This window comes from Lewinella cohaerens DSM 23179 (genome assembly GCF_000379805.1).
Taxonomy (GTDB): Bacteria; Bacteroidota; Bacteroidia; order Chitinophagales; family Saprospiraceae; genus Lewinella; species Lewinella cohaerens.
In genome coordinates, this window is sequence record NZ_KB903544.1 from 115,344 (window position 1) to 155,798 (window position 40,455).

Annotated in this window: 29 protein-coding genes (1 of these 29 cut by a window edge); 20 read left to right on the plus strand and 9 right to left on the minus strand. The window is 45.5% G+C overall.

Going from position 1 to position 40,455, the window contains the following annotated elements; all coding sequences use genetic code 11:
- The 3 genes from A3EU_RS30475 to A3EU_RS0113930 form a co-directional block, all read left to right on the plus strand.
- Positions 1-318: the final stretch of a flavin-containing monooxygenase gene (locus tag A3EU_RS30475; RefSeq protein WP_020536787.1), read on the plus strand. Its footprint begins 822 nt before the window's first position; only the last 318 of its 1,140 coding nucleotides appear in the window; the start codon falls outside the window, past its left edge; the stop codon is at positions 316-318.
- Between the two features lie 208 nt (positions 319-526).
- Positions 527-3,070, plus strand: a complete 2,544-nt coding sequence (locus A3EU_RS0113925; RefSeq protein WP_211213936.1) for a chondroitinase-B domain-containing protein — start codon at positions 527-529, stop codon at positions 3,068-3,070.
- Positions 3,071-3,250: 180 nt separating this feature from the next.
- On the plus strand, positions 3,251-3,916 hold the full coding sequence (locus tag A3EU_RS0113930) for an MCP four helix bundle domain-containing protein (protein WP_020536789.1): 666 nt from the start codon (positions 3,251-3,253) through the stop codon (positions 3,914-3,916).
- An 11-nt stretch (positions 3,917-3,927) separates the two neighbouring features.
- Here A3EU_RS0113930 and A3EU_RS0113935 read toward each other — a convergent pair whose 3' ends face one another.
- Together A3EU_RS0113935 and A3EU_RS0113940 are read right to left on the minus strand one after the other, a co-directional pair.
- On the minus strand, positions 3,928-5,151 hold the full coding sequence (locus A3EU_RS0113935; RefSeq protein ID WP_020536790.1) for a class I SAM-dependent rRNA methyltransferase: 1,224 nt from the start codon (positions 5,149-5,151) through the stop codon (positions 3,928-3,930).
- A gap of 364 nt (positions 5,152-5,515) precedes the next feature.
- Complete coding sequence (locus tag A3EU_RS0113940) at positions 5,516-7,150, minus strand: FAD-binding dehydrogenase (RefSeq protein ID WP_020536791.1); 1,635 nt, start codon at positions 7,148-7,150, stop codon at positions 5,516-5,518.
- Positions 7,151-7,168: 18 nt separating this feature from the next.
- Between A3EU_RS0113940 and A3EU_RS0113945 the strand changes: the two genes are divergently transcribed.
- From A3EU_RS0113945 to A3EU_RS0113975, 7 genes are all read left to right on the plus strand, one after another.
- Positions 7,169-8,164, plus strand: a complete 996-nt coding sequence (locus A3EU_RS0113945) for a DUF3137 domain-containing protein (protein ID WP_044085913.1) — start codon at positions 7,169-7,171, stop codon at positions 8,162-8,164.
- Between the two features lie 415 nt (positions 8,165-8,579).
- The gene (locus A3EU_RS0113950) at positions 8,580-9,212 is read left to right on the plus strand and encodes a SanA/YdcF family protein (protein ID WP_020536793.1); all 633 of its coding nucleotides are present in this window, start codon (positions 8,580-8,582) and stop codon (positions 9,210-9,212) included.
- 5 nt (positions 9,213-9,217) lie between these two features.
- Positions 9,218-9,748, plus strand: coding sequence for a YfiT family bacillithiol transferase (locus A3EU_RS0113955; RefSeq protein ID WP_020536794.1), 531 nt, complete (start codon positions 9,218-9,220; stop codon positions 9,746-9,748).
- A gap of 124 nt (positions 9,749-9,872) precedes the next feature.
- On the plus strand, positions 9,873-11,036 hold the full coding sequence (locus A3EU_RS0113960; protein WP_020536795.1) for a class I SAM-dependent methyltransferase: 1,164 nt from the start codon (positions 9,873-9,875) through the stop codon (positions 11,034-11,036).
- A gap of 216 nt (positions 11,037-11,252) precedes the next feature.
- Positions 11,253-17,723 (plus strand): lectin-like domain-containing protein, encoded by a 6,471-nt coding sequence (locus tag A3EU_RS0113965; protein WP_044085914.1) that lies wholly within the window; start codon positions 11,253-11,255, stop codon positions 17,721-17,723.
- Positions 17,724-17,746: 23 nt separating this feature from the next.
- Positions 17,747-18,337: a Crp/Fnr family transcriptional regulator gene (locus A3EU_RS0113970; RefSeq protein WP_020536797.1), complete on the plus strand. Its 591-nt coding sequence runs from the start codon at positions 17,747-17,749 to the stop codon at positions 18,335-18,337.
- A 78-nt stretch (positions 18,338-18,415) separates the two neighbouring features.
- Positions 18,416-19,873, plus strand: coding sequence for a nitrilase-related carbon-nitrogen hydrolase (locus tag A3EU_RS0113975; protein ID WP_020536798.1), 1,458 nt, complete (start codon positions 18,416-18,418; stop codon positions 19,871-19,873).
- Between the two features lie 85 nt (positions 19,874-19,958).
- Here A3EU_RS0113975 and nhaC read toward each other — a convergent pair whose 3' ends face one another.
- Genes nhaC through A3EU_RS0113990 form a run of 3 tightly spaced genes read right to left on the minus strand, consistent with a single transcriptional unit; the run spans position 19,959 to position 25,754 of the window.
- The gene (nhaC, locus tag A3EU_RS34270; protein WP_020536799.1) at positions 19,959-21,422 is read right to left on the minus strand and encodes a Na+/H+ antiporter NhaC; all 1,464 of its coding nucleotides are present in this window, start codon (positions 21,420-21,422) and stop codon (positions 19,959-19,961) included.
- A 9-nt stretch (positions 21,423-21,431) separates the two neighbouring features.
- Positions 21,432-22,688, minus strand: coding sequence for a hemolysin family protein (locus tag A3EU_RS34275; RefSeq protein WP_020536800.1), 1,257 nt, complete (start codon positions 22,686-22,688; stop codon positions 21,432-21,434).
- A gap of 54 nt (positions 22,689-22,742) precedes the next feature.
- Complete coding sequence (locus A3EU_RS0113990; RefSeq protein WP_020536801.1) at positions 22,743-25,754, minus strand: T9SS type B sorting domain-containing protein; 3,012 nt, start codon at positions 25,752-25,754, stop codon at positions 22,743-22,745.
- A 147-nt stretch (positions 25,755-25,901) separates the two neighbouring features.
- On the opposite strand from A3EU_RS0113990, the gene A3EU_RS0113995 reads away from it, so the two are divergent.
- The 8 genes from A3EU_RS0113995 to rlmF all read left to right on the plus strand — a co-directional run bounded on the left by A3EU_RS0113995 (position 25,902) and on the right by rlmF (position 32,920).
- Positions 25,902-26,621 carry a CDP-alcohol phosphatidyltransferase family protein gene (locus A3EU_RS0113995; RefSeq protein ID WP_020536802.1) on the plus strand — a complete coding sequence of 240 codons (720 nt, stop codon included), beginning with the start codon at positions 25,902-25,904 and terminating at the stop codon, positions 26,619-26,621.
- Between the two features lies 1 nt (position 26,622).
- Positions 26,623-26,877, plus strand: a complete 255-nt coding sequence (gene purS, locus A3EU_RS0114000) for a phosphoribosylformylglycinamidine synthase subunit PurS (protein WP_020536803.1) — start codon at positions 26,623-26,625, stop codon at positions 26,875-26,877.
- 79 nt (positions 26,878-26,956) lie between these two features.
- Positions 26,957-28,006, plus strand: coding sequence for a phenylalanine--tRNA ligase subunit alpha (gene pheS, locus A3EU_RS0114005; protein WP_020536804.1), 1,050 nt, complete (start codon positions 26,957-26,959; stop codon positions 28,004-28,006).
- Between the two features lie 90 nt (positions 28,007-28,096).
- Positions 28,097-29,452, plus strand: coding sequence for a histidine--tRNA ligase (hisS, locus tag A3EU_RS0114010; protein ID WP_020536805.1), 1,356 nt, complete (start codon positions 28,097-28,099; stop codon positions 29,450-29,452).
- A 75-nt stretch (positions 29,453-29,527) separates the two neighbouring features.
- On the plus strand, positions 29,528-30,946 hold the full coding sequence (gatA, locus tag A3EU_RS0114015) for an Asp-tRNA(Asn)/Glu-tRNA(Gln) amidotransferase subunit GatA (protein ID WP_020536806.1): 1,419 nt from the start codon (positions 29,528-29,530) through the stop codon (positions 30,944-30,946).
- 2 nt (positions 30,947-30,948) lie between these two features.
- On the plus strand, positions 30,949-31,266 hold the full coding sequence (locus tag A3EU_RS0114020; RefSeq protein ID WP_020536807.1) for a hypothetical protein: 318 nt from the start codon (positions 30,949-30,951) through the stop codon (positions 31,264-31,266).
- 41 nt (positions 31,267-31,307) lie between these two features.
- The gene (locus A3EU_RS0114025) at positions 31,308-31,943 is read left to right on the plus strand and encodes a class I SAM-dependent DNA methyltransferase (protein ID WP_020536808.1); all 636 of its coding nucleotides are present in this window, start codon (positions 31,308-31,310) and stop codon (positions 31,941-31,943) included.
- Between the two features lie 2 nt (positions 31,944-31,945).
- Positions 31,946-32,920, plus strand: coding sequence for a 23S rRNA (adenine(1618)-N(6))-methyltransferase RlmF (gene rlmF, locus A3EU_RS0114030; protein WP_020536809.1), 975 nt, complete (start codon positions 31,946-31,948; stop codon positions 32,918-32,920).
- 10 nt (positions 32,921-32,930) lie between these two features.
- On the opposite strand, the gene A3EU_RS0114035 is transcribed toward rlmF, so the two are convergent.
- From A3EU_RS0114035 to rimP, 4 genes are all read right to left on the minus strand, one after another.
- Positions 32,931-33,503, minus strand: coding sequence for a PhnA domain-containing protein (locus A3EU_RS0114035; protein ID WP_020536810.1), 573 nt, complete (start codon positions 33,501-33,503; stop codon positions 32,931-32,933).
- A gap of 76 nt (positions 33,504-33,579) precedes the next feature.
- Positions 33,580-36,603 carry a translation initiation factor IF-2 gene (gene infB, locus A3EU_RS0114040; RefSeq protein ID WP_020536811.1) on the minus strand — a complete coding sequence of 1,008 codons (3,024 nt, stop codon included), beginning with the start codon at positions 36,601-36,603 and terminating at the stop codon, positions 33,580-33,582.
- 244 nt (positions 36,604-36,847) lie between these two features.
- A complete protein-coding gene (gene nusA / locus A3EU_RS0114045; protein ID WP_020536812.1) occupies positions 36,848-38,083 on the minus strand; it encodes a transcription termination factor NusA in 1,236 nt (411 codons plus the stop codon).
- 47 nt (positions 38,084-38,130) lie between these two features.
- Complete coding sequence (gene rimP / locus A3EU_RS0114050; protein WP_169433354.1) at positions 38,131-38,604, minus strand: ribosome assembly cofactor RimP; 474 nt, start codon at positions 38,602-38,604, stop codon at positions 38,131-38,133.
- 217 nt (positions 38,605-38,821) lie between these two features.
- Between rimP and A3EU_RS0114055 the strand changes: the two genes are divergently transcribed.
- Both A3EU_RS0114055 and A3EU_RS0114060 read left to right on the plus strand, forming a co-directional pair.
- Positions 38,822-39,469: a hypothetical protein gene (locus A3EU_RS0114055; protein WP_020536814.1), complete on the plus strand. Its 648-nt coding sequence runs from the start codon at positions 38,822-38,824 to the stop codon at positions 39,467-39,469.
- A 25-nt stretch (positions 39,470-39,494) separates the two neighbouring features.
- Positions 39,495-40,154, plus strand: coding sequence for a porin family protein (locus tag A3EU_RS0114060; protein WP_020536815.1), 660 nt, complete (start codon positions 39,495-39,497; stop codon positions 40,152-40,154).
- Positions 40,155-40,455: the final 301 nt, after the last annotated feature.

Sequence of the window (40,455 nt, forward strand, 5' to 3'; positions counted from 1 at the left end):
GGAGAACTCAAAGTACTGCCTGGGATCGAAGAGTATACCATCAACAGTATTGTATTCTCCAATGGAGAAGAACAGCGTTTTGATACCGTCATTTTAGCCACCGGCTTCCGCGCCTCCCTCAACGAATGGCTACACTTGGACAATGAGCATTTCGATCAACGGCAACTACCCCGCAAACCTATCGGAAGTGGACCTTATGAGGGCTTGTATTTCCTGGGCTACAACAACTATGCCCCCGGCGGCGGCCTGGGTATCATTCGCCAGGATGTGTTTCCGATTGTAGAGGCGATTGAGGAGCGGATGGCAGTTGGTAACTAAAACCATCTAACAGCTTGATTAACAAACAAGTAAACCTGCTAATAAGCACGGTTTAATTTATTTTAGGGAGATTATTTTTTATATTTATATTGGTTGACCAATTTGGTGCGCTAGTTTTAGTGTCAAGCTCTTAACAGATCAAATATAAATTTTGAAAAAAATGAAAAACTCCTACGCTTTAAAGACTCAGATGGTTTTAGCAGCATTAATGTTATTACTATTTTATGTTCCTATATTTTCTCAAACCACGTATAATATTACGGACCCGGAGGCATTAGAGGATCAGGCTTACGTAGCTGGAGATGAAATTATATTAGCAAATGGTATTTACGATACGGATGAGCGTATAGACTTTGTTGGTAATGGGACAGCAGATAACCCTATTGTTTTTAGAGCCGAAACCCCTGGAGGGGTCAAGTTTACCGGTGGCTTACAAATGAATATTGGTGGAGATTATGTTGTTGTGGATGGTTTTCACTGGCAAGGTGGTTATGGAGCGAGCAATTTTATCCAATTCAGAAATGGCACGGATTATGCAAATTATAGTACTATCCAAAATTGTGCTATTGATGGTTTAGCGATACATCCAGATGATGTAGCGGATGATATGGAGAACAATTCGATTACCAAACACAGGTGGATTGTATTGTACGGAACTTATAACACCGTTATCAACTGCTCCTTCATGAATAAGGCAAGTGCAGGGGCTTTGGTTTTAGCAGAATATGCATACAATGCTGAAGAAGATGCTTGTGCAACCGTTGGCCATACCATTACTAATAATTATTTCTACAACTATGAAAAAATAGATGCGTCGCTAAGTAATGCTGGCGATAGTGAAACGATACGTATAGGTACGAGTGAGTATCAAAATGTAAATAGTAATGCAGTAGTTAGTAACAACTATTTTGTTGAAGCTGACGGCGAAAATGAAATCATCACGAATAAGAGTAAAGGCAACATCTATACGAATAACACTTTTAGAAGATGTAGAGGATCTTTGGTGCTGCGTCATGGTTCTAATGCTACCGTTGACGGAAATTACTTTTTAGGCGAAGATGTAGATGGCACTGGCGGTATCAGAATTACGGACAGTGACCACACGATTACTAATAATTATATTCAAGATTGTATTACGGTTCTCAGCCAAGCTAAATGGAATAATGGTGTAACATTTTTAGGAGGTGGCGATGACGCTGCCGTTGTTTGTACTTCTACAGATGTTTCAAACGGCTATCAGCAATCTGAAAATATTAACCTTTCCAATAACTCGATTGTCAATACCAATGCGCCGTTATTTTATAATACAGACAAAGGGTCAACCGATCCAACAGGAACCGTTTCAGATAACTTAATTTATTTTGCTGCTGGTGACCCTAATATATCCGATGTTATTACGGGTGATACGCCTACTTCTTATGCTGATCTTGGCACTTCATTGACTTACACCGGAAACGTTTATACTGGAAATGATTTAGGGGAAACAAACGCTGGTTTTTCTTTAGAGGCGGGAATAACGGCTACTGCTGATGGTGAGATTTTTACTTTTTCAGGAACAGGGTCTGAAGGAAAAGGCGCTGATATGGGGGCTTATATACCAACAACTGACGATATGGTTGGTTACGGCATTGGAGCTTGTTTTTTAGATAACTTAGGTGCCAATATAAATGATGGAAATTGTACTATTCAAGTAGTTGACCAATTAACGGTTAGCAGTTTGCCAGCGTTTACTGCGGCGGCATCCAGCGAGGATGTTGTTGTTAATGCCAATGTAAGTTGGACTGCTGCTGCCAACGATGCCTGGATAACGATTGATACTGATGCTGGTACCGGCAATGCAACCGTTTCTGTTATGGTTACTGAAAATACAGAAACAAGTAGCAGAGTGGGTACGGTGACATTTACACAAGATGCCGGAGGTAACGATATTGTAAGAACGCTAACGGTTACCCAAGAAGGTGTAGATATAACAGATTTGTATGACCTTATCAATATAGGTACAGGCGTACCTGGCGATAAGGTGACCGTGCATTCTTTTTCAAGAGAAGAAGTAAATGGCGTCGATAAATTTAATTACGCAAAAAACACTTTAGATAAGGACAATAGCACCGTTTGGGCTGCCGATGATGATGATATTGTAGCAGGAGATTACAAAGGGGATGGGGAGTATATTATTTATGATTTGAGTAGTAGCCATTATATTGATTTTATTCAGTTTACGACCACCAATAAGTCAGACGCTTTTGGCTTTCAAATTTTGGTGTCCACTACAGGGACTGATGCCGCAGATTTCTCACTGATCCTGCCAACTTCAGGAGATTTGATATTAACCGCAACCAATACGACCGATTTCAATCAATATGAAGTAAATACAGCAGAGGCGCGTTATGTGAAATTAATAGGTTATGGAAGGTTTAATAGTGATGGAGATACCAGAACAAGTGTTTGGAGTGCCGTTGGTGAAATTGAATTTTACGGTAGCGAAATAGTTTCTACTGACGATATTGAACTTGCAAATAAGCCTTTAATCTACCCCGTTCCTGCTAAGGATATATTGCATTTAAAAAACATGAACGGTGTTGATTTGGTAACTGTCTACGACATGGATGGTAGAAAAATCATGGATAAAAATATTACTGGTTCAGGATTAGAAGCCAATATCGATGTTTCTTCCATTCCTAATGGTTCTTACATGATGACGCTGAAAGGAGAGCAGGTATATCAATCAGAATTGTTCATTGTTTTACATTAAAAAAACAAGCACTTAGCTACGCGCCGTGCAACGAGGGAGCATGGCGCGTAGCTAATTTGTTGACGATATGCCCGTTGTGTTTCATTTAGGTGAGTTTATTTCTCGTATATTTAGATGTGCAAGATATTGATTGAAAACTGATTGTACGTTTGAATTTTACGTTAATTAAACGTTCGGAATATGAAGTGGGCATATAGCATTCAGCAAAAAATAAAAGCGGCGGTATTGCTCGCTATAGTTTGTGTCATTGTACTCGTAACTAGCCTGTTGGGTAAATGGCAGATGAATAAGTTGAGCGATTCTTTTTCTTCTGTATATAAAGATCGCCTGGTCGTCGAAAGTTATATCTATCTGATTGCTGATCACTTGTACCAAAAGAAATTGACGATTGATCATTGCTCCGGATTCGTGGATGCTGACCTCCGCACAGAAGTTGGCGCTCACAATACGGCTATTAGTCAGTTGCTGCTATCTTATGAGGAAACACTACTCACTGAAGAAGAAGAGGCTTGTTTGCAGGGGTTTAAAGCTAATGTTGCTGCCTTGGAAGGCCTAGAAGTTCAATATTTACAACTCTCCCCCGAGGGGCCCGAATACACTGCTGTTCTCAACTTGATCAATGAACATTTTGATCTGGCGTCTGCCAACCTCCGGCAGCTTTCTCTTATTCAGATCAAGGAGGGCAAAATGCTCAATGATCAGTCGCAACGTATCGTTAAAGGTTCCTCAATAATTACGAGTTTTGAGATGGTCGTACTCATTTGTATTGCTATCATCTTGCAGATACTCGTGCTAGCCAGCCGACCGGTCATCTCTCAAAAGTGGCAGAAAGGAAGCTTGAATTAGCTTTAGTCTTTTTATAGCTGAAAATAAATACACTTCAAATACGCTCCTTCAGGAAATCCTATCGGGTGATCCACATCGTGGAAGCTGCGCTCGAGTTCCGTGAAAGGCTGTCTGGAAGCTTGAAGCTCTTGAGTCATCAGATCGAAAAACTCCTCGGCATTCACTCGACTAGAACAAGAGGCCAGTACCAGTATTCCACCTTTTGCAACAAGCGGTATCGCCAGCTTAGCCAAGCGTGCGTAACTGTGCAAAGCGCCTTCGATCTCACTGGCCTTCTTCGCAAACGAAGGTGGGTCGACGATCATTAATTCAAACTTTTCGCCAGCATTCCGAAGTTCTTCCAAGGCCTTAAAAGCATCTTGGGCCAATGTGCGAAGCGGCGGGTCTTCAAGATTGAGAAGTGCATTCTTTTTCGCCATTTCCAAAGCCTGCGCGCTGATGTCTAGACTGGTTACTTCGCGTGCGCCACCGGCCAAAGCGTGTACAGAAAAGCCGCCGGCGTAAGAAAAGACGTCCAAAACGCTCTTCCCTGCGGCCAGCTCCCCAATCCGCTTCCGGTTGTGGCGATGATCCAGGAAGTAGCCGGTTTTGTGCCCTGCAATCACGTTGGCACTGAATAGAATACCATGTTCGCGGAAGATGATCTCCGGATTAGCCAATTCGCCATAAATCACTTGCCCGTCGTGCAGCCCTTGCAGTGCGGCCTGTTGTTTCTGAACATTCCTGCTCAGTCGCAGCACCAGCGTTTTGGTCTTGCTTTTTGCGAGTAAAAGCTCAAAAAGGTCTTGCAGGTAAGGGAGCCAAATGAGGCTGTACAGCTTTACAACTAAAACATGGTCGTATACATCAGCGATCAAGCTGGGGAGTCCGTCATTTTCGCCGTAAATGAGGCGATAGCTATTGGTGTCTGTTGCCAAAAGCGAGGTACGCTTGGTATATGCGTCGTTAATTTTCTCTTCCAACCACGCCCGATCAATATTGGCCGACTGCATATATTGGAGCACTTTGATTCGAATAGGAGAAAAAGGATCATACAGTCCTAGCGCGAGGAACTTGTTCTTCTTTTGATCAAAAATGATGGCAAGGTCACCTGCTTTACCTTCCTTGTTTTGCTTGGTAATAGAGGCTTCAAAAACCCAGGGGTGCTGTTTGCGTACCATCCGTTCCGCCGCAGGTTTGAGCCGGATGGCCAACCGGTCTTGACTTACATTGGGAAGCAGTGGAAATGAGGACAAAGTGATTGATTTTGTTAAGCGCCTGTTTTCTAGCCGCAGAGGCACAGAGACACGGAGCTTTAAAGAGGATTTCTGAATAATCCCAACTAATTCACAAAAGTAGGCAGAGAATTTTGAATAAAATGTAGCAGTTTTATAAAAACTCCGTATCTCATATGTTTGCGGAGGAAAACAAGAATAGTCACTAAAGCGCCAAAACACTAAAACACACAAAAAAGTACTAGGCGAATCCTGTAAGGAAAACTGTGCTATTTCGTGTTTTTGTGCCTTCGTGGCTAAAAATAGCTGAGTACCTCCGCGGCAAATCTACCTCTTACGAGCTATTCTGTGCCTTAGTGTTTTAGTGGCTAAACTTCAACCAAAATCACAAGGTCTTCCCCAAAATAGCCTGTGCCGTCACCCGCGCCGTGATCACACACCCTCCCAGAAAGGTGCCCTCCAGCGAACGGTGCCCATGCATACCACCCCCCCCAAATCCGGCTGCTTCGCCAATAGCGTACAAGCCCGGAATGGGTGCTTGCACACCAGCGCCATCAGGCTTCTGTAGCACCCGGCCACCCAGGTCCGTTTGGATACCGCCAAGGCTTTTCCGAGAAAGAATAAATTCCCTGATCGCCACAAAAGGCCCTTTTTTCAGGTCGCCAATTTTGACCATATTGCTGGTGCGGGCCTTGTCACCGCGCCACTGTCGGGCGTGCTGAATACGTTGCTGCTGCTTGTCGCGATAAGGCGGTCCTTGGTCAATACTACCGTCGTAGGCAGCTACAGCTGCTTTTACATCCTGTAACTGTACTGCATCCGTGCCTTGCAGGGCATTCATTTTATCTACAAGTTCTTCCAGGGTGTCGGCAACGAGTACATCCTCACAGTCGGTGATCATCTTATTGACGAGTTCTTTATTGCCCAGTAAAACGGTCTTGATGACCTTGAGGAATTTCTTGTCCCTAAAGGCCGGATTGTGCTCCGAGCCCGAAATGGCAAACTCCTTCAGCATAATCCCGTAGTTGAGCACCTGCCACGAGTATTTTTCTTCTTCCTCACAAATTCGCTCTACCAGATAGCGAGTATCGTAGGCGGTGACCAGCGGTTCTGGGCCCATACGTTCGCCCCGGTAGTTGAGCCAAAGAGCCGTCTTGCAGGGGACGAGGCTGAGGCCATGATCTTTTTTGCGAGGCGCATAATGCCGAATACCCGCCGCGTAGTTCCATTGCTTATCCAGGTTGACAACATTGCCGTCAATTGCCGCAGTAGCATCATGCAAGTCGCCAAGGGCGTATTTGTGCGCACCATTGAGGATAACTTTCGGTGGTTTCCCCCAGGCAGAAAACCAGTTTTCTCTTATTTTCTCAATGTTGCCATTGATACCGCCAGTAGCCACAATAACTGTTTCCGCTACAGCGGAAAACTCCGTGTCACTGCCCTCCAGTTGGCCTTGTACACCCTGTATGCCTTGGCTGTTGCCTAAGAGTTCCAGTACACGATGCTCGTAATGGATACTCAAAAGGGAGCTGTTTTTGTGCTCCAAAAGCTTTCGCTTAAAAACCTGTACAAGCTCCCATCCCGTGCCCCATACCATGTGAAAGCGGGGGACAGAGTTGCCATCATTATTCAGACCGCGTTCTGCCCAGTTGAGTACCCGAAAAAAGTCAATACCGTTTTTCCTCAACCAGTGATAACCATGATCGGTGCAAAGGTGCAGGTACTGGTCGGCCCATTGCTTGCCCCAGTATTCATCTTCCGCAAAATCGGCGAAATTATACCAATCCTGCCGAGCTAGTTCTATGCTGTCTTTGATGCCATTGCGGCGCTGGTGTTTGGTGTCGACGAAAAACATTCCCCCAAAGGCCCATTTGGCAAGCCCACCCAGTTCATGCTCTACATCACGATCAAGAATCAATACCCGCTTGCCGGCGTCGAGCAATTCTATAGCTGCGATGATCCCGGCAATACCGGCACCTACAATAATAACATCCGACTGATAATGAAGCGTAGAGGACATGGAAAAGAGGATAGTTAGTTGACCAAGATCGTAAATTTCTCAATACACACACTAATTATTTCTTATTTTGCGACCTATATGGAGCTGATCAACTTAGATACATTTCGGCGCTATTACAATACGCACATTTTTCCAGAACTGCAGCGCACCGAGCGCTTGCGTAAGCGGCTGCTTACCCTTATTTTTCTTTCAGCGCTCATCATTTTCCTCATCCTTACCATTTCGGCTTATTTGGGGGTGGTTTTGATCTCCTTGTTTCTCATCATGCCCATTACCTTCTACATCTTTTACCTGGCGTATCAGATTCAGAAGTTTCGGCAAACCTTTAAGCCGCGGATCGTAGGACTGATCCTCGATTTTATGAATGAGCAGCTCAATTTTACCAACCTGAGCTACGATCCGCGCCAGATGATCCCCAAGCTGCTATTTCAGCAAAGCAATATTTTTGCTACCCCTGCCCAATATTACCAGGGCGAAGACTTTATCAAAGGCATGGTAGGTGAGATGCCCTTCGCGCTCTCCGAACTGGTTGTGCGCGACATGTCTAGTATGACCAACAAGCTGCAAGATGTATTTGAAGGCGTTTTTCTACACGCCATTTTTGCCGAAGAGGATACCGAAGGCACCATCGTGGTCTGGCCTCGCCATCGCAAGCATTACCTGACCCGCAGTATCAAAGAGTTCAATTTTCAGGGCGGTGTAAACGTAGATCACGAAATCAACGACCCCTTTTTTCATGAACAATTCCTGGTCTACGCCACCGAAGATACCCACGTACAGGGCATCCTGTCGGAGCCTATGCAAGATGCCCTTGCGCGTTATGTAGAGATCACCGGAAAAGACATTTACCTCTCTTTTATCGACCGCAATATTTTTGCTGCCATCAGTGAAGAGCGAGATTTGCTAGAGCCCAGCATCTTTACGTCCAATATTAACTTCGACCTCATCCGAGAATTCTATTTCGATATCATGCTGGTCTTGAAAATCGTCGAGGATTTTGATCAGACGCATTAAGAGCTTGTTTGGGGGTCATGCCGGTAGGTGCGTTGCTTTGCAAACACCCCTACGGCACCAGGCTATCCGCTACCCTGCGGTGCGCTTCTATCCCTTGCCCTTGCCCCCTCCGGGCCCCGCGCTTCGGCCTCACGGCCTGCGCGGCTATTGCTTTTTTGGTGGTTGAGGGTCGTTAATGGAGCGAGTGAAATCCGTAAATTTACCCTATCCAATCTCCATCTTATATTTCCTTACAATCCCTTACATGGTTCAAAATAAGCTTGGTCCCTTTGGTGGTTCAAATCCCCGCCCAAGCTTACAGCGTAAGCTCTCCAAGGCTCGCGGTTTAGGGAATATCAAGAGGCTATATTCTCCTCAGCTGTATATTTTCTGGTTGTTTTACGAAAACTCTCCCTAAAAACATCAATTTTGTATTATGAAAAAATGGCTCAAAATTTCAGCCTTTCTTATACTGGTGGTTGTTATCGTCACGGTACTTAATTATCACTATGTAAAACGACAAACCGCGGCCTCTTTATTTACGAACACCAGTGGTATCCCGCCCCAGAAGGTCGGTCTTGTACTGGGCACATCCAAGTATTTAGCTGGTGGACAGATCAACCTTTATTACCGCTACAGAATTACAGCTGCTCAGGAACTTTTTGAGGCCGGGAAAGTCCAGTTTTTATTGCTTAGCGGTGATAATGGCACCAAAGAATACAACGAGCCGGCGCAAATGAAAGAAGATTTGGTAGCGCTCGGTATTCCAGCAGATCGTATTTACCTGGATTATGCAGGCTTTCGTACCCTAGATTCTGTTGTACGAGCAAAGGAGATTTTTGGGCAAAAATCCTTTATTTGTATTTCGCAACCCTTCCACGCAGCTCGAGCCATATACATCGGGCAGCAACATGGATTAGAAGTCAGCGGATATGTGGCTCAAGAAGTAAGTTTGGCTTATGGCTACACGGTACTTATCCGAGAGTATCTTGCCCGTATGAAGATGCAGCTTGATTTAATATTTGGGAAAGCCCCAAAATACTTGGGTGAAAAAATAACCATTGAATAGACCTTATGAAATCACAACACGAACTCAGCTATCCCGTAGGAACATTTGTGGCTACTCCTTCCCCTTCTGCCAACATTATTGCTGATTGGCAGCAAATAATAGCCGATTTCCCCAACCAGCTACGTGCAGAAACCAGTGGCCTATCTTCTGAAGAATTAGCTTATCAGTACCGGCCCGGAGGCTGGACGATCCGGCAGGTCATTCATCACTGTGCAGACAGCCATATGAATGCTTTTACTCGCTTCAAGTTGGCGCTCACCGAAGAAAACCCTACCATCAAGCCTTACGATGAGGCCGCCTGGGCAGAAATGTCAGATTATCACCTTCCTGTTGGTGTTTCCTTGGGCATTCTGGAAGGAATACATACCCGCTGGGTAGCGCTATTAAAAGGGATGAACGAAGATCAATACCAATGTTCTTATTTTCATCCAGAGCATGGCGCTCCGTTTAGCCTATTATTAGGGCTGGACAATTACCAATGGCATTGTCGGCACCATTTGGCGCATGTGAAACAAGCAAAAGCATTAAAACTTTAGAAGGTCTGCCCAAAAACAGGGTTTAAAACTCAGCAAATACGGTAATTGTATAATCGCAATGGTACGATCAGCCCTGCCTGCTTTCACCTCCTAATTTCATTCTACGAATCTGTATCTTTGCGTGATGGAAGCAATAGAAACCTTTTTAGATCATCTTTCTCAGGCACTCATCAACCAGCAGTTGAGTAAATTAACGCTGAGCAAAAACCGTAGTGCCCAATCTGATTTGAAGAACGTCTATGCACGCCTGGTATTGATCAAGGAAGAGCCACACCTTTCCTGCACACTGCGCTTTGCTACGCGCGATGAGACCAAAAACTTCTCCCTTACAGAAGCGACCACTGCCATTAACAAATGGCTCACAGAGGATTTTCGCCAAGCCGAACTCTTCACCGTATCAAAACAGGTAAGTTTGATGATAAGCAAAAAGGGCAAGGGCTTGGTACGCTCTCGCACCATCGCTACTCGCGAACCTGTTTCTTTGGAACACAACCAACAAAAGCAGCGGCCGTTGACTGATCCAAGGCCCTACCTTACCTCACTAGGCATTGCGGGCCAGGATGGGCAAATCCTGCAAAATGGCAGGCGTAAGTTTCGGCAAATCAATAAGTACATCGAACTGATTAGCCATCTTTTGCGGGAGCAGCCATTATCAAAAGGTGCTCGCATCGTAGATATGGGTTCGGGCAAGGGTTACCTCACCTTTGGCTTGTATGATTATCTCGTCAATGAAACCCAACTGCCTATTAAAATGACGGGGGTTGAGCTTCGTCCCGATTTGGTAAAAATCTGCAATACCATTGCGGAACAAAGCAAATTTCAGGGGCTAGAATTTATCGCAGGCGATATTCATCAGTACGAACCAGATGGCGGCATTGACATGCTCATCGCCCTCCATGCCTGCGATACCGCCACCGACGAAGCCATCGCCAAAGGCATAAGAGCACAGGCCGAACTTATCATTGTCGCTCCGTGCTGCCACAAACAGGTACGCAAAGCAATGCACCCTCCGGCAGCACTACAGCCGATGCTACAACACGGTATCCTCTTGGAACGCCAAGCCGAAATGCTGACCGATGCTATCCGCAGCTTGTTGCTGGAAGCACATGGCTATAAGACCAAAGTCTTTGAATTTATAGGTACCGAGCATACCCCAAAAAATGTAATGATAACGGCCATTAAAAGCCAGCCAAGGCCTGAAGCACTGGAAGAAATCGAGCACCTGAAGTCTCAGTTTGGCATCGAAAGACATCATCTTGAAGACCTTTTGCTAAAAATGACCAACTAAACTCAACAAAGTCTTTATTTTAGCCGCTACAAACTAGCTAGTTTTACACTAGTTGCCCCTTTCCCTTTTTGAAACCAAGGCTTAAAGCCAACCTCAATACAACCAAATCTTTCGCTTTACTTTGGCTATTGCCAAGTAAAAGAATTGTACAGCCCTGGACTTACCCCCCAGTTGCAGTAGCCGGTAATTTGGGTCATTGACAAAGGAACAACCACTATGAGAATTCAAATACTTTCTTCCCTCTGCTTACTATTTTCATTGCCGCTTGCCGCACAGTTAACGTGTGACGATGAATTCCTCTTAACCGGAAGTGCAACCTTAATGGGGGAATGTATCCAACTGACCTCTAATGCGGGAGGACAGCAAGGCTGTGCCTGGTTTCACGAAGAAACAGACTTCTCCCAGCCTTTCTCCCACACGATGACCGTCAACTTTGGCACCAATAATGCTGGCGCTGATGGCATCTGCTTAGTTTATCAAAGCAATACTTCCTCTACCTGTGGAATCAGTGGCGAAGGTATCGGAGCACAGGGTATCCCTAATTCCTTTATCGTCGAATTCGATACTTACCAGAACGCTGCATTAGGCGACCCCGTCAATGATCATGCCGCTATTAATATCAATGGTGATTTCACAACAACCATTAATGGTCCTTTTGATCTCGGTAATATTGAAGATGGTAACGACTACGATGTCACCTTCAACTGGGACCCCGCGACCAATTCTTACGAAGTCTACTTTGACGGTAACCTGATCCTATCTGGTGTTTTTGACATCATCAACAACTGTTTTGGTGGATCAAACATGGCCTTTTGGGGCTACACTTCTTCTACGGGTGGGGCAACCAATATACATACCGTATGCCCTGGACTACCCGCAGAAGTAGTCGCTGATGCAGGAACCATGGTCACAATCCCTTGCGTTGGTGCTTTGGCTACTCTTGATGGAAGCGGATCTGATGCTGGTGCTGAATTTGAGTACGAATGGACAACCAGTAACGGAAACATCGTTTCTGGAGAGTTTACCGATATGCCTGTCGTAGATGCCGCAGGAGCCTACACCCTTACCGTTTATAACAATCTCACTTTTTGCGAAAGCATGGACGACGTTATCGTTGTTATCAATCAATTGGAAGCTGAAATTGACATTCCGCCTTATCTCGATTGTATCACAGGAGAGGTAACCCTTGACGGTAGCAACTCCACCTCTGGCAATGATATTTCTTATGACTGGACGACCAGTGACGGAAACTTCACAGACACCAATGGCAACCAGGCTACTGTCGACGAACCCGGAGAATATACCCTAACCGTCATCTATGACGATGGCCAAGGTGGTTTTTGCATGGAAGAAGCCAGTGTAATTGTCGAAGAAAACCCCGATGTCCCCGTAGCATTTGCACTCGATGAGATTTTGACCTGTGACCCACCCAGCGTAGAACTAGATGGGACGGGTTCTTCAGAGAGTAGTGTTTTTGATTATGAATGGACAACGAATGATGGTGTTATTTTGGCCGGAGGCAATACGCTTTTCCCGCTGGTAGGCGCTGAAGGCTTCTACACCTTAACCGTAATGAACAGTATCTCCGGATGTACTGATGAATACGACATTTATGTGACAGCTGACCAGGATATCCCCGATGCTATTGCAATTGTTGATGGAGAGGTAGGATGTGCAAATCCAAGCCTCGTGATCGACGGTAGCTTATCCTCCTTTGGAGATGAATTCACTTACCAATGGACAACTGCTAATGGTAATATTGTGAGTGGAGCAACAGACTTTTCCCCAGAAGTTGATCAACCAGGTGACTACACGCTTGTGGTCACAGATACTGACAATGGCTGTACAGACCAAACAACGGTAACCGTAATGGGAGGAAACAACCCTGTTATTGTTGATATCACTGCCCCGCCAACACTTACGTGCCTCACTACAAGTGTGGTATTGGATGGTACTTCAAGTATTCCATTTACCGGCGTTACCTATAGCTGGACGACTACAAATGGAACACTAATTGGCCCTACAGATCAAGAAACAGCTACCGCTACGGCTGCTGGAGATTATACTTTAGTTATCACTGAAATAGACACTGGCTGTAGCAATATGGCCACGGTTACCGTAAATGAAAACACAACACCACCTGTTGCCGAAGCAGGAACTGCTCCCCTTTTTAGCTGTGGAGACAGCAACCTACAACTCAATGGCAATGGCTCCTCAGATACCAATGCTACCTATCTATGGAGTACCTCCAGCGGTACAATCATCAGTGGAGCTACCACCCTGAACCCTTTTGTGGGATCAGCAGGCACCTATGTCCTCGAAGTCACCAGTACCGTCAACGGCTGTACCGCCACAGACCAGGTGATTGTTGTAGGGGATGATGATACTCCCGTAGTACAAATAGTATTAAGCGACACCTTGGATTGTCTTACCAATACTTTGACATTAGACGCTTCCGGGTCCACCAGCGGAATGGATTACAACCTCGTTTGGTCAACCACAGGAGGGCAATTTGTAAGTGGTACCAACGGCCTTCTGCCAGTAGTAGACCAACCTGGCGGATACACCCTTGAGATTACAGATACGACCAACGGTTGTAGCAGTAGCGCTTCGGTCACCGTCGTACAAGACACGCTCCTGCCGGTTGCAGCTATCATGCCGCCCATTGAGCTCAACTGCCAAGTTGTCGATCAGATATTAAATGGTTCTGGTAGTAGCCAAGGAGGAAACTTCCAATACCTGTGGTCTACAAGTAACGGGCAAATTACCTCGGCCACCGATACTCTACTGGCAAGCATCAACGATCCTGGCGACTATCAGTTATTGGTTGAAAACACCAGCAATGGGTGTACCTCCACCGCTACCGTAACGGTAACAGAAGATGTGGTGCTACCCGACCTATCTATACTGCCAATTAGCGAGCTGAATTGTGTGCAAAGTGATATGACCATCACTGCGAGCTTGGCTACTTCATTCCCCAATCCTGATTTTCAGTGGAACACCTTAGACGGAACAATCTCAGGTAGTGACAGTACCGCTCAAATTTTAGCAACCAGTATCGGAACTTACAACGTAACTGTGCTAAACCCGGCCAATCAATGTACAGACTCCAGTAGCATTCAGCTGACAGAAAACACGGTATCGCCAGCCGCAGCTGCAGGGACAGATCAAAATCTGGATTGTAACACAACTACTCACACCCTTGGCGGGAATAGTAGCACCGGCAGCAATATCAATTACACCTGGTCTAGTCCCAACGCCACACTCCCTTCACTCGATAGCATAGCGACCTTGGCCGTTAGCGATCCCGGTATGTATATTCTCGAAGTTTTGGACGAGAGCAATGGTTGCTTCGCAATAGACACGGTACTCGTGACCCAAGATATACAGCTCCCTACGGCTATGGTCGCATTGCCTCCTCAATTGACCTGTACCGACAGCCTTTCCCTCTTGGATGGTAGTGCCTCTATCGGCACCTCTGCCTTGGCCTACGCTTGGTCTACCTTGAACGGTAGCTTAGTCGGTAACCCAAGCGCGGATCAAGTCAATGCTGGACAAGCCGGAGACTACCAATTGATCGTCACCAATACCATCAATGGTTGTATGGATACTACTTCTACGGTGGTCACTCAGGATGATAATTTCCCACAGGCCAGTATAGCAATGCCTTTATCACTCACTTGTGGACGACTGAGTGTCAACCTTGCCGGCACAGCCAATAGTAACAGTGGCAATACCGCTTTCACCTGGACAACCGCTGATGGGAATATTGTGCAAGACGCCAGTACCTTACAACCCTTGGTAGATAGCCCCGGCACGTATACCCTCACGGTCGAAGACACCAACAACAACTGCCGAGCTCAGGCCGAAATACAGGTTCTTTTAGACAATATCCCGCCTATTGTTGATGCCGGTCTGGACACCTTACTTAATTGTACTCGGACACAACTGCAGTTATCAGGAACTGCCGATGCACAAGGGGCAGGTACAACCTATACATGGAGCACGATGAATGGCAACATTCAAAATGGAGCGAACACTGCTACCCCTATGATTGATGCCGCAGGCACCTACCTTCTGGAGGTAACAAACACCACCAACGAGTGCTTGGCCACCGACGAAGTAACCGTGACACTGGACACCATCAGCCCGGTTATCCAAATTTTGTCACCAGCTATTCTGACTTGCGCAGACACCACTGCTACCCTCGATGCGGGAGCGAGTCTCGCAGGTAACACCCCAACCTATAGTTGGAGCAATACCTTCAGCCTACCCATTATGAATGAAGACCAAGCCATCGCTACAATTACACAAGCCGGAGATTATCAACTCCTTCTTACAAATACAGACAATGGATGCAGTCAAACAGCGACCGTTTCCGTACAGGACAACCTGATCCCTCCAGTGCCAATGATTGCAGTACCTGACACCTTGGATTGCATTACCCTCTCTGTAGGGCTCGACGCAACGGGGAGTACAGGAAACATGCTTTCCTTCGCGTGGTCAAATGCAGATGGTAATACAATCACCAACGGTTCAACATCCACGCCTACAGTAGGCTTATCTGGTAGCTACGAGCTGCTTTTAACAGATAACGACAACGGCTGTACCGCTATTTCCGACATTGATGTAGAAGAAGACACCGACACACCACTAGTAGCCATTACACCCCCTATAACGGTGGACTGTAACAACCCTAGCATCCAATTACAAGGCAACATCGCTAGCAATGTAGGTAATGCCCCCGTATACAGCTGGACCACTGCAGATGGTAATATTTTGCAAGATGCTAATACCCTTATCCCCACAGTTGATCAAGCAGGTAACTACACCCTGATGGTTACCAACACTGACAATGGCTGCGTAGGTAGCCGTACGATTTTAGTGCGAGAAGACCTAGATGATCCTATTGTACAGATCGATCCTGTCGATACGCTCAACTGTACCGTGCTTTCTTTGAATATCGTGGGAGAAAACAGCACCGGAACGAGTAGCTTATCCTATCAATGGGAAAGTCCTGACGGAAATATTACCAGTCCTACTGATGGAGCCAATATTACCGTAAACACGCCAGGAAGCTATGGCCTTTTAGTCACCAACATCACTAACGGATGTACTGACAGCTTAGGCACAATGGTCTTTCAGGATACGCTTCAGCCAATAGCCATGATTGATATGCCGGGCATTTTAGACTGTGGAACACCAAGCTTAATTCTCGATGCTGGCGCATCTAGCAGTGGGCCTGACCTGGCCATAACCTGGTCGACAGCGAATGGGCAAATTGACGATGGAGCGGATGGTTTATTGCCAGAAGTAAGTCAGCCAGGAATCTATACTTTAGAGATCGTGAATACCGAAAACACCTGTTTCAGCAGCGCCAGTATTGAAGTATTACAAGATGACGACGTACCCGTTATTGTCTTTGCTACGCCAGCGGAACTCAATTGTAATGTACTGAGCACGCCATTGGACGCTACGGCTTCTAGCATGGGTACAAATTTACTCTACAGCTGGACGACAACAGGTGGGATAATTCTCTCAGGTGCCGATGGACTAACCCCGCAAGTAGGCGCACCCGGCACCTATATCCTTATGATTGAAGATACCAGCAACGATTGTAGCAACACCGCTAACGTCATCGTAGAACAAGACATTACGCCACCGCTGGCTTCTGCGGGCAACGATTTCGTACTGGATTGTACCGATGAACAGGATAACCTAAATGGCACCAATTCCTCCCAGGGCAGTACCTTCACCTACCTCTGGACATCAGTTGGTGGAACGACCGTTATCAACGAGAACACCTTATCCCCAACCATCAATGCCCCCGGAGGCTATCAAATCCTTGTGACCAATACAGCCAACGGTTGTACCGCAATGGACCTTGTGACCGTTACCGAAAATATCCCTGTAGCTACATTGGAGGCCGTACAACCACTCTGTTTTGGCGACCTTGGCCTGATCAACTTCAGCAGCATTCAAGGTGGCACCCCTCCTTACCTTTACAGTATCAATGATGGAAACAGCTTGCAGTCGCAAACACTTTTTACGAACATCCCCGCAGGTGTTTATCAGACATTAATTGAAGACAGCAATGGCTGTACCTATGAAGAAACGATTGAAATCATTCAACCCGATTCACTCTACGTACTGGTCACCCAGCCCGAATTAGAGATCGATTACGGAGACAGTGTAAGACTGGTTGCACAAACCAACTACCCGGAAGCATCACTAGCACAAATTAATTGGGAAGACGCATCGACGCTTAGTTGTGGTGATTGCCTGGCCCCTTATGCCCAACCTACCGAGACAAGCCTGTATCAAATCAGTGTGATTTCAGAAAATGGCTGTAGCGACAAAGCTTTGGTGCGGGTTTTCGTCAACCGGGATTTCCCTGTGTATTTCCCTAATATTTTCTCGCCTAATGGCGATGGCGACAATGATGTATTTTATCCATTTGCCGAATTGGGCAGCGTCACCCAAATACATCAATTCGATATTTTTGATCGCTGGGGGAACGCTATTTACACCGTTGATAATTTCGCACCCAATGATCCTCGTTACGGATGGGATGGCACCAAGGCAGGCGTGATAATGAACCCTGCTGTTTTCGTCTATTTTGCCGAAGTAGAGTTTGCGGATGGGCGCGTAGAGATATTCAAAGGAGATGTTACGCTTATTCGATAGTTGCGCGCAAATAAATAATAGTTATGAATTCCGAACAGATTAAAGAAAGAACAAGGCCCTTAATCAACAAGGTATCACCTGTATCGGAGAGGTCGTTAGATCTGGTTAATGACTTAATCGTAATTGAAGTTTATGAAAAAGGAGATATTTTTATAGATAGAGGAAAAAGAAACAACAAGGAATACTTTGTTTACGAAGGTGTGTGTCGGAGCTTTCTACTAAGCCCGGAAGGTGAAGAAGTAACCATCTCCTTTTTTCTTGAAGGCGGTGTTCTTTCTCCGAATAAAACGAGAACAGCTAATCAAATATCTCACCTCAACTTTCAAGCGCTTACCAAGCTAACCGTTGCCAGTTTAAACGCTGACAAGTTTGAGCAGTTAATGATAAATCACATTGACATACGCGAGTTTGGAAATATGGTTTTACAAAATGAACTCCTTGCAAAAGTCGAGAAAGAAATTGGCCTCGCTTCGCTGAATGCTAAAGAAAGGCTCCTCCTTTTTAGAGAAAAATATCACTTCCTGGAAAATCTAATCTCACATATTGACATTGCCTCCTATCTCGGAATTACAAACATTTCCCTAAGTAGACTCCGTAAAGGACTCATGCAATAAAATGCCATCCTTTAACAAATGTTAATGGATTTGAAATCAGTATCATCAATCTTTGTAGAGAATTAAAAACAAAGAAAGATGAAAAACTTATCGAGTACCCTCAAGCAAGGATTCAATGTAAATAAAATTAATCCACTTTGGTATCTCGCAATCGGAGTAGCTACCATGGCGCTATCTCACATGACCTTTAGTATTGAAGTCATGGCTTGGGTTTCAAGTGTTCCTTTTTTAATTTATCTAAGCCTCACACAAGGCTGGAAGTCAAGATTAACCTTTTTTCTGGCTTTCGTTTTCGCTTGGACTTTGGTGGTAGCGAAGATTATTAGCGAGCCAATACCACTAGTACTGACCTTACTCTACTCGATTCCAATTAGTTTATTCCACCTGCCTGCTTACCTAGCCTGGAGTAGATTTAAAAATCAAAAATACGCGCTGCTTCTATTTCCTATTATCATGATCATTATGGAATGGATTCAATACACCTTTACACCTCTTGCCAGTTGGGGAGTAGCGGCATATACCATGCACGATAATGTATCACTTATTCAAACAGTGTCCTTGTTTGGCTTGGCTGGACTGAGCTTTCTCATTTATTGGGTTAATGTCTCAATTGCTACTATCATAATCAAAAGGGAAATCGCTACTTCAACATTTCAGCTTCCGTTAATTATGTTGTTCCTTTTCATTGTTTTTGGCTCCATTCGTTACGACTTGAGCAAATCCAATGGCATTGACACGGTAACTGTTGCAGCCGTTGGAACAGATTCCGAGGTAAGTGGTTTACCATTACCTTCTAAGGAAAGTAATGACCAAAATAAAACGGCATTATTTGAGCGAACAAGAACAGCAGCAGCCGGTGGTGCTAAAATAATAGCATGGAACGAAGCTGCCTTATTTATAATGCCTGAAGAGGAGAAGGAATGGATTGAATCCATAAAGAAACTAGCCGTTGAACTCAATATCACTTTGGTAGCTGCTTATGTGACACCCATTTCACAAACGCCCTTTAAGTATGAGAACAAGTACCAGTTTATTGATTCGTCAGGGAACATTACGCATTCCTACCTTAAGCATCAACCCGTGCCAGGAGAACCAGCAGTGCAGGGAACGTCGCCTTTAAAAGTGGTTGATGTAACAGGAACAAAAGTCGGAGCTGCAATTTGCTATGACTATGATTTTCCATACCTGGCAAAAGAGTATGGTGAATTAGGGGCAGATATGGTTATTCTTCCGTCAAGTGACTGGAGAGGCATTGACCCTGTGCATACAGAAATGGCTGCCTTTAGAGCAGTTGAGCAAGGTCATGCTGTCCTCCGTTCAACCCGTTTTGGGCTTTCCGCAGCAATCACACCATACGGTGAAATGGCTTCACAAATGAGCAGCTTTGATGGAAATAACAAAATCATGTATGCACAACTTCCTGCTAAAGGTGTCACTACATTATACTCCATCATTCATGATAGTTTTGTTTACCTGTGTATAGGCTTTTTACTATTCTTCACTGTAATTACAGTTCGATCAAACAAAAGTAAGTAAGACGTATACCGCTCATTCTGTAATAAGAAAGGCGACAAAATGCCATTTAGCACTTTGTCGCCTTCTTAGAGCTTCGCTCAAATAATTACTTAGCCAAAAACTCTCCATTCAACTGGCGAATCTTAATCCGGAATGCAGCAAACAGCAAGGTCATAAACGGACTTAGGTAATTGAAGATCGCGTAGATGAAATAATCGGCAACGGATACGCCAAGTACCCCAGATTGGTAAGCTCCACAGGTATTCCAAGGTACCAATACCGAAGTAACCGTTCCTGAATCTTCCAGGGTACGACTAAGGTTTTCGGGCGCAAGGCCGCGTTCTTCATAGGCTTTAGCAAACATCTTACCAGGCACAACAATTGCCAAGTATTGATCAGATGCCGTGACATTAAGTGCCAAACAGCTGGCCACAGTGCTCGCAAACAAGCTAAAGGTACTTTCTGCCATATTGAGTAGTGAGCGACTGATACGTGCAAGTGCTCCGATGGCATCCATGATTCCACCAAAAACCATCGCACATAAGATCAACCAGATAGTCCCCAACATTCCTGCCATCCCGCTAGAAGAGAAGAGATCATTAAGCAAGGCGTTTTCCGTTTCTACGGCTACATCTACAGTAATGGCTTTCATGACACCAACATAAGCGCTGGTAAAGCTGAGCGTTTCCGTTTCGGCTATAGCAGCCACAACTTCGGGTTGAAAACCTACTGCAAAAACACCTCCCAACAGCGTACCTGCCAACAATGCGATTAAAGGCTTGGTCTTTCGGATAATCAGAAAAATAACTACTGCTGGCACAAAAAACAGGACTGGGCTAATAAGAAACTGCGCTTCCATAGCACCAAGTAGAGCTTTGGTATCGGCCACACCTGTAGGCTCTATGGTCAGGCCTATTATGATAAATACGATGATGGTAATGACAATTGTTGGAACCGTCGTGTAGGCCATGTAGCGAATGTGCGCAAACAACTCGCCACCAGCCATAGCTGGTGCCAGATTGGTGGTATCTGACAATGGCGACATTTTATCCCCAAAATAAGCGCCAGACAATACCGCTCCTGCTACCATTCCCAGAGGAATGCCAATGGCTTGGCCGATCCCGACTAAGGCAATGCCCACCGTGGCAGAGGTAGTCCAGGAACTACCCGTAGCGATGGAAATAATAGCACAGATAACCACTGTAGCGGGCAGGAATATGGTCGGATTCAATATTTTTAAACCATAAAAAATCATCGAAGGAATCACTCCACTGATGAGCCAGGTACCCGCCAAAGCCCCTACGAGCAACAGTATAAGAATCGCTTCCGTCGTCGATTTGATATTATTGGCGACTTCATCAATCATTTTGCGGTAGGAGACCTTGTTCATAAATCCAACGATGGCAGCAACCGCTCCACCGATGAGTAAAATAAACTGGTTGGAGCCACTGAGGGCATCATCCCCAAAAACACTCACATTGAAACTAAGTAGGATAACCAGGATAATGACGGGAATTAACGCTTCCCAGATGTTGAGTTCCTGATTTTCAATAATTGGTTGTTCTTCCATGAGTGTTTTTTATTCTTCTTTCGTAATAGTTTCAATCTTCACCGTTTCAATACGGGTATTGCTCACCAACTCTATGATAAAGCGATAATCGCCAAGCTCCAGTATTTGTTCTTGTTCAGGAATATCTTCCGTTGTGGTTACCAGATAGCCAGAAAGGGTATGGTATTCCCCTTCTGGTAAAAAGAGGCCATACTTTTCGTTAAGATAATCGATCTCTAAACGGCCGGAAAACAAAAAGGTACCTTCTCCAAGGTCCTCTTCTATATGATCTCCCTTATCGTGTTCATCTTCTATTTCGCCAAAAATTTCTTCCAGGATATCCTCCAATGTAATGATGCCCGAAATACCTCCAAACTCATCGAAGACACAGGCGATACTCATCTTTTCTTTAATGAGTTTGTTCATCAACTCCGTTACATACATCGTTTCAGGTACGAATGGAATCGCCAGGGCAAGCTGCTTAATACTTTTGGGTTCTTCAAAAAGTTGCTGGTGATGTACATAACCCAGGACATTGTCCACATCTTCATTAATAACCAGAAGTCGGGACAAATGGGTCTTTTGGAAAACCTCCACCAATTCTTCTATGCTGGCGCTTACATCAATGCTCTCAATTTCGGTGCGTGGCACCATGCTCTCCCGCACACGCACTTCCCGCAGGTTCAATGCTTTTCCAAAAAGGTCTTTATCAATTTCCTCCTGAGCATCAGATCGAGACTCTCTTACGAAGTTTTCCAAATCCAGCCTTGTTAATATTTGCTCCGTTGGTGCTACTCTCTTTTTAAAGAGCAGCCGCAAAGTCAGGTCCGATGCTTTGGTCATCGTCCACGCAAAAGGAAAGAGTAAAAACTGTAGAGATCGTAATGGAATGGCCAGCTGATAAAGGAAATCATCTGCAAATAGGCGAAACAGCGTTTTGGGCAGAAACTCACCAAAGAGCAAAACCACAATCGTGATCAACACCGTTTGCAGCAAGACCTGAGAAATGCTTTCTTCAGAGATACCCAACAACTGAGACAGTATTGGAGAGAGCAGCTGCCCCATCAGATAGGTGAAAATAACCAAGGCTATATTATTCCCCACCAGCATGGTACTGATGAAGTTGTTTGGCCCATCGTACCAACCCGACAAGATCAGGCTCCGGTAGGAACCTTTCTTTTTCTTGAGTTCTATCTTCAGCTTATTCGCTGATACAAAAGCCATCTCAGAGCCTGAAAAGAGCGCCGAAAAAGCAAGTGCTGCAACAATCCCAATAAAAAGCCCCATAGGTTATTTAAAGTTAGAAGGATGAAGATAGTAGTTTTTTGGGAATGCCCCCTCTTACCTTATCACCGTCACATCTCCCTTCACCTCTACAATCTCCTCATCGACGAAACGTAGCTGTGCCAAATAAACAAAAACACCAGGGTTAACGGGATCGCCATTGAATTTTCCGTCCCAGCCGAGGCCTACATCGTTAGGGAAAATATTATTGGCCTCAAACACCAGCTCGCCCCAGCGGCTGAAAACTTGCAGTTTTTCAATGAGTTCCAATCCAGGGCCGCTGAAGATGGTGAAGCCATCGTTGGTCCCATCATTATTCGGGCTAAAGACATTAGGGATGAAAATCGGCCGGTCTTTGATCAAATTAATGGTCACCTCATCCGTAGCAGTACAGCCATTTTCGTTGGTGACCAGCACCTGATAGGTCGTCGTAGCTGTTGGGTTAACCTGAACTAGGCTACAATCCGGGTTGAGGCAATTCAGAGAATCCATCGGCGTCCAGGTGTAAGTCACGGGGGAATAATTGGAAATTGCCCGTACCAACGTATCATAACCAAGGACGATGAAACGGTCACCGCCAGCATCCACAACCAACTCAATAGGTTCAATGACGGTGGCATCTACAGTAGCAGTACAGCCTTCGGCATCCAGCACTGTCACTTCATAATTTCCGGCTGGCAAATTACCTAATACAGGTTCCATTTGAAAAGTAAAACCGTCTACACTATACTCATAAGGAGGAGAGCCACCTACAGCTTCTACCGTAATACTTCCTTCGCTTTCACCGAAACAAATATTGTCAATCACTTCGACCAGTCCTAAGCCCAGGCTATCGGGCTGGGTCACGATGGCATCGCCCGTAATCAGGCAATTATTTTCATCTGTTACCTGTAGATTATAAGTGCCAGCAACCAGGTTTCCATTTACCGCTGTTACCGCACCGTTATTCCAACTATAGAAGTAATTGCCAAAACCACCGGTCACGAGGGCCTCAACACTGCCATCACTTTCGCCAAAACAACTAACATTATCAATCGCAAAATCTAGCGTAAGCGGTGGGTGATCTTCTACTACTAGTTCGAAAAAGCCACTACAAAGGTTAGCATCCAAGACGTCTACCAGGTAGGTTCCCGCAGGGATATTGTTCAATGTATTACTGGAGGTAAATCCATTCCCATCGTTAAAATTGTACTCGTAAGGGGGCAGTCCATTATTGATCGCTATCACAATAGAACCATCACTGAACCCAAAACAACTCGGCTGCGTGATCGTCTGCACAGCAGGGTCTAGCTGCAACTCTAATTCCCTTACGGGTAAAATCTGGGTGAATTCACAATCATTGTCATCGCGAACGATAACCGTATAATCCCCTTGACTGATACCGCTAAAGGTATTGTTAGGCCCAAAGCCCGTGTTCTCCCAATTGTATTCGTAAGGGGGCGTACCTCCATTCACCACCAAAGTGACGGCACCATCGGTTCCACCATTACACGTAGGCATTACGACCAAAGTGTCAAAAGTAAAAGGCGGAGGGCTATCTACGACGAATGAAAAGGCATCCTCACAGGTCGCTTCGTCCACAACAGTTACGGTATAGGTCCCAGGAGCTAAGCCCGTAACATCCTCGCTATTGGCGCCGTTACTCCAGCTATAACCATAAGGCCCATAAGGGTTACTCACCAAGAAATCAATGGCGCCATCGGTGCTATCCGGGCAATCCACATCACTAATATTCGCATCGGTCGTAAAATGGTCGTCACAGCAAATAACTTCGGTCGCTAAATCAATACGAGTAACAACACAGCCACGTTCCGAGGTGACTTCCAGTACGACAGGCTTGATACCCGGCGTGTTATACACCACTTGGTGCGGCCCTTGGCCAGTAGCCGTACGCGGTTCTGCCCCTGAGCCGAAATCCCAATCGTAGCTATCAATATTGCCAATAAACGAAGAAGCATCCGTAAAATTGATGGTCTCTCCTACACAGGCAACATCTGGTTCAAAAACAAAATTGGCCTGTGGCCCAACAAAGGTTCCCGTCCCAGGGCTCTGATCGAACTCAATGGAAAAACCGGCACCAGATTGGCTGAAATTGTTAACAACCAGCGCATAACTGCGGCCTGCTACCATATCTACAGCCTGCGCAAAATTATTATCTCCTGCTTGGCAGCCACAGGTTTCTCCGATATCCGGATCGGCCAAACTCAGGCCTGTTTCGCCGGTACAAGGTGCCCACTCATCAAAAGCAGCACCTACGTTTTCACCAGAGGCCATACATCTCAAATCTTCCTTTCCAGTACAATCATCTAGCCCATTTGGTAACTCAAATACAACAAAATCAAGGTCATCAGCCGGGTTTAGCGGCGTGAGCGTAAAGGCCAGCGGCCCGCTATCCTGACAAGTCCATTTATACCAGGTACTACTAGATTCATCGAATGGGCAGGTACCACTGCTACAACTTACATCACCAATCTCATTGGGCGTGTCGCCTACACCTACGACAAAACTCACTGAAAACGGCGATTTATCACAAAGGATAACCGCCGAATCACAATCGCCATCAGGTGGAGGAACTTCATTGAAGTTATTGACACACAGCTGAAAAGTCCCCGTCTGATTAAAGCGAGCACTCACACGGATGTAGTAGGTCTGACCAATGGTCAAGCCAGCCTCAAAGATGGTTACCTGGTCAGCATTGGAATTATCCGATGCACAGGCGATAGCATCGCCAAGGTTGTCACAAGTCCCTTCATACAGTGCAAACTGAGGATCTTGTATCGTCCCGCCATCATTCACATCCGTCTCACCAATTACACTGATACTAACGATAGGTGCTACCGCCGTAAACGAAAACCAAACATCAAAGGCATCCTGGTTGTTAGGAAAACACATCGGGCTATCTTCCGGTGAGATGGTCGCATTGATGGTGGTATACGCATCCGGCACAGAACACCACAGGGTGATATCATCTAGCGGAATAGCATCGACGCATTCGTCGTTGGCGGGTTGTGCCCAAGCAGAAGGTAAATAAAGCGCTGAAAAAAGCAGCAGGAAGTATATTTTGCGCATAGTATGCTCGATTGTCTGTCTAGTAGTTGTAGTCTATAACGTTTAAAACCCCAAAAGCGTAGCTCTTGGTCTTTAAATAAGAAGCTTTTGTCTGGTTAGTTGCTGTCTGAAAGTAAGATTTTAACTTTTATTTATCACTTTTGACGGATGAAACAGATTCCCAACCTTATTACGCTGGTCAATTTGCTCTGTGGTTGCGCTGCGCTACTAAGTCTTTTTCAGGGCTGGTATTTTGCGACTGCCGGATGGTTAGCTGCCGCCGCACTAGCTGATTTTGCCGATGGCCTTGCGGCTCGGGTGCTCAATGTAAGTTCACCTGTAGGTAAAGAACTCGATAGTTTGGCGGACCTTATTTCTTTCGGTTTGGTACCAGGTGCTATCCTTTACACCTTGCTTGTGTTGGGTGCTCATCCTGATTTTGCTACCCCTATGCAAGGTGGCATCCATTGGTTTGCCTTTCCTGGTTTTATTCTTACGGGTGCTTCTGCATTACGCCTAGCACGTTTCAACCTGGATGAACGGCAAACAGAAGGGTTTATAGGTCTAGCAACTCCCGCTTGCACCATTCTTGTTCTGGGTTTATTGATGCTCTATCGTGCCGAAGCACCCTTCTTTTTAGAAATCATCGAACAACGATTTGTGATATATGCCCTGATTTTTGTCCTTTCCTGGCTTTTATTAGCGGAAATACCCATGTTTAGTTTCAAATTTAAGCAATTGCGCTGGGAAGGCAACGCCCTGCGGATTATCTTTGCGGCCTCAGCACTGGTATTTTTGTTGATATGGCGTGAAGTGGCGCTCGCACCCATTGTGCTGATTTATATTATTATTAACATCGTTCGTCACTTTACCACTAACAGAGTCTAAGATGAATTTCATTGCCGAAGTAGATATCATGCCCCACCAGGAATTACTGGACCCTCAAGGGAAAACGGTGGCTAAGAATATGAAGAACCTCCACCTTGATGGAGTAGAAGATGTTCGTATTGGAAAACACGTTACCCTAAAGTTGACCGCAGCCGACGAAGCAGAAGCTCGCCAGATGGTGGAGACTGCTTGCCAGAAACTATTGGCCAACGTCATTATGGAAAACTTTACTTACGAACTAAAGGAAGCCAAATAATTCCGAAAATCCGGAATTATTTACGCTTTGAACTTGTTGAATTAAGTCAACCGTTGTTGACAACTTACTACTACGCACCATGGCAGAACAGCTATTCGATAAAGTACGCGACATGATCAGCGCCATCAAAGACGCTGCCCCCACTTCTAGTGAAGAACTCGAACAGTTCAGAATTCAGTTTCTGGGGAGTAAGAACCGCTTGAAGCCATTGATGGGTGAAATTCGCAATGTCATCAATGAACGCAAAAAGGAATACGGTCAGTTGGTAAACGAAGCCAAGCAAGTAGCGGAAGCCAAGTTTGCCGAACTCAAATCTAGCCTGGAATCAGCTGCGGAAGCATCTGCAGCTAGTGACCTCGACCTGACTGCTCCGGGAGAGCCTATCGCGCTAGGTTCACGCCATCCGATTTCTACTACGATGAACCGCATCGTAAGTATTTTCGAACGCATTGGATTCGCTGTAGCCGAAGGGCCGGAAATCGAAGATGATTGGCACAACTTCACAGCGCTCAATACGCCTGAAGACCACCCTGCCCGCGACATGCAGGACACTTATTACCTAAAAGGCTACGAGCCCGGTGCTGGCGCTCAACTTTTACGGACGCACACCTCTTCGGTACAGGCTCGGACGATGAAAACTACGCAGCCGCCCATTCGCATTATTGCCCCTGGGCGCGTATACCGTAATGAAACGATCTCGGCACGTTCACACGCTCAGTTCCACCAGGTAGAAGGCTTGTACATCGACGAGAAGGTATCCTTCGCGGATATGCAGCAGACCTTGTTCTATTTCGCTCGCGAGATGTACGGGGAAAACACGCGGATTCGTTTACGCCCTTCTTACTTCCCATTTACCGAGCCTAGTGCAGAGATGGACGTTTCCTGTTTCATCTGTAATGCTGAAGGTTGTAATATTTGCAAATACACCGGCTGGGTAGAAATTTTGGGTTGCGGCATGGTTGACCCTAATGTTTTGGAAGAATGTGGCATTGATTCCGAAAAGTACACCGGCTTTGCATTTGGTATGGGTATCGAACGCCAAGCTATGATGTTGTACAACATCACGGATATTCGCCTGATGTTCGAAAACGATGTCCGCTTCTTGAAGCAGTTTACTAGCGTACTGTAGATTCGTAATCATCTTTGGCCATGCCTTTTGTTGTTGAGATGCGACGCATCTTGACTTCTACTCTTAATTTTGATTTTATTCTAACTTTCCATGAAGCCAAGCATCCCTAAAGGCACACGCGATTTTTTGCCACAGCAGGTAAACCGTCGCAATTATATTTTCGAAACCATTCGTAGTGTCTTCGTCAAGTATGGCTATCAAGCCATCGAGACGCCCGTCATGGAGAACCTTAGTACCCTGACAGGAAAATATGGCGAAGAAGGCGATCGACTATTGTTCAAGGTGCTTAACAACGGAGACTTCCTGAAAAAAGCTAACGAAGAAGCGCTTCAAGAACGCAATTCTACGGCACTGATCTCCTCTATTTCCAAGCGAGGGTTGCGATATGACCTTACGGTACCTTTTGCCCGTTATGTGGTGATGTATCAAAACGATCTATCATTCCCTTTCAAGCGCTATCAGATCCAGCCTGTGTGGCGGGCCGACCGCCCACAAAAGGGGCGCTATCAAGAGTTTTACCAGTGCGATGTTGACGTTGTAGGGTCAGATTCGCTCAGCTACGAGGCGGAACTCGTTCAGATTTATGATGAGGTGTTTGGGAAACTGAATATCAAAACCGTTACCCGCATCAATAATCGCAAAATACTGGCTGGTATTGCGGAAGTAGCCGGTATTCCAGAACAGATGATCGACATGACTGTTGCCATCGACAAGCTGGATAAGGTTGGGATTGAAGGTGTTCGTAAAGAACTGGGAGAGCGAGGTATTGGTGAAGCTGCCGTCGCCAAGATTGAAGAAATTTTGGCCATCAAGGAATTAGCTGACCTAAAAGCAGCGCTGGCAGCGAGTGAAACTGGCCTATTAGGCGTAGAAGAAATCACACAGGTTTTTGCTTACCTGGAAGGATACGAATTCAAAAACACCTTGCAATTCGACATCACCTTGGCTCGTGGTCTCAACTACTATACCGGGTGTATTTTTGAAGTAAACGTAGATACCGCAGCGCACCCCAACGTAAAAATGGGCAGTATCGGCGGCGGCGGTCGCTATGCAGACCTGACCAGCGTCTTTGGTATGAAAAATATGCCTGGAGTTGGCGTTTCTTTCGGTGCAGAACGTGTATATGATGTGCTGGAAGAACTCGATTTGTTCCCTGCCGAAGATGCCGCAGCCCTAAAAGTGCTTTTGATTGGTTTTGATGAAGAAAGCCACCGCTACGCTTTCCGCTGCCTCAACCAATTGCGTGCAGCCAATATCAATGCAGATCTTTATCCAGACCCCGTCAAGCTGAAAAAGCAAATGAAGTATGCCAATGATCGCAACGTGCCTTATGTCATCCTTATTGGCGACAATGAAATGGCGAGTGGTGAGCTTAGCTTAAAGAATATGGGAAATGGTGAGCAGGAAAAGCTGTCGATAGCAAAAATCATTGATGCGCTGAAGTAAGCACCTTGAAAAATAAGCTGACCTATTTATGGTTCATTAATTTAAACCTTGCATCGGCGAATACCCCACTCCACAATGCCAAAATTTACCACCTTCGCGGACGTTCAACAAGCCATCGAGCAAGGAGAACTGACAACAGTCAACATCGTTGATTACTATCTGGAGCAAATTGCGGCTAGCCAAGACCTCAACATCTACGTAGAGGTCTGGGCAGACGAAGCACGCGCAATGGCCAAGCAACAGGATGAGCGCCGGAGAAACGGAGAGCAACTCGGCCGCTTAGCCGGAATGGTAATCTCTATTAAGGACGTTATCTGCTACGAAAACCACCAGGTAACTGCTGGTTCTAAAATACTGGAAGGCTTTTCTTCCCTCTTTTCGGCTACTGCTACGGAACGCCTTTTAGCCGAAGATGTCATTATTATTGGTCGCACCAACTGTGATGAGTTCGCAATGGGGTCTACCAACGAAACGTCGATCTACGGCCCGACCCGTAATGCGGCCGACCCCACTCGTATCCCCGGAGGTTCATCGGGCGCCGCTGCGGTAGCTGTACAAGCAGACACCTGCCTGGCCGCCCTCGGTAGCGACACCGGCGGATCGGTACGCCAGCCCGCTGCATTTTGTGGCGTCATTGGCTTTAAGCCTACTTATGGTCGAATTTCACGCCACGGCCTGCTGGCTTATGGCTCTTCCTTCGATCAGATCGGCACCCTTACGCACAGTATAGAAGATACGGCTTTGCTACTAGAAATCATGGCTGGTGCTGATGATTTTGATAGCACCGCCAGCACCACCGATGTTCCAGCTTACAGCAAGGTACTTGGCGAAAGCAAACCAGCTCGGATCGCCTATATCCGTCCAGCGTTGGAGCATCCCGGATTGGATGGGGAAGTCCGCGCTAACGCAGAAGAATTTCTCAACAAACTCAGAACGCAAGGCCATACTATCGAAGCGGTAGAATTTGATCTACTGGATTATATTATCCCTGCTTATTATGTCCTCACGACGGCCGAAGCCTCTAGCAATCTATCCCGCTATGATGGTATCCGCTACGGACACCGAAGCACCGAAGCAGAAAACCTGCAAGAGACTTACCAAAAATCACGGACTGAAGGTTTTGGTCAAGAGGTAAAACGCCGGATCATGTTAGGCACCTTCGTACTTAGCGCTGGTTATTACGATGCCTACTACGCCCGTGCCCAAAAGGTAAGGCGCTTATTACTGGATCGGCTCAATGAGATCTTTGCTACTTACGATTTCATCTGCTTACCTACGACACCTACTCCGGCCTGGCCACTGGGTGAGAGTCTGGAAGATCCGGTTGCCATGTATCTTTCGGATATCTACACCGTAGCCGCAAACATGGCTGGCTTGCCTGCTATTAGTCTTCCTAGTGGAACACATGAAAGCACTCAATTACCGCTAGGGATGCAATTGATGGCCCCAGCTTGGGGAGAAGCTTCCTTGTTAGCCTTTGCAAAAAACATCTAACGATGACTGATTTTTTAACCGAAGTCTCTAAGCCATTATTCCTATTCCTTGTAGGAGCCTTGATTGGAGTGGTTAAAGCTTGGCTCCGAAAATCGCCTATCTCTAAAAAGGAAGAGTTTTTCAATTACCATCGGTATCTTAAAAAGCCTGTCATTTGGACCTTTATTGCAATGTTTCTTATTTTCCTTTTAATTGGATTAGGCGTCAATCCTGACAAAATGGAGGTACTCCAAAGAGCACTTGTCTATGGCCTTTATGCTTCAGCAGCAATATATATCTTCATGATATGGGGCGCTAATTTGATGAAGGGAGAGAACTAGTCGAATCCACATCTCCTTAATAACAAAGGCTTGACTGTACCATGGATAAAACTGAAGCTGCAATATCTATTTTTAACCGTCACGCAGAAGAATACCAGTCTAAGTACATGGATCTGGCTAAATACCACGATTTCCTCGATTTATTTTGCTCTTTAATCCCAGCTTCCCCTTGCCTTTTAGACCTTGCCTGCGGGCCAGGAAACGTCACCAGATATGTACTTAACCAGCATCCTAATGCGAAAATATTAGGTATTGACCTTGCTCCTAGAATGTTAGATTTAGCTCGAATCAACAATCCGACAGCCGCTTTTCAGTTGATAGATTGCAAGAAAATCAGCGAGTTACCCCAAAAATACGACGGTATCCTGTGTGGCTTTTGCTTACCGTATTTATCCAAAAAAGAGAGTAAGAAACTGATTAAAGACGCGGCTGAATTATTGAACACTGATGGCATTTTCTACCTTAGCACCATGGAGGGAGAAGATTCAAAGTCAGGTTGGGTAGGCCCTAGCTCTGGCGGAGATGAGAAACTATACATGTACTACCACCAGGAAAGCCATCTCGTAAACGCCTTGATTGATAACGGTTTCCATATCCACTTCACTCAACGTGTTTCTTCCCCTACTCCAGCGGGCAGCCCTGTTGTAGATTTAATCATCATTGCTAAAAAGCAGTAATCATGTCCGATAAAAAACGTCCGATTCCTGCCTCCAAGCAACAGTTGCACCCTCGTAATAAACACCTTCGACTTTACGATTTCGATAAACTAAGGGAGACTTCCCCTGAATTAACTGCTTTTGTAAAGCCCAATAAATACGGCAATGATTCCATCAATTTCTTTGACCCACTGGCTGTAAAAGCGCTGAATAAGGCTTTACTGAAACAGTATTATAGAATTGATTACTGGGATATCCCCGAGGAATATCTGTGCCCACCTATTCCTGGCAGAGCTGACTATATTCATTACCTCGCGGATTTACTTTATCCAGAAAAATCGAGTAATAATACCAAAGCTTATTACAACGAGCGCGTAAAATGCCTGGATATTGGCGTAGGAGCCAATTGTATATATCCGATTATTGGTAGCAATGAATATGGCTGGTCCTTTATTGGCAGTGATGTAGATCAAACAGCGATCGCAAATGCTCAACTTATAGTCAACAAAAATGAACGCTTGCAAAGCAAGGTCACCCTACGCTTGCAATCCGATGCAAAGCAAAAAATAAAGGGAATTCTTCAGGAAAACGAGCGCGTCGAGTTGGTAATCTGCAACCCTCCTTTTCACGCATCAGCCAAGGAAGCACAAGCCGCCAACCAACGGAAACTAACCAACCTCAAAGGAACGCCTAAAGCCAAGCCAAGTCTAAATTTCGGAGGCCAAAGTAACGAACTCTGGTACCCTGGCGGAGAAAAAGCGTTTTTGAAGACCTTGATTCAAGAGAGCAAAGCTTTTGCTACTTCCTGTTTTTGGTTCTCGAGTTTGGTCTCAAAAGAAGAGTATCTTAAATTCCTCTATGATGTCCTCAGAAAGGTTGGGGCCAAAGAAGTGAAAACTATGCCTATGGCCCAAGGCAACAAAACGAGTAGAATTATTGCCTGGACATTTCTTACGACCAAGCAGCGTAAAGCTTGGGAAGGATTTCTTTTTGCATAGATTTCAAAGCCTATTTCGACTTCTTCACATACTTCGTCAAGATGACGATATGCTGCCCATCTACCTTACCTTCAATGTGCTCTGGGTTATCGTGCACCAAGGAGATCCTGCGCACAGCAGTTCCTCTCTTAGCTGTGAAGTTGGCTCCTTTTACTTTGAGGTCCTGAATCAACACAACAGAATCGCCTGCTTCTAGTACATTCCCATTGCTATCGATATGCTTTATCGCATTTTCGTCTTCGATACCTTCTTTTGCCCAAGCCAAGGTATCTTCATCCAAGTACATCATCTCTAGCAACTCGGCCGGCCAACCTTCAGCACGTAGCTGGTGTAGCATACGGTAAGCGACTACCTGTACAGCAGGCACTTCGCTCCACATACTGTCATTGAGGCTGCGCCAATGATTAGGTTCTACCTGCTCTGGGTTTTCCAACTGAGTCCGGCAGGTACTACAAGCATAAACACAATCTGCAACTAGGTCACCAGACCGTGGAGCTACGGTATAGCTATCCAGGTTTTCGGAGCTACCACATAGTTCACACTTATCTCCACTGCGGGCTATTAATTCTTTTTGTGTACTCATCAGACTAAATTATTAATAAAAAAGCCGCTCCGAGTAGTCTTGGAACGGCTTTTTGTAATATGTTTTCCTGCAAAATTTACAGGGCTAACTTCTGTTTGATTTCTACGATTTCGTAAGCTTCGATAACGTCGCCCACTTTGAGGTCGTTGAAATTCTTGATCGAAACACCACACTCCATACCGGCGCGAACTTCTTTCACATCGTCTTTGAAGCGCTTGAGGGCTTTGATCTCTGCCACCACTCCTTCTTTGGTTGGGTAAACAACGATACCATCGCGAATCAGGCGGACATTGTTGTCGCGCAGAATCTTACCTTCTGTAACATAACTACCGGCAACGGTACCCACCTTACTGATTTTAAAGATTTCACGAACTTCCAATTGACCGAGGACATTTTCTTCCTTGATCGTATCGAGCATGCCTTCGATAGCCAGCTTGATCTCTTCGATCGCTTCGTAGATCACCGAGTAGGTCTTGATCTGTACGCCTTCTCGCTCAGCGATTTTACGCGCACCGGAAGACGGACGAACCTGGAAACCGATGATAATAGCATCCGAAGCGGTTGCTAAAAGAACATCTGATTCAATGATCTGCCCCACCGCCTGGTGAATAACATTCACCTTAACAGTTTCCTGTGACAGCTTGATAAGAGAGTCAGCTAGTGCTTCTACGGAACCATCTACATCACCTTTCACAATGAGGTTCAATTCCTTAAAGTTACCCAGTGCCAGACGACGCCCGATTTCATCAAGGCTAATCCGTTTGGTAGCTCTGTTGGCTTGTTCGCGAGATATCTGTGATCTGCGGTTAGCAATATCACGAGCCTCTTGCTCATTCTCTACTACCTTGATACGTTCGCCAGCCTGAGGGGCACCCCCTAAGCCTAAAACGAGTACCGGTGCAGATGGACCTGCCTCTTTTATACGCTGGTTGCGTTCGTTGAACATCGCTTTTACACGACCAGAATGCTCACCAGAAACCATTGGGTCTCCAACTTTAAGCGTTCCTGCCTGAACAAGCATTTTCGTAACGTAGCCACGGCCTTTATCCAAAGAAGCTTCCAGTACAGCACCGCTAGCTCTCTTATTAGGATTGGCTTTCAGCTCCTTGATTTCTGCTTCGAGGAGTATACGTTCAAGTAACAGGTCGATGTTGGTACCTTGTTTCGCAGAAATATCGGCAGAACCATAAGCTCCACCCCATTCTTCGATCAAATAGTTCATCGAAGCCAGCTCCTGCTTGATCCGCTCGGGGCTAGCACCAGGCTTGTCTATCTTATTGATCGCAAAAATCATCGGTACACCCGCCGCTTCTGCGTGGCTGATGGCTTCTTTCGTCTGCGGCATGATGTTGTCATCCGCAGCGATAATGATTACTGCAATATCTGTCACCTTGGCACCACGGGCACGCATGGCCGTAAAGGCTTCGTGACCAGGAGTATCCAAGAAGGTAATTCGTTTTTTGTCTTCGCCAACACGCACTTCGTATGCACCGATGTGCTGGGTAATTCCCCCGGCCTCACCGTCAGCTACACTTGCTTCCCGAATATAATCGAGTAACGATGTTTTACCGTGGTCAACGTGACCCATGATCGTTACAACCGGAGCGCGTGGCTCCAAGTCAGCAGGATCATCAATCTCTTCCTCTTCGTCTTCATTTACCTCTTCAACAGAGATGAACTCAACTTCGTGTTCGAATTCTTCGGCAACGATTTCAATGATTTCTGCATCAAGACGCTGATTGATCGATACGATCACCCCAACGTTCATACAGGTCATGATCACATCTGTTGCATCGACATCCATCAGGTTAGCAAGCTCCTGTACAGAGATAAACTCCGTTACCTGCAGCTTTTCGTTGTGAGCTTCCTGTTCGCGAGCTTCTGCTTTTTCACGATGACGTTCACGGTTATCTCGGCGTAATTTCTGGCGTCTTTTTTTACCAGTACCCGCCATCCGGGCCATGGTTGCTTTGATTTTGTCTTCAATCTCTTTTTTAGAGACTTCTTTGACTTCATCACGTCCTCTTCGAGAAGACCCACCACGGTTATTGCCGCCACGTCCGCCGGAATTACCACCACCGCCACCACTAGGTCGGCCTTCTGGCCCTACCCGGCGACGGGTACGGCGGCGTTTTGGCTTATCATCGGTAGATGTTGTTTTTTTCTTGTTGGCGTCCTTCGCTTTGTCAGCGTCTTTAGACTTGCTATCCTTTTTACCACGACCACGACCGGAGCCTAATTTGCTGGCATCGATCTTGCCCATGATTTTCAGGCCACGGAGTTCAGGCGTTTTTGCCCTGGTTATTCCGTCTTCTGATGCTTGTGGAGCTGCTCCTTTATCGTCCTTCTCCTTTTTAGCAGCTTCACCAGTTGGTTCGGCGCTTTCTTTGGGAGGAGTGCTTTCTTTTTGCTTTTCCGAAGCTTTCACTTCGGGCTCTTTTTCTTTAGCAGCAGCCGGTTTTTCCTCAACTTTTGGTGCTTCGTCCTTTTTAGCTGTAGGCTTCTCTTCTGCAGGAGCAGGAGTTTCCTTCACAACTTCTTCCTTAGGTGGAGCTTTAGGGGCACTAGACTTAGCTGGCTTCCGTGGAGCATCTAAATCTATTTTCCCGAGCACTTTCAGCTTAGGAGAAGAAGAAGTTTTTTCTTCTTCTTTCTTTTCTTCTTCCTTCGGCGGCTCAACCGGCGGAGGAGGAGTAGCTTCAACGACAGGTTCAGGAGTAGGTTCTTGCTTTGCAACAGGTTCCTCAACCGGCGGCTTTACCGGAGCAGGCTGACTTTTCGGCGCTGGAGGAGGAGCTAGTTTGGACCTTAGGATCGATGGCGCAGCTCCTGTTAGTTTAACAGTGGTGCTTGGCCGTTCCTCCTGCTTGACCTCTTCTTCCTTCTTTGCAATCGGGCGAGTACCGATCACCATTTGATCTGCCTTTTCCTTGATTGCAATCGACTTCTGGAACTCTTTGAGTAGTTCCTGGTACATGCTCTCCGAAACCTTCGCAGTGGGCTTAGGATCGATATCGAACCCCTTGGCTTGCAAGAAGTCTACGATCGTCGATAAACCCACATTTAATTCTTTCGCTATTTTGACTAAACGTCGCTCCATTCTAAAATTTTAGGTACGCCCTGCACGCTGCACGCTGATAAAACAAAAGCCAGCTTGGGCAAAACCAATGCAAAGATAAACTTAAAAAACCGTAGAGAACAACTCTAAAGATAATAAGTCCCTATAAATTGGTACTTATTTTCATCGTTTTCCTGTTTAGCAACACCGATTGCTATTCAAGTTGTTCCCTATATATACAAAAAAGCATTCCGACCGGATATTATCTGGTCGGAATAACTGCCTTTTATTTTTCGAATTCCGCCGCCAGAATACGGAGTAATTCCTTGGCTGTTTCTTCTTCCAATTCCGTACGGCGTGCAATCTCTTCCCAGCTAAGGCTAAGAACGCTCCGTGCAGTATCACAACCAATACCTTTCAACTCTTCGATGATCCAGTCTTCGATTTCATCGGTGAACTCTTCGAGTTCAACATCATCGATTTCAATCTCATCATTGTTCCGGTAAACATCGATTTCAAATTCAGTCAGGCGGCTGGCTAGTTTAATGTTTGTACCTCCCTTACCAATGGCCAAAGAGACTTGGTCTGGTTCTAGGAAAACATTAGCTTGCCGTTTGTCCATATCCAAATTAATCGTCGATACTCTTGCCGGAGTAAGGGCACGTTGGATATAAAGCGAAACATTATTGGTAAAGTTGATAATATCGATGTTCTCGTTGTGCAACTCCCGTACGATACCATGGATACGTGATCCTTTCATACCAACACATGCTCCGACCGGATCGATACGATCATCATAAGATTCCACGGATACTTTGGCGCGATCACCAGGAATACGTACAATGTTACGAACAACAATCAGACCATCTTCAATTTCCGGAACTTCCTGTTCTAGTAATTTCTCCAGGAATAGATTTGCAGTTCTGGAAACAATAACAACAGGGTTATTGTTGCGCATCTCTACTTCCTTAATAACACCACGAACCATATCTCCTTTACGGAAATAATCACCGCGAATGGTTTCTTGTCGAGGCAGTACCAATTCTGTACCGGTAACATCGTCAATGATTAAAATTTCTCGCTTAAGAATCTGGTGTACTTCACCCAGTACTAATTCACCAACACGCTCTGTGTATTTACGGTAAATTTCGTCTTTCTCGAGTTCCATAATCCGGGAAATCAACGTCTGACGCGCGGCCATAATAGCCCGACGTCCAAAATGCTCAAGGAACAATTGCTCATAACATTCTTCGCCAATCTCATAATCTTCATCAATAGCAAGTGCTTCAGAGATGGAGATCTGACTACGATCATCCGTCACCTCACCATCGGGAACGATCTCCCTTACTCGCCATAATTCAAGGTCACCTTTCTGGGTATTGACAATGACATCAAAGTTCTCATCTGATCCATACTTTTTACGGATCAGCGTGCGGAATACATCCTCCAGTACGCGAACCATCGTTGGTCGGTCGATATTTTTCCCGGCTTTAAATTCCGAGAATACGTCTACTAGATTCATTGCACACAGTTTATTTTAGGTAGCTCCAAGTGTTTTATGCACTATGACTACTTGAATGAAATTTTTACTTTAGCTTTCTCTATTGCATCAAACGCAATCGTAGTTTGTACCTCTTCGGTCACTTTGCGTTTTCCTTCCTTACGGCGAACTTTATAGTCCAAGGTAATGGCCTCTTCGGTTATTTCACTCAGGCGGCCTTCGTACTCATCACCTCCTTTTGTCTTCACCACTAATTTACGGCCCAGGTGTTTCTTATACTGCCGTGGGAGCTGTAAAGGACGATCAGTACCTGGTGATGAAACCTCCAAGGTATATTTAGGCCCCAGCCACTGCTCTTCATCAATAACACTCTCAAGATGACGGCTAATCTGTCGGCAAGTAGTAAACGTAACTCCTGTATCACAGTCGATAATTATCTCTAGTTTTTTGCCAGCATGTAACTTTACATCTAACCAAAAACAATTGGAAAACTCGGGCTCCGTAAACTTTTCCTCTAACAGATCAATGATCTTTTCTTCCACGTAAATATTAACGTTTAGTACCTTCAGACAATAAAAAGAGGGAACCGCAATGGTTCCCTCTTGGGATGCTCTTCCGTAAGAACGCCACAAAGGTAAGTAAATAAATGGTATTACGCAAGTTCTTCGTTCTTGCTCAGGGAATTAAAGGAGAATCCTTGTACCTTTTTCAAGACATGGAACGTTATACAATAGTACAGCGATTAAAAACTAGCTTTAAATGAATAGAATATTTGGTACACTCTTACTATTTGCTGCTTTACTATGGAATGCCTGTAGTTGCCCTCCCGACGAGCAAACTGGCGAGTTGGCACTTGGCACAGCTGCTCAGGGTTTCCTGAATTATGAAGGGGATGAAACATTGACCTTTCAGAATACAAGTGGCGCTCAACTTAACTTTACAGCCATTAGGGGCAAGGAAACCAGCGAAGATCAACTTTGCTACCGCACCACTTGCACGGAAGCCAAATACAATAGCCCTTCTTCATGTGAATACTATGCTGCCGAAAGCGAACGATTCGGCTTCTTTAGTGAAGACAACAATGTAGTTCTCGACTTACTTCTTTATTCTGATGTCTATGACTACGGTACTGCTGACTTTTATGATGCCTTTCAGTTAGGGTTTTCTTTTGGTACTCCTAGTATTACAGGGCATCATATTATCGAAGCACGTTTTACTGGGACTTTTGACATCAGTACCCTAGAACTTACCGACTTATTTTATACGGAACCTTCTTTGGTGCTCAATGGGATAACTTACACCGACCTCCTCGTTTACGAAGAAAACTCATTAGCTGTTTACATCGAACCTGGTAAAGGAGTTATTGGTTTCAAAAACGCAGAAGACACCTGGACACTCCAGCAATAATTATATTAACACAACACTCACTTTTATGCAATTCACAAAAAAAATCACGTTAGCAGTCCTGGCCATTGGCATGGCTTTCTCTTTACAAGCACAGGTAGCTGTTAAAGCAGGCGTTAATTTTTCTAACATGCTCTTTGAAGAGGATGATAATTCTATCGAAGATCTTGCCAAAAATGGTGCCACTAAGTTTACCGCAGGGGTAGCCTTTATCCTTCCATTCAGTGATGTGGTAGCATTGCAGCCAGAACTTCTTTATACCCAAAAGGGAGCGAAAAGCACCTACACCATCGCGGGAGGAGAATTTACGAATGATCTTACTTATAACTATCTTGATATTCCGCTGTTGCTTCGCATCAGCCTCGGTGACACTCACGGTGAAGGACTTGGAATCTACCTCAATGGGGGTGGTTATGTTGGCTATGCCTTCAATGGCAAGAGCAAAAGCACCTCGCCGCTAGGCGAAGTAGAATCGGATATTTCCTTTGATGACAATGACGACCAACGTCGCATTGATTTTGGTGCAGCCGTTGGCGGTGGCCTTACATTAGGCAACCTTTTCTTTGATCTGCGTTACAACCACGGCATCAATAACATTCTTGACGATGATGCCAATAATAACAATGACAATGGGTTCAAGAAATTGCAGCACCGCGGTCTCGCACTTACTGCTGGTATCATTTTTTAAGTTTCTCTAATTATGAGTCATCCCGAATTTTGATTGTCATCAAAATCCGTGCTGACCAACTGCAAAACCTATCGTTAAAGACGAAACCCCATGATTTCTACTAGTGAAATCATGGGGTTTCGTACAAATAGTCAGATAAATCACTCTTTTCAGATGCCTAATGACTAATTCTTAGTTGTAGTCAGCTTGGGTTTTGGCCTAAGCCAAAATTCGGGATGACTCATGTTTTGTACCTCAATTGAAGCACTCCACTTTAAACAAATGGTCCTTCGTTAAAAATGATCTCTCCCAATCTGTAAGA

What these genes read in the sequence shown, in the direction of transcription:
- A3EU_RS0113925 (WP_211213936.1), top strand. Translation starts at nt 527, where the DNA reads ATGTTATTACTATTTTATGTTCCTATATTTTCTCAAACCACGTATAAT.
- A3EU_RS0113930 (WP_020536789.1), top strand. Translation starts at nt 3,251, where the DNA reads ATGAAGTGGGCATATAGCATTCAGCAAAAAATAAAAGCGGCGGTATTG.
- A3EU_RS0113940 (WP_020536791.1), bottom strand. Translation starts at nt 7,150, where the DNA reads ATGTCCTCTACGCTTCATTATCAGTCGGATGTTATTATTGTAGGTGCC.
- A3EU_RS0113950 (WP_020536793.1), top strand. Translation starts at nt 8,580, where the DNA reads ATGAAAAAATGGCTCAAAATTTCAGCCTTTCTTATACTGGTGGTTGTT.
- A3EU_RS0113955 (WP_020536794.1), top strand. Translation starts at nt 9,218, where the DNA reads ATGAAATCACAACACGAACTCAGCTATCCCGTAGGAACATTTGTGGCT.
- A3EU_RS0113960 (WP_020536795.1), top strand. Translation starts at nt 9,873, where the DNA reads ATGGAAGCAATAGAAACCTTTTTAGATCATCTTTCTCAGGCACTCATC.
- A3EU_RS0113965 (WP_044085914.1), top strand. Translation starts at nt 11,253, where the DNA reads ATGAGAATTCAAATACTTTCTTCCCTCTGCTTACTATTTTCATTGCCG.
- A3EU_RS0113970 (WP_020536797.1), top strand. Translation starts at nt 17,747, where the DNA reads ATGAATTCCGAACAGATTAAAGAAAGAACAAGGCCCTTAATCAACAAG.
- A3EU_RS0113975 (WP_020536798.1), top strand. Translation starts at nt 18,416, where the DNA reads ATGAAAAACTTATCGAGTACCCTCAAGCAAGGATTCAATGTAAATAAA.
- nhaC (WP_020536799.1), bottom strand. Translation starts at nt 21,422, where the DNA reads ATGGAAGAACAACCAATTATTGAAAATCAGGAACTCAACATCTGGGAA.
- A3EU_RS34275 (WP_020536800.1), bottom strand. Translation starts at nt 22,688, where the DNA reads ATGGGGCTTTTTATTGGGATTGTTGCAGCACTTGCTTTTTCGGCGCTC.
- A3EU_RS0113990 (WP_020536801.1), bottom strand. Translation starts at nt 25,754, where the DNA reads ATGCGCAAAATATACTTCCTGCTGCTTTTTTCAGCGCTTTATTTACCT.
- A3EU_RS0113995 (WP_020536802.1), top strand. Translation starts at nt 25,902, where the DNA reads ATGAAACAGATTCCCAACCTTATTACGCTGGTCAATTTGCTCTGTGGT.
- purS (WP_020536803.1), top strand. Translation starts at nt 26,623, where the DNA reads ATGAATTTCATTGCCGAAGTAGATATCATGCCCCACCAGGAATTACTG.
- pheS (WP_020536804.1), top strand. Translation starts at nt 26,957, where the DNA reads ATGGCAGAACAGCTATTCGATAAAGTACGCGACATGATCAGCGCCATC.
- hisS (WP_020536805.1), top strand. Translation starts at nt 28,097, where the DNA reads ATGAAGCCAAGCATCCCTAAAGGCACACGCGATTTTTTGCCACAGCAG.
- gatA (WP_020536806.1), top strand. Translation starts at nt 29,528, where the DNA reads ATGCCAAAATTTACCACCTTCGCGGACGTTCAACAAGCCATCGAGCAA.
- A3EU_RS0114020 (WP_020536807.1), top strand. Translation starts at nt 30,949, where the DNA reads ATGACTGATTTTTTAACCGAAGTCTCTAAGCCATTATTCCTATTCCTT.
- A3EU_RS0114025 (WP_020536808.1), top strand. Translation starts at nt 31,308, where the DNA reads ATGGATAAAACTGAAGCTGCAATATCTATTTTTAACCGTCACGCAGAA.
- rlmF (WP_020536809.1), top strand. Translation starts at nt 31,946, where the DNA reads ATGTCCGATAAAAAACGTCCGATTCCTGCCTCCAAGCAACAGTTGCAC.
- A3EU_RS0114035 (WP_020536810.1), bottom strand. Translation starts at nt 33,503, where the DNA reads ATGAGTACACAAAAAGAATTAATAGCCCGCAGTGGAGATAAGTGTGAA.
- infB (WP_020536811.1), bottom strand. Translation starts at nt 36,603, where the DNA reads ATGGAGCGACGTTTAGTCAAAATAGCGAAAGAATTAAATGTGGGTTTA.
- nusA (WP_020536812.1), bottom strand. Translation starts at nt 38,083, where the DNA reads ATGAATCTAGTAGACGTATTCTCGGAATTTAAAGCCGGGAAAAATATC.
- A3EU_RS0114055 (WP_020536814.1), top strand. Translation starts at nt 38,822, where the DNA reads ATGAATAGAATATTTGGTACACTCTTACTATTTGCTGCTTTACTATGG.
- A3EU_RS0114060 (WP_020536815.1), top strand. Translation starts at nt 39,495, where the DNA reads ATGCAATTCACAAAAAAAATCACGTTAGCAGTCCTGGCCATTGGCATG.